Annotated in this window: 54 protein-coding genes and 1 tRNA gene (1 of these 55 only partly in view); 32 read left to right on the top strand and 23 right to left on the bottom strand. The window is 68.8% G+C overall.

Features of this window, described 5'->3' with window-relative positions; genetic code table 11:
• Positions 1-338, bottom strand: the beginning of a protein-coding gene (locus EV645_RS35165; RefSeq protein ID WP_130448377.1) for a phytanoyl-CoA dioxygenase family protein. 505 nt of this gene lie to the left of the window's left edge; 338 of the gene's 843 nt are visible here — the first part of the coding sequence; its start codon is at positions 336-338; its stop codon lies off the left edge, out of view.
• 65 nt (positions 339-403) lie between these two features.
• On the opposite strand from EV645_RS35165, the gene EV645_RS35160 reads away from it, so the two are divergent.
• From EV645_RS35160 to EV645_RS35130, 7 genes are all read left to right on the top strand, one after another.
• Positions 404-1,300 (top strand): helix-turn-helix transcriptional regulator, encoded by an 897-nt coding sequence (locus tag EV645_RS35160; protein WP_130448376.1) that lies wholly within the window; start codon positions 404-406, stop codon positions 1,298-1,300.
• A gap of 92 nt (positions 1,301-1,392) precedes the next feature.
• A complete protein-coding gene (gene aroH / locus EV645_RS35155; RefSeq protein WP_130385491.1) occupies positions 1,393-1,761 on the top strand; it encodes a chorismate mutase in 369 nt (122 codons plus the stop codon).
• The gene (locus tag EV645_RS35150; RefSeq protein WP_130448375.1) at positions 1,758-2,822 is read left to right on the top strand and encodes a prephenate dehydrogenase; all 1,065 of its coding nucleotides are present in this window, start codon (positions 1,758-1,760) and stop codon (positions 2,820-2,822) included. Before aroH ends, EV645_RS35150 begins: the two co-directional genes overlap by 4 nt.
• A 32-nt stretch (positions 2,823-2,854) precedes the next feature.
• Positions 2,855-3,529 carry a (d)CMP kinase gene (gene cmk / locus EV645_RS35145; RefSeq protein WP_130448374.1) on the top strand — a complete coding sequence of 225 codons (675 nt, stop codon included), beginning with the start codon at positions 2,855-2,857 and terminating at the stop codon, positions 3,527-3,529.
• Positions 3,526-4,254: a lysophospholipid acyltransferase family protein gene (locus EV645_RS35140; RefSeq protein ID WP_130448373.1), complete on the top strand. Its 729-nt coding sequence runs from the start codon at positions 3,526-3,528 to the stop codon at positions 4,252-4,254. The genes cmk and EV645_RS35140 overlap by 4 nt, the downstream gene beginning before the upstream one ends.
• Complete coding sequence (gene der, locus EV645_RS35135) at positions 4,247-5,614, top strand: ribosome biogenesis GTPase Der (RefSeq protein ID WP_130448372.1); 1,368 nt, start codon at positions 4,247-4,249, stop codon at positions 5,612-5,614. The genes EV645_RS35140 and der overlap by 8 nt, the downstream gene beginning before the upstream one ends.
• A 68-nt stretch (positions 5,615-5,682) precedes the next feature.
• Positions 5,683-5,756, top strand: a tRNA-Pro gene (locus EV645_RS35130).
• A gap of 43 nt (positions 5,757-5,799) precedes the next feature.
• Here EV645_RS35130 and EV645_RS35125 read toward each other — a convergent pair.
• Both EV645_RS35125 and EV645_RS35120 read right to left on the bottom strand, forming a co-directional pair.
• Positions 5,800-7,974, bottom strand: coding sequence for an MMPL family transporter (locus tag EV645_RS35125; protein ID WP_130448371.1), 2,175 nt, complete (start codon positions 7,972-7,974; stop codon positions 5,800-5,802).
• A gap of 79 nt (positions 7,975-8,053) precedes the next feature.
• On the bottom strand, positions 8,054-8,602 hold the full coding sequence (locus EV645_RS35120; RefSeq protein WP_130448370.1) for a TetR/AcrR family transcriptional regulator: 549 nt from the start codon (positions 8,600-8,602) through the stop codon (positions 8,054-8,056).
• A gap of 119 nt (positions 8,603-8,721) precedes the next feature.
• Here EV645_RS35120 and EV645_RS35115 point away from each other — a divergent pair, with 119 nt between their 5' ends.
• Positions 8,722-9,666: a S1C family serine protease gene (locus tag EV645_RS35115; RefSeq protein WP_130448369.1), complete on the top strand. Its 945-nt coding sequence runs from the start codon at positions 8,722-8,724 to the stop codon at positions 9,664-9,666.
• On the opposite strand, the gene EV645_RS35110 is transcribed toward EV645_RS35115, so the two are convergent.
• Positions 9,653-10,189 (bottom strand): GNAT family N-acetyltransferase, encoded by a 537-nt coding sequence (locus tag EV645_RS35110; RefSeq protein WP_157997232.1) that lies wholly within the window; start codon positions 10,187-10,189, stop codon positions 9,653-9,655. The two genes, EV645_RS35115 and EV645_RS35110, sit on opposite strands and share 14 nt — an antisense overlap.
• Complete coding sequence (locus EV645_RS35105; RefSeq protein ID WP_130448367.1) at positions 10,186-10,845, bottom strand: MBL fold metallo-hydrolase; 660 nt, start codon at positions 10,843-10,845, stop codon at positions 10,186-10,188. Before EV645_RS35105 ends, EV645_RS35110 begins: the two co-directional genes overlap by 4 nt.
• Positions 10,846-11,011: 166 nt before the next feature.
• On the opposite strand from EV645_RS35105, the gene uvrA reads away from it, so the two are divergent.
• Positions 11,012-14,068 carry an excinuclease ABC subunit UvrA gene (gene uvrA, locus EV645_RS35100; protein ID WP_198682061.1) on the top strand — a complete coding sequence of 1,019 codons (3,057 nt, stop codon included), beginning with the start codon at positions 11,012-11,014 and terminating at the stop codon, positions 14,066-14,068.
• 29 nt (positions 14,069-14,097) lie between these two features.
• Here the strand turns inward: uvrA and EV645_RS35095 are convergent, their stop codons facing one another.
• Complete coding sequence (locus tag EV645_RS35095) at positions 14,098-14,994, bottom strand: hypothetical protein (RefSeq protein ID WP_130448365.1); 897 nt, start codon at positions 14,992-14,994, stop codon at positions 14,098-14,100.
• A 215-nt stretch (positions 14,995-15,209) separates the two neighbouring features.
• Here EV645_RS35095 and EV645_RS35090 point away from each other — a divergent pair, with 215 nt between their 5' ends.
• On the top strand, positions 15,210-15,788 hold the full coding sequence (locus tag EV645_RS35090) for a Rieske (2Fe-2S) protein (protein WP_242000851.1): 579 nt from the start codon (positions 15,210-15,212) through the stop codon (positions 15,786-15,788).
• A 44-nt stretch (positions 15,789-15,832) separates the two neighbouring features.
• On the opposite strand, the gene EV645_RS35085 is transcribed toward EV645_RS35090, so the two are convergent.
• Positions 15,833-17,053, bottom strand: coding sequence for a S8 family peptidase (locus EV645_RS35085; protein WP_130448364.1), 1,221 nt, complete (start codon positions 17,051-17,053; stop codon positions 15,833-15,835).
• A 149-nt stretch (positions 17,054-17,202) separates the two neighbouring features.
• A complete protein-coding gene (locus EV645_RS35080) occupies positions 17,203-17,658 on the bottom strand; it encodes a DUF6194 family protein (protein WP_130448363.1) in 456 nt (151 codons plus the stop codon).
• 82 nt (positions 17,659-17,740) lie between these two features.
• Here EV645_RS35080 and uvrC point away from each other — a divergent pair, with 82 nt between their 5' ends.
• From uvrC to EV645_RS35065, 3 genes are read left to right on the top strand one after another with little or no spacing between them, the layout of a single operon-like run.
• Positions 17,741-19,786 (top strand): excinuclease ABC subunit UvrC, encoded by a 2,046-nt coding sequence (gene uvrC / locus EV645_RS35075; protein WP_130448362.1) that lies wholly within the window; start codon positions 17,741-17,743, stop codon positions 19,784-19,786.
• Positions 19,786-20,652, top strand: a complete 867-nt coding sequence (rapZ, locus tag EV645_RS35070; protein ID WP_130448361.1) for an RNase adapter RapZ — start codon at positions 19,786-19,788, stop codon at positions 20,650-20,652. The genes uvrC and rapZ overlap by 1 nt, the downstream gene beginning before the upstream one ends.
• Positions 20,649-21,590, top strand: a complete 942-nt coding sequence (locus tag EV645_RS35065; RefSeq protein ID WP_130448360.1) for a gluconeogenesis factor YvcK family protein — start codon at positions 20,649-20,651, stop codon at positions 21,588-21,590. Before rapZ ends, EV645_RS35065 begins: the two co-directional genes overlap by 4 nt.
• On the opposite strand, the gene EV645_RS35060 is transcribed toward EV645_RS35065, so the two are convergent.
• Together EV645_RS35060 and EV645_RS35055 are read right to left on the bottom strand one after the other, a co-directional pair.
• On the bottom strand, positions 21,587-23,029 hold the full coding sequence (locus EV645_RS35060; protein ID WP_130448359.1) for a hypothetical protein: 1,443 nt from the start codon (positions 23,027-23,029) through the stop codon (positions 21,587-21,589). The two genes, EV645_RS35065 and EV645_RS35060, sit on opposite strands and share 4 nt — an antisense overlap.
• The gene (locus tag EV645_RS35055; RefSeq protein WP_130448358.1) at positions 23,026-23,532 is read right to left on the bottom strand and encodes a SigE family RNA polymerase sigma factor; all 507 of its coding nucleotides are present in this window, start codon (positions 23,530-23,532) and stop codon (positions 23,026-23,028) included. Before EV645_RS35055 ends, EV645_RS35060 begins: the two co-directional genes overlap by 4 nt.
• Before the next feature lie 129 nt (positions 23,533-23,661).
• Here EV645_RS35055 and whiA point away from each other — a divergent pair, with 129 nt between their 5' ends.
• The 9 genes from whiA (at position 23,662) to EV645_RS35010 (ending at position 30,962) form a co-directional block, all read left to right on the top strand.
• Complete coding sequence (whiA, locus tag EV645_RS35050) at positions 23,662-24,645, top strand: DNA-binding protein WhiA (RefSeq protein ID WP_130448357.1); 984 nt, start codon at positions 23,662-23,664, stop codon at positions 24,643-24,645.
• A 77-nt stretch (positions 24,646-24,722) separates the two neighbouring features.
• Positions 24,723-25,112, top strand: coding sequence for a hypothetical protein (locus EV645_RS35045; protein ID WP_130448356.1), 390 nt, complete (start codon positions 24,723-24,725; stop codon positions 25,110-25,112).
• A 204-nt stretch (positions 25,113-25,316) separates the two neighbouring features.
• Positions 25,317-26,324, top strand: a complete 1,008-nt coding sequence (gene gap, locus EV645_RS35040) for a type I glyceraldehyde-3-phosphate dehydrogenase (RefSeq protein ID WP_130448355.1) — start codon at positions 25,317-25,319, stop codon at positions 26,322-26,324.
• Positions 26,325-26,427: 103 nt separating this feature from the next.
• Positions 26,428-27,621 (top strand): phosphoglycerate kinase, encoded by a 1,194-nt coding sequence (locus tag EV645_RS35035; protein ID WP_130448354.1) that lies wholly within the window; start codon positions 26,428-26,430, stop codon positions 27,619-27,621.
• Between the two features lie 5 nt (positions 27,622-27,626).
• Positions 27,627-28,433 carry a triose-phosphate isomerase gene (gene tpiA, locus EV645_RS35030; protein WP_130448353.1) on the top strand — a complete coding sequence of 269 codons (807 nt, stop codon included), beginning with the start codon at positions 27,627-27,629 and terminating at the stop codon, positions 28,431-28,433.
• Positions 28,430-28,663, top strand: a complete 234-nt coding sequence (secG, locus tag EV645_RS35025; RefSeq protein WP_130448352.1) for a preprotein translocase subunit SecG — start codon at positions 28,430-28,432, stop codon at positions 28,661-28,663. The genes tpiA and secG overlap by 4 nt, the downstream gene beginning before the upstream one ends.
• Before the next feature lie 13 nt (positions 28,664-28,676).
• On the top strand, positions 28,677-29,036 hold the full coding sequence (locus EV645_RS35020) for an RNA polymerase-binding protein RbpA (protein ID WP_130385522.1): 360 nt from the start codon (positions 28,677-28,679) through the stop codon (positions 29,034-29,036).
• Between the two features lie 89 nt (positions 29,037-29,125).
• A complete protein-coding gene (locus EV645_RS35015) occupies positions 29,126-30,097 on the top strand; it encodes an SMP-30/gluconolactonase/LRE family protein (protein WP_130448351.1) in 972 nt (323 codons plus the stop codon).
• Positions 30,098-30,107: 10 nt separating this feature from the next.
• Positions 30,108-30,962: an LLM class flavin-dependent oxidoreductase gene (locus EV645_RS35010; protein ID WP_130448350.1), complete on the top strand. Its 855-nt coding sequence runs from the start codon at positions 30,108-30,110 to the stop codon at positions 30,960-30,962.
• Here the strand turns inward: EV645_RS35010 and EV645_RS35005 are convergent.
• Positions 30,943-31,431 carry a DUF6328 family protein gene (locus EV645_RS35005; RefSeq protein WP_130448349.1) on the bottom strand — a complete coding sequence of 163 codons (489 nt, stop codon included), beginning with the start codon at positions 31,429-31,431 and terminating at the stop codon, positions 30,943-30,945. The two genes, EV645_RS35010 and EV645_RS35005, sit on opposite strands and share 20 nt — an antisense overlap.
• A gap of 76 nt (positions 31,432-31,507) precedes the next feature.
• Entirely contained in the window at positions 31,508-31,717 is a 210-nt protein-coding gene (locus EV645_RS35000) for a cold-shock protein (protein WP_130385526.1), read from the bottom strand.
• 413 nt (positions 31,718-32,130) lie between these two features.
• Between EV645_RS35000 and EV645_RS34995 the strand changes: the two genes are divergently transcribed.
• Positions 32,131-32,424, top strand: coding sequence for a protealysin inhibitor emfourin (locus EV645_RS34995; protein ID WP_130448348.1), 294 nt, complete (start codon positions 32,131-32,133; stop codon positions 32,422-32,424).
• Here EV645_RS34995 and EV645_RS34990 read toward each other — a convergent pair.
• Positions 32,421-33,875 (bottom strand): beta-N-acetylhexosaminidase, encoded by a 1,455-nt coding sequence (locus tag EV645_RS34990; RefSeq protein ID WP_130448347.1) that lies wholly within the window; start codon positions 33,873-33,875, stop codon positions 32,421-32,423. The two genes, EV645_RS34995 and EV645_RS34990, sit on opposite strands and share 4 nt — an antisense overlap.
• A 75-nt stretch (positions 33,876-33,950) precedes the next feature.
• Complete coding sequence (locus EV645_RS34985; RefSeq protein WP_157997231.1) at positions 33,951-35,150, bottom strand: MFS transporter; 1,200 nt, start codon at positions 35,148-35,150, stop codon at positions 33,951-33,953.
• Between the two features lie 51 nt (positions 35,151-35,201).
• Here EV645_RS34985 and EV645_RS34980 point away from each other — a divergent pair, with 51 nt between their 5' ends.
• Both EV645_RS34980 and EV645_RS34975 read left to right on the top strand, forming a co-directional pair.
• Positions 35,202-35,864 (top strand): CGNR zinc finger domain-containing protein, encoded by a 663-nt coding sequence (locus EV645_RS34980; RefSeq protein WP_130448345.1) that lies wholly within the window; start codon positions 35,202-35,204, stop codon positions 35,862-35,864.
• A gap of 181 nt (positions 35,865-36,045) precedes the next feature.
• Positions 36,046-36,462, top strand: coding sequence for a VOC family protein (locus EV645_RS34975; RefSeq protein ID WP_130448344.1), 417 nt, complete (start codon positions 36,046-36,048; stop codon positions 36,460-36,462).
• A 44-nt stretch (positions 36,463-36,506) separates the two neighbouring features.
• Here EV645_RS34975 and EV645_RS34970 read toward each other — a convergent pair whose 3' ends face one another.
• A complete protein-coding gene (locus EV645_RS34970; RefSeq protein ID WP_130448343.1) occupies positions 36,507-37,253 on the bottom strand; it encodes a phytanoyl-CoA dioxygenase family protein in 747 nt (248 codons plus the stop codon).
• Between the two features lie 70 nt (positions 37,254-37,323).
• On the opposite strand from EV645_RS34970, the gene EV645_RS34965 reads away from it, so the two are divergent.
• Positions 37,324-38,142 (top strand): helix-turn-helix transcriptional regulator, encoded by an 819-nt coding sequence (locus EV645_RS34965; protein ID WP_130448342.1) that lies wholly within the window; start codon positions 37,324-37,326, stop codon positions 38,140-38,142.
• Here EV645_RS34965 and EV645_RS34960 read toward each other — a convergent pair.
• Positions 38,139-38,984: a DinB family protein gene (locus EV645_RS34960; RefSeq protein WP_130448341.1), complete on the bottom strand. Its 846-nt coding sequence runs from the start codon at positions 38,982-38,984 to the stop codon at positions 38,139-38,141. The genes EV645_RS34965 and EV645_RS34960 overlap by 4 nt on opposite strands.
• A 63-nt stretch (positions 38,985-39,047) precedes the next feature.
• Between EV645_RS34960 and EV645_RS34955 the strand changes: the two genes are divergently transcribed.
• A complete protein-coding gene (locus tag EV645_RS34955; RefSeq protein WP_242000850.1) occupies positions 39,048-39,989 on the top strand; it encodes a helix-turn-helix transcriptional regulator in 942 nt (313 codons plus the stop codon).
• 7 nt (positions 39,990-39,996) lie between these two features.
• On the opposite strand, the gene hrpA is transcribed toward EV645_RS34955, so the two are convergent.
• The 3 genes from hrpA to EV645_RS34940 form a co-directional block, all read right to left on the bottom strand.
• On the bottom strand, positions 39,997-43,908 hold the full coding sequence (hrpA, locus tag EV645_RS34950; protein WP_130448339.1) for an ATP-dependent RNA helicase HrpA: 3,912 nt from the start codon (positions 43,906-43,908) through the stop codon (positions 39,997-39,999).
• 322 nt (positions 43,909-44,230) lie between these two features.
• Positions 44,231-45,097: a TIGR03619 family F420-dependent LLM class oxidoreductase gene (locus EV645_RS34945; RefSeq protein WP_130448338.1), complete on the bottom strand. Its 867-nt coding sequence runs from the start codon at positions 45,095-45,097 to the stop codon at positions 44,231-44,233.
• A gap of 78 nt (positions 45,098-45,175) precedes the next feature.
• On the bottom strand, positions 45,176-45,580 hold the full coding sequence (locus tag EV645_RS34940) for a universal stress protein (protein WP_130448337.1): 405 nt from the start codon (positions 45,578-45,580) through the stop codon (positions 45,176-45,178).
• Positions 45,581-45,638: 58 nt separating this feature from the next.
• On the opposite strand from EV645_RS34940, the gene EV645_RS34935 reads away from it, so the two are divergent.
• Positions 45,639-46,421 (top strand): LLM class flavin-dependent oxidoreductase, encoded by a 783-nt coding sequence (locus tag EV645_RS34935; RefSeq protein ID WP_130448336.1) that lies wholly within the window; start codon positions 45,639-45,641, stop codon positions 46,419-46,421.
• Here EV645_RS34935 and EV645_RS34930 read toward each other — a convergent pair.
• The 3 genes from EV645_RS34930 to EV645_RS34920 are packed head-to-tail and all read right to left on the bottom strand — an operon-like array spanning position 46,408 to position 49,704.
• Positions 46,408-48,012: an AMP-binding protein gene (locus tag EV645_RS34930; protein ID WP_242000849.1), complete on the bottom strand. Its 1,605-nt coding sequence runs from the start codon at positions 48,010-48,012 to the stop codon at positions 46,408-46,410. The two genes, EV645_RS34935 and EV645_RS34930, sit on opposite strands and share 14 nt — an antisense overlap.
• On the bottom strand, positions 48,009-48,887 hold the full coding sequence (locus EV645_RS34925) for an SDR family NAD(P)-dependent oxidoreductase (protein WP_130448335.1): 879 nt from the start codon (positions 48,885-48,887) through the stop codon (positions 48,009-48,011). Before EV645_RS34925 ends, EV645_RS34930 begins: the two co-directional genes overlap by 4 nt.
• 10 nt (positions 48,888-48,897) lie before the next feature.
• Entirely contained in the window at positions 48,898-49,704 is an 807-nt protein-coding gene (locus EV645_RS34920) for an alpha/beta fold hydrolase (protein ID WP_130448334.1), read from the bottom strand.
• 45 nt (positions 49,705-49,749) lie between these two features.
• On the opposite strand from EV645_RS34920, the gene EV645_RS34915 reads away from it, so the two are divergent.
• Complete coding sequence (locus EV645_RS34915; protein ID WP_130448333.1) at positions 49,750-50,871, top strand: M24 family metallopeptidase; 1,122 nt, start codon at positions 49,750-49,752, stop codon at positions 50,869-50,871.
• 3 nt (positions 50,872-50,874) lie between these two features.
• Here the strand turns inward: EV645_RS34915 and EV645_RS34910 are convergent, their stop codons facing one another.
• Entirely contained in the window at positions 50,875-51,858 is a 984-nt protein-coding gene (locus EV645_RS34910; protein ID WP_198682059.1) for a GlxA family transcriptional regulator, read from the bottom strand.
• A gap of 71 nt (positions 51,859-51,929) precedes the next feature.
• On the opposite strand from EV645_RS34910, the gene EV645_RS34905 reads away from it, so the two are divergent.
• From EV645_RS34905 to EV645_RS34895, 3 genes are all read left to right on the top strand, one after another.
• Positions 51,930-53,204, top strand: a complete 1,275-nt coding sequence (locus EV645_RS34905; protein ID WP_242000848.1) for an MFS transporter — start codon at positions 51,930-51,932, stop codon at positions 53,202-53,204.
• Positions 53,205-53,250: 46 nt separating this feature from the next.
• The gene (gene soxR, locus EV645_RS34900) at positions 53,251-53,730 is read left to right on the top strand and encodes a redox-sensitive transcriptional activator SoxR (RefSeq protein WP_130448331.1); all 480 of its coding nucleotides are present in this window, start codon (positions 53,251-53,253) and stop codon (positions 53,728-53,730) included.
• Positions 53,731-53,794: 64 nt separating this feature from the next.
• Complete coding sequence (locus EV645_RS34895; protein WP_130448330.1) at positions 53,795-55,921, top strand: RecQ family ATP-dependent DNA helicase; 2,127 nt, start codon at positions 53,795-53,797, stop codon at positions 55,919-55,921.
• Positions 55,922-56,799 lie beyond the last annotated feature (878 nt).

Below are 56,799 nucleotides of genomic sequence, written 5' to 3'. Positions count from 1 at the left end.
GCCTGCCCCGGTTTGCCCTCCGGCTTGATGAACAGCATCGACTGCATCGCCTTGACGTTGGGCCCGATGACGGCCGTGAGCGTCTCGACCACCCGCGGCGCATGGAGCGCCGCAAGGGCTGCGTCGGATGCCTTGTGCGGATGGTGAATGCACAGGTGTCTGCGGAGTACATCCTCGGCGGGCTCGGTCACAGGAGCGCGGCCGACGGTGCGGCACAGCTGCTCGGCCGCCACGTGCAGCTCGGTCACCTCGACAGGCGATATGGCCTGATCGAGGACGACGAAGCCGTCCCGCCGGAAGGACTCGACGAGCTCGTCGGTGATCTCGGTGAAATGCATCCAGCCACCGTCGCAGAGCACGCAGAACCGGCCAATGTCGCGAACAAGCGCTTTACTATCTGTTCGTGACATCGCGACCGCCGGTGATCAGCGTGAACTCGCTGGTGCAGATCGCGGACTACGCTCCCGGAGCGACGTACGGACCGCGCTGGCTGCCGAACTTCGAACTCCTCTGGATCCTCCACGGCTCCGCGCTCTGGCGGACCGAGGTGTACGACGACCTGGGCGTCCTGCGGGCCACGGTCGAGCACGAACTGCGGCCCGGAACGGTGGCGCTCGCGAAGCGCGGCAATCGGGACGCCTATATCTGGGACTGTGATCGCGGGTCGCGGCATGCGTACGTGCATTTCCAGATCGAGGACTTCGGCCAGCTCGGCGATCCGGCGAGTTGGCCCTGGGTGCGGTCGATGTCCGATCCGGGCGTGCTCGAGGAGCTGTGCAGCTACTTGCTGGACTCGCCGACGCAGGACCGTGGCCACAACGACCGGCTGGTAGCGGCGATGCTCGAGGTCTTCGTCAGCGCTCCGGTCGGCCCGTCGCACGACGAGATGCCGGACGCTGTCCGTCGCCTTGTCGACCATGTCGCGACTGTGTGGGCCAGGGGCGGTCCCCGGATCGTCGCGGTCTCGCAGTTGGCCGCAGCGGCGAACCTGTCAGCGGGCCACCTGCATCGGCTGTTCCGGGAGCAGTACGGGTGCGGACCGGCGTACGCGCTGGATCTGATCCGGCTGGCCCGCGCCGCGACCGCTCTCCAGCGCACCAACGCCACGATCGGGGAGATCGCGTCCGGCTGCGGCTACAGCAACCCGTACCACTTCTCGCGCCGCTTCTCCCAGGCGTACGGCGACCCGCCGGGAACCTTCCGGCGCCGTCGACAGCTGTCCGATCCGCTCGCACCCGTACGCGAGGCCGGGTTGCTCCCGATGGCTCGCCGGCTGCTGGAGGCGACCCGGGACGGCTGACGCCTGCGCACGATCCGAGACGGCTGTCCACTCCTTGACAACCCTGGCCTAGGGTTGGGGGAGGCGAACACACGAAGCATGGAGGCGAGCACGTGGCGGTACGGGCGATCCGGGGTGCCACCCAGCTGGACGTGGACGAGCGCGAGCACCTGCTCGAGCGGTCCGCGGAGCTGGTGAAGGCGGTCCTGGAGGCGAACGATCTGGAGAACGAGGATCTGATCAGCATCCTGTTCACCGTCACGTCGGACCTGCGTTCGGAGTTCCCGGCCGTCGCCGGACGCCAGATCGGGCTGACCGACGTACCGCTGATGTGTATGCAGGAGATCCCGGTGCCGCACGCGCTGCCGCGGGTGGTCCGGCTGATGGTGCACACCGAGACGCCGCGCTCCCGGGACAAGATCCAGCACGTCTACCTCCACGGCGCCGTCGCGCTCCGTCCGGACCTGACCGGCGCCCAGTGAGCGAACTGCGGGGTCCGGTCCGCATCGTCGGCACCGGCCTGATCGGTACGTCGATCGGCCTGGCGCTCGCCCGGCTGGGCGTGGTCGTCGAGCTCGTCGACGGGAACCCGGACAACGCGCTGATGGCCGAGCGGATCGGCGCGGGCTCGCGCATGGTCCAGATCGAGCCGCAGCTGGTCGTCGTCGCCGTACCGCCTGACCATGTCGGTGCGGTTGTCGCGGAGCAGCTTCAGCAGACTGACGCAGTGGTGACGGATGCGGCCAGCGTGAAGTCCAAGCCGCTCGCCGACGCCCGCCGGCTGACCGGCGACCTCAGCCGGTATGTCGGCAGTCACCCGATGGCCGGCTCCGAGCGAAACGGTCCGCTCGCCGGACGTGCCGATCTGTTCGACGGGGCCACCTGGGCAATCACGCCGCACGAGACCAGCTCTCCGGATGCAGTCGACCTGGTACGCCGGCTTGCCGAAGCGGCCGGCGCGCGTACCGTCGAGATGTCCGTCGAGGACCACGATCTCGGCGTCGCCCGGGTGTCCCACCTGCCGCACCTGATGTCCGCACTGGCTGCCGGGACGCTGGCCGACGCGCCGTCCTCCCACCTGGAGCTGTCCGGCCAGGGCGTTCGCGACGTCACCCGGATCGCTGCCGGCGACCCCACGCTCTGGACCCAGATCGTGTCCGCGAACTCGGGTGCGCTGACCGGCCTGCTGGAGCAGATCCGCGGCGAGCTCGACCGCCTTCTTGTTGCCCTGGGCAAGGAAGAGGCCGGCGACGAGCTGACCGCGATCCTCGGCCAGGGCGTCTCCGGCGCGGTCCGCGTTCCGGGCAAGCACGGTACGCCGCACATCGACCTGGTCACGGTCCTGGTCACGATCCCGGACCGCCCCGGTCAGCTGGCCAAGTTGTTCGCCGATGCGGCCGAGTCCGGCGCCAACGTCGAGGACCTGCGCATCGACCACAGCCCCGGCCGCCCGGTCGGTGAGGTCGAGCTCTCCGTCAAACCCGCCTCGGTAGACCAGCTGGTCGACGTCCTCACCGACCGCGGATGGGTGGTCCACCGGTAATTCTGTCCCCCTGCGAAGGTAATCTTCGGGGCATGATCATCGCTGTGGACGGCCCGAGCGGCTCCGGTAAATCGAGCACCGCCCGCGGAGTGGCCACCCGGCTCGGACTGCGGTTCCTCGACACCGGGGCGACGTACCGGGCGGTGACCTGGTCGGCGGTCGAGCACGGGCTGGATCTGGACGACACCGCCGCGGTCGCGCAGCGGGCCCGGGACCTGCGCCTGGAGATCAGCACCGACCCGGGCCACCAGTTCGTGATCGCCGACGGGGCCGATGTCACGGCCGCGATCCGGGAGCCGCGGATCAGCGAGGTGGTCTCGAAGATCGCCACCAACCTGGACGTGCGCAAGGAGCTGATCCGGCGGCAGCGGTCGATCATCGACAACGCCCAGCCGAGCGGCGGGATCGTGGTCGAGGGCCGCGACATCGCCACCGTGGTCGCGACCGACGCCGAGCTGAAGGTGCTGCTCACCGCCGACCAGGAGGCCCGGATGGCGCGCCGCGGCGCCCAGGTGGGCTCGTTGACCGCGGAGCAGTTGCGTGACCAGATCGTCCGGCGGGATGCCGACGACTCGACCGTTTCGGAGTTCCAGGTCGCCTCCGACGGCGCGGTCACCGTCGACTCGACCTACCTGACCCTGGAAGAAGTCATCGATGTGATCAGCCGTCTAGCCAAGGAGGCTGTTCCCCAGGGCCAGGAGTCATGACGGCGGAAGTCACCGGGCACAAGGATCTGCCCCGCACCGACGATCTGCCGCCGCTGCCGTACCGCATCGCGCTGCCGATGCGGAAGGTGGCCAAGCCGTACTTCTTCCGTAAATACAAGCTGACCATCCACCACGAGGACCGGTTCCCGCTGACCGGTCCGCTGCTGATGGCGCCGAACCACCTGAGTCTGCTGGACGGCCCGTTGCTCGGGGCGATCGCGCCGCGGATGCTGCATCAACTCGGCAAGATCGAGGTGTTCGGCGGCCTGCAGGGTGTGCTCCTGCGCCGGGTCGGCCAGATCCCGGTCGACCGGTCGACGTATGACGTGCTCGCGGTCCGGAGGTCGATCAAGGTCCTGCGGGACGGCCGGGTGCTGAATATCTACCCCGAAGGCACCCGTGGCCCCGGCGACTTCAGCCGGATCCGCAGTGGCGTGGCGTACCTGGCCATGGTGACCGGGGCCCCGATCCTGCCGGTCGCCATGATGGGGACCAGGCTGCCGGCGGGCGACATCGAGGGGTTCCCGCCGGCCGGGAGCCGGGTCGACGTGGTGTATGGCGAGCCGTTCGCCGTCGACCGCGTACCCTTTCCTAGGAGACATTCCGACGTACAGGCGGTTGCCGACCACATCGGCGACGTGCTGCGCGCCCATGTGAAGGCGGCCGTCGAAGAAACCGGCCACCCTCTTCCGGGCTGGCGAGACCAGAAGGACCCTGATGACTGACCTGCCCACCGAAGTACCGACGCACGACCGTGAGGACACCGGGCCACTCCCTGTGCTCGCGATCGTCGGGCGGCCGAACGTGGGCAAGTCCACGCTGGTCAACCGCATCATCGGCCGCCGCGAGGCGGTCGTGGAGGACACGCCGGGCGTTACCCGGGACCGGGTGTCGTACGACGCCAACTGGGCCGGCCGTGAGTTCACGGTCGTCGACACCGGCGGCTGGGACCCGGACGCGGTCGGCATGGCCGCTCTGGTCGCGGCCCAGGCGGAGGTCGCGATCAACGCGGCCGACGCGGTGCTGTTCGTGGTCGACGCTGTCGTCGGCATCACCGACGCCGACGAGGCAGTCGTCCGCGTACTGCGGAAGTCGGGCAAGCCCGTCGTACTGGCCGCGAACAAGGTCGACGACCAGCGCGTCGAGTCCGAAGCGATGAACCTGTGGAGCCTGGGCATCGGCGAGCCGTTCCCCGTCTCCGCGATGCACGGCCGCGGCACGGGCGACATGCTCGACGCCGTCCTCGCGGCTCTGCCCGAGGCGCCGGCCGAGCGCGACGGCGAGCTCGGCGGTCCGCGACGGGTCGCGATCGTCGGGAAGCCGAACGTCGGCAAGTCGTCCCTGCTGAACAAGGTCGCCAAGGAGGACCGGGTCGTCGTCAGCGACGTCGCCGGCACGACGGTCGACCCGGTGGACGAGCTGATCACGCTCGGCGGTCAGGAGTGGCGGTTCATCGACACCGCCGGCATCCGGCGCAAGGTGAAGAACTCCCAAGGCCACGAGTACTACGCCTCGTTGCGGACCAACGCCGCGATCGAGCGGGCCGAGGTGGTCGTGGTCGTCATCGACGCCTCGCAGTCGATCACCGAGCAGGACCTGCGGATCATGAACGCGGTCGAGGAAGCCGGCAAGGCGCTCGTGATCGCGTACAACAAGTGGGACCTGATGGACGACGAGCGGCGCTACTACCTGGAGCGCGAGATCGACCGCGACCTGGTGCAGTTCCGCTGGGCGCCGCGGGTGAACATCAGCGCGCTCACCGGCTGGCACATGGAGAAGCTGGTGCCCGCGATCGAGGCGGCGCTCGAGGGTTGGCAGACCCGTGTCCCGACCGGCCAGCTCAACGCGTTCCTCGGCCGGCTGGTTGCCGCGCACCCGCACCCGGTCCGCTCCGGCAAGCAGCCGAAGATCCTGTTCGGCACGCAGGCCACGACCATGCCGCCGACCTTCGCGATCTTCACCTCCGGCCAGATCGAGGCGTCGTACCAGCGCTTCATCGAGCGCCGCCTGCGCGAGGACTTCGGCTTCGTCGGCAGCCCGGTGCACGTCCAGATCCGGGCCCGCCAGAAGAACAAGAAGCGCTGAGGTGCCCTGGTCAGGGCCGGGGCATCGAATGCTGTAAGGTAAAGCCCGCTCACCTCAACGGCGAGTATCGGGCTGTGGCGCAGTTTGGTAGCGCACCGGTCTGGGGGACCGGGGGTCGCAGGTTCAAGTCCTGTCAGCCCGACAGACGACGAGGGGCACCGACACTGTCGGTGCCCCTCTCGCCGTCAGTGGACCTCTGCGAGTTCCTTCTCCTCAGGCTTGTCTGGGACGTTCAGCGACTCGCCCTCGATGTCTACCTTCGGGGTGATCCGGTCCAGCCACTTCGGGAACCACCAGGCGCGGTCGCCGAGCAGGCTGAGGATCGCGGGCACCAACGTCATCCGGACCACGAAGGCGTCGATCAGTACGCCGATCGTGAGGCCGAAGCCGATCGCCTTGATGATCGGGTCCTCGACCAGGATGAAGCCGGCGAAGACCGATGCCATGATCAGAGCGGCGGCGGTGACGACGCGGGCGCCGTGGCCGAGGCCCTGGATGGTGGCGTCGTTCGCGTGCCGGCCGTGGACGAACTCCTCCCGGACTCGGGACACGATGAACACCTCGTAGTCCATGGCGAGCCCGAACAGGATGCCCATCATGATGATCGGCAGGAAGCTCACCAGCGGACCGGGGGAGTCGATCCCGACCAGCTTCGCCAGGTGGCCCTGCTGGAACACCGCGACCGTGATCCCGAACGTCGCCCCGATCGTCAGCACGAACCCGAGCGTCGCCTTCAACGGCACCAGCACCGACCGGAACGCCAGCAGCAACAGCAGGAACGACAACCCGATCACCACGAACAGGTACGTCGGCAACGCATCGGACAGCTTGTTCGATACGTCGACCCCGACCGCGGTGTTTCCGGTCACGGAGATGCTCGCGTCACCGGTGGCGAGCGGCTTCACCGCTGAGCGCAGGTTCTTGACCAGGTCCGAGGTCTCCTCGCTGGCCGGTCCGCTCTTGGGGATCACCTGCAGCAACCGCGTCGTACCGTCCTGACTTGCGGCGGCAGGCTGCGCCGCGACGACGTCGGGAAGGCCCTGTGCCTTGCCCAGCACCTGCTGCGCGACCGCGTTGGAGGTCGCCGGGTCATTGCTCTGCACAACGACTACCAGCGGTCCGTTCGCGCCTGGGCCGAACGCGGCGGCGGTCATGTCGTACGCGACCCGCTGGTTGGTGCCGGCGGCCGCCGAGGCGCCGTCCGGCAGCGCGAGCTGCATGTCCTTCACCGGGATCGCCAGGAACCCGAGCCCGATGATGCCGATAGCAACGATCGGCACGCGCAGCCGCGTCACCAACCGGCCCCAGCGGAAGCCGAACCCCTCCTTGTGCACAGCCGCGGCCGGTGCCTTCCGCAACTTCCGCGGCAGCACCCGGTTCCCGACGAAGCCGAGCAACGCCGGCAGCAGCGTCAAAGCGACCAGTACGGCGGTCAGCACCGTCGCCGCAGCGGCGAGACCCATCGCGGTCAGGAACGGCACCCCGACCACCGACAACCCGGCCAGCGCGATCACTACGGTCGCGCCGGCGAACAACACCGCCGACCCGGCCGTCGCCGTTGCCCGCGCCACGGACTCCTCCGGATCCATCCCTTCACCCAGCTGCGACCGGTGTCGCGAGCTGATGAACAACGAGTAGTCGATCCCCACCGCAAGCCCGAGCATCAACGCCAGGATCGGCGCCGTCGACGAGACGTCGGTGAACGCGGTCACGATGAACAGACCGGCCATCCCGGCCAGTACGCCGAGCAGCGCCGTCACCAGCGTCATACCCGCGGCGACCAGCGACCCGAACGTCACGACCAGTACGACGGCCGCCACCGCGACACCGATCACCTCGGTCGCACCGATCTCCGGAACGCCGGCCTTGATCTGCCCGCCCGGGACGACCTTGAGATCACCCGAGCTCAGTCCGCTCAGACCGTCGTACCCGTCGACGCTCTCGTGTGACAGCTCATCGGCCGGTTTGTCGAACTGGACGCTGATCAGTCCCGTCGTACCGTCCGGGCTGATCGCCTTGCTGGTGAACGGGTCGATCGCACCGATGACCTCGGGCACCTTGGCGACCTTGGTAACCGTCGCGCCGACAGCGGCCTTCACGGTCGGGTCAGCGAGAGTCTTGCCGTCGGGCGCCTTCACCACCACGGTGGACGACGCACCGCTCGCGGCCGGCAGCTCCTGCTTGAGTGCATCGAGCGCCCGCTGCGACTCGGTGCCCGGGATCGAGAACGTGTTCGCGGTCTTGCCGCCCAGCGTCAGCGCGCCGACGCCCAGCAGGACGAGGAACAGCGCCCAGACGGCGGCGACGAGCCGCCTGCGCTGGTAGGAGAACCGGCCGAGCCGGTACAGCAGATTGGCCATCGGGAAGTGCATCCGTTCGGGTCGGTACGGCGTACGGGCAGAGGAGATCGTCCGCGCGAGGCGGAGGGCGGGTCAGGGCTCAGGCGCGGCGGAGCAGTCTCCGCAGGGCGATGTCGCAGAGTCTTCGGAGGTCGTCGTCGGTGCGCTCGCCGGAGTGGCGGCACTCGCCGAGCAGACCGTTGATCGCGAACTTCGCCAGATCGTGCTCGAGCGGGTCGTCCGAGCCGGCCATGTACTCGGTCAGGCGCATGCCGTCGGCGACGAGCTGCCCGACCTCGGGCATCTGCTCGATCACCGGGAGGATGTCCTGCAACACGTCGACCACCCCGCGGTGCACGACCGCGAGATCGATGAAGCGCTGGATCGCGAGCTCCTGCGCGTCGGCCCGGGGCAGCTCGGCCGCGGCCTTGACCAGCTCGGCGACGTCGGCCGCGGCGGGCTCGAGGACGGCCGCGAGCACGGCCGGCTTGCCGCTGAAGTGGTACAGCACCGTCGCCTTGGAGCAGCCGGCGGCGGTCGCGATGTCCTGCAGTGACGTCGCGTTGTAGCCGCCGGCCTGGAACAGGTGCATCGCCTGCCGGACGATCTCGCGCCTGGTCCGCTCCCGGGCGGGGGTGGTGACTGCCATGTCAGCAGCTTGACTGACCGATCGGCCAGTTTTCAACCGATCGGTCAGGATTGTGTCCCGGTTCACGCGCTGGCCTCGATTTGCTTGCGGTGTAATCCTGTAATCCAGGAGGCAAGGCGATGGCTGAAGAGATTGCCGGGGACGACGTCCTCGATGCGTACTCCCGGGTGGTCTCGGGAGTGGCGGAACACCTGATCCCGCGGGTCGCCAGCCTGCGGATCCACAGCCGGCGCGGCGACTCGTCCGGCTCCGGCGTGGTGCTGACCGGCGATGGTCACCTGCTCACCAACGCGCACGTGGTCGGCGACGGCTCCGAGGCTTCCGCCGAGTTCGCCGACGGTACGACGGCACAGGCCCGCATCGTCGGCGTCGACCGGCTGTCCGATCTCGCCGTACTGCGGGCCGACCGCGAGATCCCCGACCCGCCGGAGTACGGCGACGCGGACCACCTGAAGGTCGGGAACCTGGTAGTTGCCGTGGGCAACCCACTCGGCCTGGCCGGGAGCGTGACCGCCGGCGTGGTGAGCGCACTGGGCCGATCGCTGCCGGTGCGCAGCGGTTCGGCGCAGCGGATCATCGAGGACGTCATCCAGACCGACGCCGCGCTCAACCCGGGCAACTCCGGGGGAGCGCTGGCCGACGGCAACGGCCGCGTGATCGGCATCAACACCGCGGTCGCCGGCATCGGCCTCGGGCTAGCCGTCCCGGTCAACCCGACGACGCGCCGGATCATCTACTCGCTACTGCACGACGGTCGCGTGCGCCGCGCGTACCTCGGCCTCGTGACGACGCCCGCACCGCTTCGCCCGTCACTTGCGGAGCGGTTCGACCAGCGGACGGCGCTCCGGGTCGTCGAGGTGATCCCGGCGAGCCCGGCCGCCGCCGCCGGCCTCCGCCAAGGAGATCTGGTGCTGGCGGTGGACGGCGTACCGCTCCGGGATGCTCAGTCGCTGCAGCGGCAGCTGTTCGAGGACGCGATCGCCCGCCGTACGGAGATCACCGCGATCCGCAACAACGCCCTGGTCGACGTGATCGCGTACCCCGCCGAGCTCACCGATCGGTGAGGGCCGCCCGCAGGAGGACGCAGGTGCCGGGTTCGAGCGGGGCGCCCGGGAAGATGAAGTCCCGGGTGACCTCGGTGAACCCGAAGTTCTTGTTGAGGTCGAGGATCGCGCCGTTCGCCTGGTTGGCGAAGTAGTAGACGGCGTCGGCCCGCTCGGCGGTCCAGCGCATCCGGTCGCGGGTCAGGAGCTCGCCGATGCCGTGGCGTCGCCAGGCGGGGGAGACGATCAGGCCGATCAGGTAGTACCCCGTCGGAGCCGTCGTCGGAGGGTCGTCGGGTTTGAGCTCGTGGCGGATCACACCGCCGTACCCGACGACCTCGTCGCCGACGACCGCGACGGCGATGTACTTGTCCGGGTTGGCGAGGTCGGCGACCAGCCGCTCGCGCCGCTCGGCCGCGGACCCGTGGGTCCGCGACACGATCAGCTCGGCACACGCGTCCAGGTCACGCAGCTCTCCTGGACGCACGCGTACGTCGGCGGTCTGCCGGGCGACACCCGGCTCGTATTCGGCGAATCCGCTCACCAGCCGCGCTCACGCCACTCGGCGAGGTGGGGTCGCTCGGTGCCGAGGGTGGTGTCGGAGCCGTGACCGGGATAGACCCATGTCTCGTCGGGGAGCTCGTTGAACAGCTTGGTCTCGACGTCGTTGATCAGCGACGTGAACCGCTCCGCGTCTTCCTGGGTGTTGCCGACGCCTCCCGGGAACAGCGAGTCGCCGGTGAACAGGTGCGGTGCGCCGTCCGGGTCGTCGTACACCAGGGCGATCGAGCCGGGGGTGTGGCCGACGAGGTGGATCACGCGGAGACTGCACTGGCCGACGGCGATGTGGTCGCCGTCGTCGACGAGCTGGTCGGTCGGGACCGGGATGCCTTCGGCGTCGTACCGCCCGGCGACGGTGGTGGCACCCGTCCGGGCGACTACCTCCGCCAGCGCCTCCCAGTGATCCTGGTGGCGGTGCGTGGTGATGACGCGGGCGAGGCCGCCGTCGCCGATCAGCTGCAGCAGCGTGTCGGCGTCGTTCGCGGCGTCGATCAGGACCTGCTCGTCGGTCTGGCGGCAACGCAGCAGGTAGGCGTTGTTGTTCATCGGCCCGACGGCGACCTTGGTGATCATCAACTTGGCCAGCTCGTGGGTCTCGGCCGGGCCGCCGACCTTGACGTTCCCGTGGTACTCCGGCATGCGACTTCTCCCTGGATGTCGGTGATAGAGCCGATCCTTGCACTCTTGGCGCGGGCTGTGCAGACCACCCTCGGCGATCGAATATACTTTCGAAGCGCCCCGCGGACAGTGCGCTGGATCCGGCGGCGGAAGTTTTTGTCGGTGGGCCTCGTTAGCATGACTGGGCATGCCCCGGATACCCTCGAGAACGGCTGAGAGTGAGCTTGTGTCTGACCGTCTGATCGTGCGCGGAGCGCGTGAGCACAACCTGAAGGACGTCTCGGTCGACCTGCCCCGGGACGCCATGATCGTCTTCACCGGGCTGTCCGGGTCCGGCAAGTCCAGCCTGGCCTTCGACACGATCTTCGCCGAGGGCCAGCGGCGCTACGTCGAGTCCCTCTCGGCGTATGCGCGCCAGTTCCTCGGGCAGATGGACAAACCGGACGTCGACTTCATCGAGGGGCTGTCGCCGGCCGTCTCGATCGACCAGAAGTCCACCTCGCGCAACCCGCGGTCGACCGTCGGCACGATCACCGAGGTCTACGACTACCTGCGGCTGCTGTTCGCCCGGGCCGGGCGGCCGCACTGCCCGGAGTGCGGCGAGCCGATCGCCCGGCAGACGCCGCAGCAGATCGTCGACCGGGTGCTCGAGCTCGACGAGGGCACCCGGTTCCAGGTGCTCGCCCCGGTCGTCCGCGGCCGCAAGGGGGAGTACGTCGACCTGTTCCGGCAGCTGACCGGTCAAGGGTTCTCCCGGGCGCGCGTGGACGGTGAGACGATCCAGCTCACCGATCCGCCGAAGCTCGACAAGCAGAAGAAGCACAGCATCGACGTGATCGTCGACCGGCTCGCGGTGAAGGGTTCGGCCAAGCAGCGACTCACCGACTCGGTGGAGACCGCGCTCGGGCTGGCCAGCGGTCTGGTCGTGCTCGACTTCGTCGACCTCCCGGACAACGACCCGCACCGCGAGCGTCGCTTCTCCGAGAAGCTCGCCTGTCCGAACGATCACCCGCTGGCTATCGACGAGCTCGAGCCACGGTCGTTCTCGTTCAACTCGCCGTACGGCGCCTGCCCCGTCTGCACCGGGCTCGGCACCCGGATGGAGGTCGACCCGGAGCTGCTGGTTCCGGACCCGTCGAAGTCGCTCGACGAGGGCGCGATCCAGCCGTGGTCCGGGCAGAACGTCTCGCAGTACTTCGAGCGCCTGCTCGACGCGCTGGCGAAGGACCTGAAGTTCAAGACCAGCACGCCGTTCGGCGAGCTGCCGGCGAAGGCGAAGAAGGCGCTGCTCACCGGCCACGACAAGCAGGTCCACGTCTCGTACCAGAACCGCTACGGCCGCGAGCGGTCGTACTACACCAGCTTCGAGGGCGTGATCCCGTATGTCGAGCGCCGGCACACCGAGGCGTCCAGCGACACCGGCAGGGAGCGCTTCGAGGAGTACATGCGCGAGGTGCCGTGCCTGGCCTGCAACGGCGCGCGACTGAAGCCGATCTCGCTGGCGGTCACGCTCGGCGGCAAGAACATCGCGGAGATCAGCGCGATGTCGATCGACGAGGTCCACGACTTCCTCGTGCAGATGGAGCTGAGCCCGCGGGAGAAGCAGATCGCGGAGCGGGTGGTCAAGGAGATCGGCGAGCGACTGCGGTTCCTGCTCGACGTCGGTCTGGACTACCTGGCGCTGAGCCGGCCGGCGGGTTCGCTGTCCGGTGGTGAGGCGCAGCGGATCCGGCTGGCGACGCAGATCGGTTCGGGTCTGGTCGGCGTGCTGTATGTGCTCGACGAGCCGTCGATCGGTCTGCACCAGCGGGACAACCGGAGGCTGATCGACACGCTCGTCCGGCTCAAGGAGCTGGGCAACACGCTGATCGTCGTCGAGCACGACGAGGACACCATCGATCACGCCGACTGGGTCGTCGACATCGGCCCCGGCGCCGGTGAGCACGGCGGCCAGGTCGTCGTGTCCGGCACGGTCGAGGACCTGCGCAACCACCCGGACTCGATCACCGGCCAGTACATCTCCGGCCGCCGGGAGATCCCGATCCCGCCGGTCCGGCGACCGCTGACCGAGGGCCGCGAGCTGACCGTGTACGGCGCCCGGCAGAACAACCTCCAGGACATCGACGTGACCATCCCGCTCGGTGTGTTCGTCGCGGTGACCGGGGTGTCCGGATCGGGCAAGTCGACGCTGGTCAACGACATCCTCTACACCTCGCTGGCGCGGCAGATCTACGGTGCTCGGGCGGTGCCGGGCCGGCACACGAAGATCTCCGGGATGGAGCTGGTCGACAAGGTCATCCACGTCGACCAGTCGCCGATCGGCCGGACCCCGCGGTCGAACCCGGCGACGTACACCGGTGTCTGGGATCACGTCCGCAAGCTGTTCGCGGACACACCCGAGGCGAAGGTCCGCGGGTACCAGCAGGGTCGCTTCTCGTTCAACGTCAAGGGCGGGCGGTGTGAGGCCTGCTCGGGTGACGGCACGCTGAAGATCGAGATGAACTTCCTCCCGGACGTGTATGTCCCGTGCGAGGTGTGCCACGGCGCGCGGTACAACCGCGAGACGCTCGAGGTGCACTACAAGTCCAAGACGGTCGCGGACGTGCTGGACATGCCGATCGAGGAGGCGTCGGAGTTCTTCGCGGCGATCCCGGCGATCTCACGGCACCTGAAGACCCTCGTTGAGGTCGGCCTCGGGTATGTGCGGCTCGGCCAGCCGGCGCCGACGCTGTCCGGTGGTGAGGCGCAGCGGGTGAAGCTGGCGTCGGAGCTGCAGCGGCGTTCGACCGGCCGGACGGTGTACGTGCTCGACGAGCCGACGACCGGTCTGCACTTCGAGGACATCCGCAAGCTGCTCGACGTGCTGAGCGGCCTCGTGGACAAGGGCAACTCGGTGCTGGTCATCGAGCACAACCTCGACGTCATCAAGACCGCCGACTGGCTGATCGACCTCGGTCCGGACGGCGGTCGCCGCGGCGGCACGCTGGTCGCGGAAGGTACGCCGGAGGAGGTCGCGGCCAACCCGGCGTCGTACACCGGGCAGTTCCTGGCGGAGATCCTCAAGGGACGGGCGGCGAAGCCGAGCGCGAGGAAGCAGGCCATCGAGGCAGCGCCGGTGCAGAAGGCCGTTGCGAAGAAGGCCGTGGCGAAGAAAACGGTTGCGAAGAAGGCCGTGGCCAAGAAGGCAGTGAAGAAGGCCGCGCCGGCCAAGAAGACGGCGACCCGGAAGCGCGTCGCCGGCTGACCAGCGCCAGCACCTCGACCAGGACCTCGTCAGCGGCGGAACAGCTGCTGGACGAGGTGCCGGACCCAGGTACGGCGCGGCGACGGCAGTAGTGCCGCCGGCAGCATGACTGTCGGCGGCTCGGCCAACGTGACCGGCACCTGGACCATCCGGTCGCCCTGCAGCCAGAACACGTCCGGACTGCACTGGTCAGGTGCGTCGCGATAGGTGTCCGCAACGAACCTCGCCAGCTCGTCCGCGGCCTCCTGCCCGGCATCCGCGGCGCAGAACGCGACCGTGCTCAACCGCGGTACGCCGAGCAGCACGCCCAGCCCGAGGGACGCCTGCGGCAGCAGGTTCTCCCGATCGACGACCGCCATCGATACGAGCGGATCGTCGTCCCGGCTGAGCACCGAGAACCCGTCGTGCTCGACCGGCCGCAGGTCGGAGATCTGCTCAAGCGTGAGCTGCACCGGCGACGGCACGGCCGGATCGCCGAGCCCGAGCATCGATCGGCGTACGACGGTCAGCCGCCGCAGCTGCGTACCGGTGCGGATGAACACCACGACCTCGAAATGGTCCCCGAACGGGATCAGCGCGTCGGCCACCGGGCCGGCCGTCCGGGCCGACCACCCACGTTGGACGAGCAGCGCCCGCTGCCGCTCCGCGACGTCGCCGAACCGGTGCTCCTCGGTGGCGAGCTCACCCTCGGCGACGACGGCGCGGAGCCACGCCTCGATCTGCTCGGCCCAGCGCTGCTGCGGGACCTGATTGCACCGATCGATGATCTCGCCCAGCCCGACGACCGCGGACATCTGCAGGGCGCCGCGGCCCCAGCCGACCTCGACCGTCCGCTCGGCGGTGTCGACGACGCAGCCCGGCATCCACATCGGCGCGAGGTCCGCGATCGCCCGCAGCACGGTCGAGTCGTTCGTCGTTCCTGTCATCCCTTGGCCTTCCCCACGCCCAAAGTCTGTCAGGCACCCGGTCGACGTGTGCCCCGGCGGGTGGTCGCGTCCATCAGATTCGCAGCCGATTCACAGCAAACCTTCAAACTGCGGTTCAATCCTGGGCTCGTTGAACCGTTCGGGTCATCCGGTCGTTTGACCCGGTATATAGCGTTCAACTACTTCGACCAGCAGGCTCCTGGAGGTCCAAATTCATGAGCGATGACACGATGGCACCAGCCACCCCGCAGCAGACCGAGGCCGCGCCCAGCGCAGGCGCGGACGGTATGCGCGACCGGAGGACGGTGCTCCGCTGCGCGGCCGTGGCCGCGCTGGTGGGTGCCAGCGCCCCGATCCTCGCCGCCTGCGGCAGCAGCGATGATGCGTCCGGCGGCGGCGCCTCGACCCCGTCGGCCACCGGCTCCAGCTCCGCGCCCACCGCGAGCACTCCCAGCGCGAGCGCATCGTCGAGTGCACCGTCGTCGAGCGCTCCGGCCAGCGGCGGGACGGTCCTCGGCCCGGTGTCCGACGTACCGGTGGGCGGCGGGAAGGTGTTCACCGAGGCCAAGGTCGTCGTGACCCAGCCGACCGCGGGTCAGTACAAGGGCTTCTCGGCGGTCTGCACGCACCAGGGCAACATCGTCGGCTCGGTCGAGGACGGACAGATCGTCTGCCCGTTCCACAACAGCCACTTCAAGATCACCGACGGCAGCGTGGCCAGCGGGCCGGCTCAGTCGCCGCTGCCCGCGGTGAACGTCGCCGTCCAGGGCAGCAATATCGTTCAGTCCGCCTGACGTGCGAAAGGGCCCGGCCGACCGGCCGGGCCCTTTGCGTTGGGTCAGGACCGGGCCGGGTCGGCCTTTCCGACGTACAGCAGCTTGTTCGGTGAGGCGTCGCCCGGGTCGCCGACCTTGTCCGGCGTCGAGTTTCCGACCAGCGCCGTCGCGACGTCGGCCGGGGTGGCGTCCGGGTGGTCGGCCAGGTAGAGCGCGATCCCGCCGGCGACATGCGGCGTCGCCATCGACGTACCGCTCATCTTCGCGGTCGCGTCCGGGTCGGTGATGCCGACCGAGGTGATGTCGACACCCGGCGCGAACAGGTCGACGCATTTGCCGAAGTTCGAGAACGACGCCCGCTGGTCCTCGTCGTCGGTCGCGCCGACGGTGATCGCCGAGGGCTCCCGGGCGGGCGAGCTCAGGCACGCGTCCGCGCTGTCGTTGCCAGCAGCAACGGCATAGGTGATACCGGCCCCGACCGAGGCCTTGACCGCCGCGTCCAGAGCGTCGTCCGCGCCGCCGCCCAGGCTCATGTTCGCCACTGCCGGCTTCTTCGCGTTCTTGGTCACCCAGTCGATCCCGGCCACCACGGACTCGGTGGAGCCGGATCCCTTGCAGTCGAGAACCCGGACCGCGATCACCTTCGCGCCCTTGGCCAGGCCGTACGTCGTCCCCGCGATGGTGCCGGCCACGTGGCTGCCGTGGCCCATGCAGTCGACACCGTTCTGGCCGTCGCCGACGGTGTCGGTGCCGACCGACGCGCGGTCGCCGAAGTCCTTGTGCTTGGCGTAGATGCCGGTGTCGATCACGTAGACGTTCACGTTGTCGGCGGTGGTCGAGGCCTCGTACTTCTTGTCCAGCGGCAGGTCGCGCTGGTCGGCCCGGTCCAGGCCCCACGGCGGGTCGTCCTGGCTGACGGTGATCTTCTGGTTCTGCTGCACGAACGCGACCCGCGAGTCACCGGCGAGCTTCTTCGCCTGGTCCTCACTCATACTCGCGGAGAAGCCTTTGATCGAGGCGTCGTACTGGTCCTTGACCTTGACGTCGTAGCTCGCCGACAGGCTCTGGGTGGTGACCCGGGTCTGCGCCTGCGACCGCTGGCCGTTCAGTACGACGATGTAGCTGCCGGGGATCGCGTTCGAACTGCCTGCGCCGCGGATCGTCACGGGCGCCTGCTGGGATGCGTTGCTGCCGGCCGCCGTCGCGACGATGCCGGTGACCGCGAGCGCTGAAGCCGCGACCGCACCGAGTAGTGCGCGCGGCCTGCTCAGGGATGGGGACATGGGCGGAACTCCCTCGAGTCAGCGCAAGGCCTTGTTGCCTCACGCAAAGGTCCTGCACATCTACCCTGGGTCACACGCTAGAGACGTCGCTCATCCCAACCGGGGGTCAAACCGGGCTTATGGGGCAAGCCGCAACACGACTGCAAGGTTCACTGCGTTTGGCGGGACTGATGGTTGGCGTACTTGCGGGCCGCGAACTCGTACGCCTCGTCGAGCAGCGAGGTCAGCGGCTCGAGCTCGACCGGGTTCACGATCGCCACCCAGTACTGCGAGGCGTAGAACGGGTGCGGCATGAGCGTGTTCCGGGCCGTGTAGGCATGCCCCGAGTCGAGCACCCAGTCCGCGTCCCGCTCGGTCGGCACCGGTCCGAAGAGTGAGGTGTACGTCGCCTTGGTGAGCCCGACGTTCAGCCGCCAAGCGTCCGGCTCGTCGAGCCGGGACACCTTCTCGTAGTGGTCGCCGGTGACAATGGTGGCGAACGGCTGCTGTCGCTCCGGCGGGAGGTCGGCGGCCGGGTCGTAGAGGTAGAAGAGGTCGTCCTGGGCCTCGAGCACCCGGACACCGTCGTAGGCGCGGATCATCCGATCCAGTTCGTCGATCGTCATGCCTTCAAGTCTGTCATTGAAATAGCAGTAGAGACTTTGCCGGAATTCCGGATTTGTCGGCGACCCGAACTAGGGTGGTTGGGTGGCTGATCCGTCCTCGTACCGTCCCGCTCCGGGTTCGATCCCCGACTCACCCGGCGTCTACCGTTTCAGCGACTCCGCCGGGCGGGTCATCTACGTCGGCAAGGCGAAGAACCTGCGGGCCCGGTTGTCGTCGTACTTCCAGGATTTGGTGAACCTGCACCCGCGGACGCAGGCGATGGTGACGACGGCCTCGAAGGTCGAGTGGACCGTGGTCGCCAGCGAGGTCGAGTCGCTGCAGCTGGAGTACTCCTGGATCAAGGAGTACGACCCGCGCTTCAACGTGAAGTATCGCGACGACAAGTCGTACCCGTGGCTCGCCATCACCCTCAACGAGGACTATCCGCGGGTGATGGTCGGCCGCGGCCAGAAGAAGAAGGGCGTGAAGTACTTCGGTCCGTACAGCCACGCCTGGGCGATCCGCGAGACCGTCGACCTGCTGCTCCGGGTCTTTCCGATGCGCTCGTGCAGCAAGGGAGTCTTCAACCGGCACCGCCAGATCGGCCGGCCCTGCCTGCTCGGGTACATCGGCAAATGCGCCGCGCCCTGCACCGGGCAGGTGACGCAGGAGGAGCACCGCCAGATCGTCGACGACTTCGCCGCGTTCCTGTCCGGTCAGACCGCGACGTACGTGCGCCGGCTGGAGAAGGAGATGAAGGCCGCGGCGGCCGAGCTGGAGTACGAGCGGGCCGCGAAGATCCGCGACGACCTGGCCGCGCTGGAGAAGGCTTTGGCCAAGAACGCTGTGGTCCTCGGCGACGGCACCGACACCGACGTCATCGCGTTGAGCGAGGACCCGCTCGAGGTCGCCGTGCAGATCTTCTACGTTCGCGGCGGCCGGATTCGCGGTGAGCGCGGCTGGATCGCCGACAAGGCTGACGGCACGGCGACGACCGGCGATCTCGTCTCGCGCTTCATCCAGCAGATGTACGCCGATGACTCGGTCGACGCGATCCCGCGCGAGATCCTCGTCCCGACGATGCCGGAGGACGCCGAAGCGCTGACCGAGTGGCTGGAGGGGATCCGCGGCGCGCGGGTGTCGATCCGGGTCCCGCAGCGCGGCGACAAGAAGGCGCTGATGGAGACCGTCGAGCGGAACGCGCTGCAGACGCTGACCATGCACAAGACCAAGCGGGCCAGCGATCTGACCACTCGCAACCAGGCGCTCGAGGAGATCCAGGCGGGTCTCGACCTGCCCGAGGCGCCGCTGCGGCTGGAGTGCTACGACGTCTCGAACCTGCAAGGCACCGAGGTGGTCGCCTCGATGGTCGTCTTCGAGGACGGCCTGCCCCGCAAGAGCGAGTACCGGCGGTTCGTGATCAAGGGCGTCGACGGCCAGAACGACGTCGCCTCGATCGCCGAGGTCCTCACCCGCAGGTTCAAGCGGCTGCTCGACGACCGGGCCGCGATGAGCCAGGACGACGACCCGTCGGCCGCGCTGATCGACCCGGAGACGGGCCGGGCGAAGAAGTTCTCCTACGCGCCGAGCCTGGTCGTGGTCGACGGCGGTCCGCCGCAGGTCGCCGCGGCCCGCCAGGCGATGGACGAGCTCGGGCTCGGTGACATTCCGGTCTGCGGTCTCGCCAAGCGGCTGGAGGAGGTCTGGCTCCCCGACGAGGAGGATCCGGTCATCTTCTCCCGTACGTCGGAAGGCCTGTACCTCCTGCAGCGACTGCGGGACGAGGCGCACCGGTTCGCGATCACGCACCACCGCAGCCGCCGGTCGAAGTCGATGGTCGAGAGCACCCTCGACGAGGTTCCGGGGCTGGGGGAGGTGCGGCGGAAGACCTTGCTGCGGCACTTCGGGTCGCTGAAGAAGTTGCGCGGGGCGACGATCGACGAGGTCGCCGGCCTGCCCGGATTCGGGCCCCGGCTGGCCGAGTCCGTCGTACTGGCGGTTAACGCTGCCGCAACGAAGGCGGAAACCGGCCGGGCACCGTCGGTCAACACGGCCACGGGCGAGATACTGGGCGACGACGTCCCGGCGCCGGCCGGACTGTCGTCAACGGATTTGGCCGACGGGGACCCAGGGAGAACTGAGAACTGATGGACGACACGGGCGGCAACCTCATCATCGTGTCCGGCATGTCCGGCGCGGGACGAAGCTCCGTCGCCGACGTACTGGAAGACCTCGGCTGGTTCGTCGTGGACAACCTGCCGCCGATGTTCCTCACCACGCTCGTCGAGCAGGTGATCGGCACCGGCGCGGCGCCGCGGCTCGCGGTCGTGGTCGACGTCCGGACCGGCCTGTTCTTCGAGGAGCTGAGCTCGGCCATCCACGATCTGCGGCTGAAGGGCTATCGCCCGCTGACGCTGTTCCTGGAGGCCTCCGACGATGTGATCGTGCGCCGGCAGGAGAGTGTCCGCCGGCCGCATCCGCTGCAGGGCGAGGGCCGGTTGCTCGACGGCATCCAGCGCGAGCGCGAGCTGCTCGGCGACATCCGGGCCGGCGCGGATCTGGTCATCGACACCTCGAGCCTGAACATCCATCAGCTCGCCGCGAAGATCGTGAACGCGTTCGGCGACGAGGAGAACGCCGAGCTGCGCGCGACCGTGGTGTCGTTCGGGTTCAAGTACGGCATCCCGGTCGACGCCGACGTGGTCGCGGACATGCGCTTCATCCCGAACCCGTACTGGCAGCCGGACCTGCGCCCGATGACCGGGCAGGACAAGCCTGTGTCAGACTTCGTGCTCGGCCATCCGCTGGCCCAGCAGTTCCTGCAGAACTACGTGGACGTGCTGGACACCTTGCGGAGCGGCTATCTGAACGAGGGCAAGCGCTTCGTCACCGTCGCGATCGGCTGCACCGGGGGAAAGCACCGCAGCGTCGCGATGGCCGAGGAGATCGCCCGCAGGCTGCGCGAGAAGGGGTCACCGACCTTGGTCGTACACCGGGATCTGGGGCGTGAGTGACGAGAGCTACTAAGGTCGTAGCGCTCGGCGGGGGACACGGCTTGGCCGCCTCTCTCTCCGCACTTAGGCACGTCACCGACCAGCTGACCGCGGTCGTCACGGTCGCCGACAACGGCGGCTCGTCCGGGCGGCTGCGCCAGGAGCTCGGCGTACTGCCGCCGGGTGATCTGCGGATGGCCCTGGCCGCGCTGTGCCGCGACGACGAGTGGGGCCGCACGTGGGCCGACGTACTGCAGCATCGCTTCCGCAGCAACGGTGAGCTGCACGACCACGCGGTCGGCAACCTGCTGATCGTCGCGTTGTGGGAGCTGCTCGGCGAGGCGGTCGACGGACTCGACTGGGTCGCGCGATTGCTCGGTGCACAAGGGCGCGTGCTGCCGATGTCCGCCGTGCCGCTAGACATCACCGCGCGGGTGCTCGGGCTCGATCCGGCGCATCCCGAGGCGATCACCGAGATCCGCGGCCAGGCCGAGGTGGCGACGACCGAGGGACACGTGGTCGACGTCGCGCTCGACCCGGCCGACCCGCCCGCGTGCCCGGAGGCGCTTGTCGCCATCGCGGAGGCCGATTGGGTCGTCGTCGGTCCGGGCTCGTGGTTCACGTCGGTCATCCCGAATCTGCTGGTCCCCGAGCTCTGCCGCGGTCTCGAGCTGACCAGTGCCCGCCGGCTCCTGACGCTCAACCTGGGGGAGCAGAAGGGCGAGACCGACGGCTTCTCACCCGAGACCCACCTCGAGGTGCTGGCCGCCCACGCGCCGGACCTGCGCATCGACGTCGTCCTCGCCGACGCCGGCCACGTGCCCGACCCCGAGTCACTCCGCCGTACTGCGGAATCCCTCGGGGCCGAGCTGGTGATCGCCGATATCGCCGACGACGAGCGGGATCTGCACCACGCCCCGGACAAGCTGGCGAAGGTCTACCGCGAGATCTTCAGCTAGTCGAAGTCGACGTCCAGGTCCATCGGCTGGTTGTAGACCTGCTTGCCCTGGGCGTCGTACCCATGCACCTGGACGCTCTTGACGCCCGAGTTCCCGCCGGTCAGGCCCCAGATGAAGTAGCCGTTCGAGATCAGTGCACGCGTCGGGCCGGTCGGCAGGTCGACGACGATCTGTGCGACCCCGTCGGGAACCATCGCGAAGTCCGGCGACTTCGCGAACCTCCCGTCGGCCTGGACCGCGCCGCGGGTGTAGTCGTAGGCGCCCTTGGCCGTCGGCGTCAGCATGTGACACCAGGCGTACACGCGCTTGTCCGGCGAGATCAGTACCGCGGTCAGCTTGTCCCCGGTGCCGGTCTTGAGCGCCACCTGCCACGCCCGCGAGATCGGTCCGGCAGCCTTGATCACCGCGTCGTCGGTGTTCACGCCGCCCTTGTCGAGATCCTTGAAGTAGATCTCGTCGACGCCTTCGCACCGGGTGGTGACCTGCTCGTCGGTGAGCGGACTGACGGGCGGCGCGGCGATGAGCGGCCTGCCGGTCCCGGGCTCCTTGGTGAGCACGACCACCGGCGTGATCGCTTGCGCGGTCTTGACGGTCACCGCCGGATCGACGGTCCGGGCCGGCGCCGTGAACGGCTTGGGCGTCTGGTCGTACACCTTCTTGCCGGCGGCGTCGTAGCCCCGGATCCGATCCAGCGTGATCAGCTTGTCGTCCTTGCCGGGGTGGCCGAGCGTGACGAATCCATCCGATCCGACCAGGGCCTCACGCGGGTTGCTTTCGCCCTCGATGTCGATCAGCACGCGAGCCACACCGGGCGCCGGAACCCGGAACCCGTCCCGCACGGACAGCGGACTCCGGTACTGACTCCTCGCCGCGACAGTTGCCGGGCTGGTGCGCCCCATGCTCTCCGGCTTGGCCGGACCGTCCATGGTGCACGTCGCTACGACGGACTGGTCCGGTGACAGGAGCAGGGCGTTCAGCACGGACTGATCGCCGCTCTTCACGACGACCTTCCACCGTCCGTTGACCGGACCGGCCTTGTCGGCGGTCTTGTGCTCGCTGTCGATCAGCCGTGCGTAGGCCAAGTCGTACTCCGAGCATCGGCGCAGGACCTCGGCGTCGGCCAACGGACTCACCGGCGGCGCCGGTACGACCGTCTTGCCGGTCTCGTTGTCGACGATGCGGCCGGTCTTGACGTCGATCGTGATGGTCTGGCCCGTCGGCCTGCCTGCCGGGCCGGCGCTCTCGTCGCGGGTCGCTGACCAGGTGGCGATGCCGCCGATGATGGCCGCCGTGGTGAGGACCGCGGTGGAGGCGGTCGCGATGCGGGTCCGGCGGACCGAGCGCCGGGCCCGGATCAGCAGGTGGTCGACGTCGGTGTTCAGCGGCCGGTCGGTGTCGTCGGCGGCCGTCGCCAGCAGGTGTTCGATGTCGTTGTTCACGGGGCGCTCCTTTCGGTCTGGTCGAGAAGTTCGCGGAGGCGGGTGAGGGCTCGGGAGGTCTGGCTCTTCACGCCGCCGACGCCGATCCCCAGGACGGCGGCGGTCTGTTCGAGGCTGAGATCGCCGTAGTGGCGCAGTACGACGCACGCGCGTTGGCTCGGCGGCAGCGCGGCCAGGGCCTCGACGACGAACATCCGGTCGTCGATCGAGCCGGCGGGGTCCGCGAGTACGCCGGCACGATCGTCGGCGTCGACGAGTCGCTCGCGCCGCCACGGCTTGCGGGACTGGTCGAAGACCGACGTGACCAAGCACTGGTGGGCGTAGCTGTTGAGGCCATGCGTGCGGTCGATCCGGTTCCAGCGGCGGTAGACCTTGACCAACGCGTCCTGCGCGGCGTCCTCGGCGCGGTGCCAGTCGCCGCACATCAGGTACGCCGTACGCCGCAGCCGCCGGATCATGGCGGCGGCGAACTCGGTGAACTCGGCTTCATCCGATGCCTTCATGCGCCTCCTCTCACAATGTCGCCGGGGTAACGCGATCAACCTGCCCGAAGGTTGCAGAGGCCGTAACCGCGGGCGCTCGATGCCGTTGGTGGTCCAAGGGTCTTTGACATGGGTGGGAGGATGGCCTTCATGGCGATGACAGCACAGGTGAAGTCCGAGCTGACCAGTATTCAGGTGACGAAACCGTGTTGCCGCAAGGCCGAGGTCTCGTCGATCCTGCGGTTCGCGGGCGGGCTGCACCTGGTGTCCGGACGGATCGTCGTGGAGGCCGAGCTCGACAGCGGCGCCGCGGCCCGGCGGCTGCGCAAGGACATCGCGGAGATCTTCGGGCACCCGTCGGACGTGGTGGTCATTTCCCCGTCCGGCATCCGCAAGCAGACGAAGTACGTCGTCCGCGTGGTCCGCGACGGCGACGCGTTGGCGCGGCAGACCGGTCTGGTGGACAACCGTGGCCGGCCGGTGCGCGGTCTTCCGCCGGCGGTCGTGTCCGGTGCGTCGTGTGACGCCGTTGCTGCTTGGCGGGGTGCATTCCTCGCGCACGGCTCGCTGACCGAGCCCGGCCGGTCGTCGTCGCTCGAGGTGACGTGCCCTGGTCCGGAAGCGGCGCTGGCGTTGGTCGGTGCGGCTCGGCGACTTGGCATTGGCTCGAAGGCTCGCGAGGTGCGAAACGTCGACCGCGTCGTGATCCGCGACGGTGACGCCATCGGCGCGCTGCTCACCCGGCTGGGTGCGCACGAGTCCGTGCTGGCGTGGGAGGAGCGCCGGATGCGGCGCGAGGTCCGCGCGACGGCGAACCGGCTGGCGAACTTCGACGACGCAAACCTGCGCCGCTCCGCCCGCGCTGCGGTGGCGGCCGGCGCGCGCGTCGAGCGGGCGCTGGAGATCCTCGGCGACGACGTGCCCGATCACCTGCAGGTCGCGGGCAAGCTGCGCCTGGAGCACAAGCAGGCAAGCCTCGAAGAGCTCGGCCAGCTCCACGAGCCGGCCCTCACCAAGGACGCTGTAGCCGGCCGCATCCGCCGCCTGCTCGCCATGGCCGACAAGCGCGCCTCCGACCTCGGCGTACCCAACACCGAGGCCAACCTGACCCCGGAAATGCTCGACCCGGCCTGACCGGATCGTTATCTGAAACGACCTGTCCACCGCTTGCCCCTCTGGTTGCATCGTCGCACCACGACGATCGGAGACCGATGGGTACTGCAGAGGATGAGGCAAGGGCGCGCGACGAGTTGGAGCGCGTCCGGACCGAGAACGCCGTCCGGGAGATGGAACGGCAGCGGGCTCTGGAGGAGTACCGCAAACAGCAGGAGCAGCAGAACAAGATGGTCGCCGACCCGGAGACGGCTGGGGCGAACTGGCCGGACGACGGGTTCCAGGCCGACCAGCCCGGTCGGCTCGATGGTGTGAAGGCGGCGCTGGCGATCGGTGCGCCGGGGGATGCGGCGTTGGCGGCCAAGCTGTTGAACACCGGGCACGCACCCGCCGGGAGTGCGCCGCCGGCCGCGAGCGCCGACGGTGCGAAGGAGTCGGTCGGCGGTCCTTCGCCGGCGCGCGCGACGGGTCCTGCCCTCGGGTATTGACGTCACCAGCTGGTCAACTGGTATTCAACAGGCTGCCCCGGAAGGTTTCCGGGGCAGTTGCACGTCGTGGTGGTCTGCTCGGACGGCTACTCGCGGGTCATGGTGGTCTGATGTGGACGCTACCAGTTGGCCAGGTGGGCTGTTGGGCTAATGTTCGGGCTGTAGGGCAGTGCTCGAACGCCAGATCTGAGGAGACGTAGTCCCGTGACCGTACGCGTAGGTATCAACGGCTTCGGCCGGATCGGCCGTAACTTCTTCCGCGCCGTGCAGGCGTCCGGTGCCGACATCGAGGTCGTCGCCGTCAACGACTTGACCGACAACCAGACTCTCGCTCACCTGCTGAAGTACGACTCGATCCTGGGCCGTTTCCCGGGCGAGGTCTCCGCGACCGACGACGACATCACCGTCAGCGGCAAGAGCTTCAAGGCGTTCGCCGAGCGCGACCCGGCCAACCTGAAGTGGTCCGACGTCGGCGCCGACGTGGTGATCGAGTCGACCGGCTTCTTCACCGACGCCACCAAGGCCAAGACCCACGCCGACAACGGCGCCAAGAAGGTCATCATCTCCGCTCCGGCGAAGAACGAGGACCTGACCGTCGTGATGGGCGTGAACCACGAGCTGTACGACGCCGAGAAGCACACCGTGATCTCGAACGCGTCCTGCACCACGAACTGCATCGCCCCGCTGGCCAAGGTTCTGAACGACGCGTTCACGATCGAAAAGGGTCTGATGACCACGATCCACGCGTACACCCAGGACCAGAACCTGCAGGACGGCCCGCACAAGGACCTGCGCCGCGCCCGCGCCGCCGCGCTGAACATCGTGCCGACCTCGACCGGCGCCGCGAAGGCGATCGGCCTGGTGCTGCCGGAGCTCAAGGGCAAGCTGGACGGCTACGCGCTGCGCGTCCCGGTGCCGACCGGCTCGGCCACCGACCTGACCGTCACCGTCGGCCGCGAGGTCACCGTCGACGAGGTCAAGGAGGCCTACAAGGCCGCCGCGGCCGAGGGCTCGCTGAAGGGCTACCTGACCTACACCGAGGACGAGATCGTCTCCACCGACATCGTCACCGACCCGGCGTCCTGCATCTTCGACTCGGGCCTGACCAAGGTGATCGGCAACCAGGTCAAGGTCGTCGGCTGGTACGACAACGAGTGGGGCTACTCCAACCGCCTCGTCGACCTGGTCAAGCACGTCGGCGCCTCGCTCTGACGGCTCGCACACCGCTGACACAACTCTGATGTTCCCCCGCTTGCGTCCGGAGAGCCCTGGTGCTTCTTCGGACGCAAGCTCGTTCACCCGAGAAAGCTGAACTGTGAAGACCATCGAAGATCTCGGCGACCTGGCGGGCCAGCGGGTGCTGGTCCGGTCCGACCTGAACGTGCCGATCAAGGACGAGGTGATCGGCGACGACGGCCGGATCCGCGCCTCGCTGCCGACCCTGATCAAGCTCGCCAAGGCCGGCGCGAAGGTGATCGTCACCGCGCACCTCGGCCGTCCGAAGGGCGAGCCCAACCCGGCGTACACGCTGGCCCCGGTGGCCAAGCGGCTTGGTGAGCTGCTGCAGCCCGAGGGCATCACCGTGCACTTCGCGACCGACGTCACCGGCGAGAGCGCCCAGGAAGCGGTCCAGGAGCTGGACGAGGGCGAGGTTCTGCTGCTCGAGAACGTGCGGTACGACCCGCGCGAGGAGAGCAAGGACGAGGCGCAGCGCGGCGAGCTGGCCGACGAGCTGGCGGCGCTGGCCGACGTTTTCGTCAGCGACGGCTTCGGTGTCGTGCACCGCAAGCAGGCCAGCGTGTACGACGTGGCCCGCAAGCTCCCGCACGCGGCCGGCGGCCTGGTGCTCGCCGAGGTCGAGGTGCTGAAGAAGCTGACCGAGGACCCGGCCCGTCCGTACGTCGTCGTGCTGGGCGGCGCGAAGGTGTCGGACAAGCTCGCGGTGATCGACAACCTGCTGGCCAAGGCCGACAAGCTGCTGATCGGCGGCGCCATGGTCTTCACGTTCCTGAAGGCGCAGGGCCACGAGGTCGGCAAGAGCCTGCTCGAGGAAGACCAGCTGGACATCGTCCGCGGTTACCTGAAGGACGCCGGCGACAAGATCGTGCTGCCGACCGACATCGTGGTCGCGCCCGAGTTCAAGGGCGACTCGCCGGCCACCGTGGTCGCGGCCGACGCGATCCCGGCCGACCAGCTCGGCCTGGACATCGGTCCGGACTCCGGCAAGGCGTTCGCGGCCGAGGTCGCCGGCGCGAAGACCGTGTTCTGGAACGGTCCGATGGGTGTCTTCGAGATGGCCGCGTTCGCGGGCGGAACGAAGGCCGTCGCGCAGGCGTTGACCGAGGTGGACGGCCTGAGTGTCGTCGGCGGCGGTGACTCCGCGGCCGCCGTACGCCAGCTAGGCTTCGCCGACGATGCGTTCGGCCACATCTCCACCGGTGGCGGCGCATCCCTCGAGTACCTGGAGGGCAAGGAGCTCCCGGGACTCGCCGTACTGGAAGAGGGCTGAGCACCATGGCAGACGATGCCCGTACGCCGTTGATGGCGGGCAACTGGAAGATGAACCTCAACCACGTCGAGGCCGTGCACCTGCTGCAGAAGCTGTCGTGGACGCTGCAGGACAAGAAGCACGACTTCGAGCGGGTCGAGGTGGCCGTGCTGCCGCCGTTCACCGACATCCGCAGCGTGCAGACGCTGGTCGACGGCGACCGGATGAAGATCAAGTACGGCGCCCAGGACGTGTCCACGCACGACGCCGGCGCGTACACCGGCGAGATCTCGGCGGCGATGCTCACCAAGCTCGGCTGCACGTACGTGCTGACCGGCCACTCCGAGCGCCGGCAGTACCACCACGAGACCGACGAGCTGGTCAACGCCAAGACCGCGAAGGCGCTCGAGGCCGGGCTGATCCCGATCGTGTGCGTCGGCGAGGGCCTGGAGATCCGCCAGGCCAACGGTCACGTCGACCACTGCGTGGGTCAGATCGACGCCGCGCTGGCCGGACTCAAGCAGGACGACGTCCGCAAGCTCGTCATCGCCTACGAGCCGGTCTGGGCGATCGGCACCGGCGAGGTGGCGACCCCGGAGGACGCACAGGAGGTCATCGCTGCGATCCGGGGCCGGATCGAGGAGTCGATCTCACCCTCGGTCGCCGACTCGGTACGGATTCTTTACGGTGGATCGGTGAAGATGGCCAGTGCAGGTGGCATCATGGCCCAACCGGATGTCGACGGCTGCCTGGTCGGAGGTGCGAGCCTTCAGGCGGACGAGTTCGCCGGCATCTGCCGTTACCTGGACCTTCAGTTAGGCTACTCCTCGTGATTCTCGCTTTCTCGATCGTCGTGATCGTCTGCAGCCTGTTCCTCACGCTGCTCGTACTGCTGCACAAAGGCCGCGGCGGCGGCCTCTCGGACCTGTTCGGTGGCGGTGTGTCGTCCAGCCTGGGCGGCTCGTCGGTCGCGGAGCGGAACCTGGACCGGATCACGATCGGTGTCGGTCTGATCTGGTTCGCCAGCATCGTCGCGGTCGGCCTGCTCTACAAGCTCGGCTGAGGGGTCGGTTCCCGTGGCTGGTGGTGGCAGTGCGATTCGTGGCAGCCGGGTCGGTGCCGGGCCGATGGGCGAGGCGGAGCGCGGCGACACCGCGCCCCGGCAGCGCATCGTGTTCTTCTGTGCGAACGGGCATGAGACCGCGACCTGGTTCGCGGTCGAGGCCTCGATCCCGGAGGAGTGGGACTGTCCGCGGTGCGGTCTTCCGACCAGCACCGATGTGAACAACCCGCCCCCGCCGCCGAAGATCGAGCCTTACAAGACGCACCTGGCCTATGTGAAGGAGCGCCGCTCCGAGCAGGAGGCCCAGGAGATCCTCGACGAAGCGCTGGAGAAGCTGCGCGCCCGTCGTGCCCGCGGCGAGGTCATCTTCTAAGCAGTACTGCGTTCAGCCCGGATCGACCAAGTCGATCCGGGCTGTGGCGTTCTGTGAGTGGATCGGCGCAGCGCGCTAGGGTCTGCGGCATGACGTCGATCGCGCCGCTGCGCTGGACCCCGCCGCCCGCTCCGCCGGTGCGGCACCCGAACAACATCGACGTGGACGTTGTTGCCTTGCCCGGTGCGGGTCCCGAGGACACGCTGATCGACGACGACGGCAGCGTCCTCACCGGCCTGTACGACGGCCGCATCCTGCGCGTCAGCGCGGACGGCAAGACCATCAGCACGCTCGCCGACACCGGCGGCCGGCCGCTCGGCCTGGAGTGGCTGCCGGACGGCAAGGTCCTGATCTGCGACGCGAACCGCGGCCTGCTGACCCTCGACAAGGACAATCGGATCGCGACGCTGCTGTCCGATATCGACGGCCGCCCGATGCGGTTCTGCAACAACGCCGACGTCACCGAGGACGGCACGATCTACTTCACCGACTCGTCGACCCGGTTCGGCATCGACGAGTGGATGGCCGACCTGCTCGAGCATTCCACCACCGGCAGCGTCTACCGCCGTACGCCGGACGGCGAGGTCACCCGCTTGGCGACCGGCCGCGCCTTCCCGAACGGCGTGGCGCTCAGCAGCGATCGCCGTACGCTCTTCTGGGCCGAGACCGCGACGTACGGGCTGTACAAGCTCGATCTGACGACCGAGGGCGCCGAGCCCGTGCAGATCGCGTCGATCCCGGGGCTGCCGGACAACATCGCGCGCGGGTCGGACGGGCTGATCTGGGTCGCGGTCGGTTCGCCGCGCAACGCCGTACTCGATTTCCTGCTGCCCAAGCCGCCGGTCCTCCGCAAGATCGTCTGGGCGCTCCCGGACGCGCTGAAGCCGAAGGCCGCGGACATCATCGAGATCCAGGCGTACGACGAGAACGGCGAGCTGGTCCACGACCTGCGTGCGAAGCATCCGGGTTTCCACATGCCGACCGGCGTCCGCGAGCGCGACGGGAAGGTCTGGCTGGGCAGCATCGGCACCAGTTCTCTGGCCACGTTCCCGACGCCCTAGGCTGGCGCTCATGCGTTTCGGGATTGCGATCCTGCCGGAGTACCGCTGGCAGGACGCCGCACGGCGGTGGCGGCAGGCGGACGAGTACGGCTTCGACCACGCGTGGACCTACGACCACCTGACCTGGAGCGGTCTGCAGGACTCACCGTGGTTCGGGACGACGCCGACTTTGACGGCGGCAGCGACGGTGACCTCGAGGATCAAGCTCGGCACGTTCGTGACCTCGCCGAACTTCCGGCACCCGTTGGCGTTGACTCGCGACATCCTCGCGATCGACGACGTCTCCGACGGACGTTTCCTGTGCGGGATCGGCGCCGGCGGCAGCCTGGACGCGACCATCCAGGGCGGCCCGGACCTCACTCCGCGGCAGCGCCAGGACCGGTACGAGGAGTTCGTGACGCTCCTGGACACCCTGCTGACAACCGATGGCGTCGACTTCAAGGGCGAGTACTACGAGACGCGCAACGGCCGCACGCTACCCGGCTGCGTCCAGCAACCGCGGGTCCCGCTCATCCTGGCCGGCAACGGCCCGCGCTCGGTCCGCTTCGCCGCGAAACACGGCGACGGCTGGATGACGACCGGCGGCGACAAGACGAGCCTCGACACCTGGTTCGCGTCCCTCACCGACCTGAGCCACCGCCTCGACGACCTCCTCGAAGGCCGCCACCTCGACCGCTACCTGTCGATGGACAGCGCGCAGTACGCCGTCTCGAGCCCGGCAGCCTTCGAGGAGATCGCCGCCCGAGCAGCCGCCCTCGGCTTCACCGACCTCATCACCCACTGGCCACGCGCAGAGGGCGTCTACAGCGGCTCCGAGGACGTCCTGGCACAGATCGCGACCGAGGTCATTCCTCGTCTCCGTTAGTACGCCGGACCCACGCGGGGACGACGTACCAGAACAGGGCGAACAGCACCAGGACGACGGCGGTGACGATGATCGCGACGGGGCGGGAGAGTACGACGTCCGCGGCGAGCAGGACGCCGCCGGCGATGGCGACGACCAGGAAGAGCATGCCGGCGATGGCCATCCGGTTGGCGATCGGGAGCATGCGGTCGCGGAGCTTCTGCCGGTAGACGATCCGGTGGAACGACACCGGCGCGAGGAACAGGCCGACGGCCAGTGCGGACGCGATCAGCGTCACGGCGTACACGTCGTGGGTGAAGCTGTCCGCGTCCTGGAAGCGGTTCTGGAACGCGATGCTGAGCAGGAACGCGAACAGGATCTGCGTGCCGGTCTGGGCCAGCCGGAGTTCTTGGAGCAGTTCGTTCCATTGCCGGTCGAGCCGTTCTCCCGCGTCTTCGTCGGGCCGGCCGTAGCGTGGGCGCTCAGTCACAGTTCCTATTACAGCGGAAGAGCCGCACACCGAATGGTGTGCGGCTCCTCTACTGGTTCACGAAAGGGTGATCAGATCAAGATCCGATCGCGCGGATGTTCTCCGCCTGCAGCCCCTTCTGGCCCTGGGTGATCTCGAACTCGACCCGCTGGTTCTCGTCCAGCGAGCGGAAGCCCGACATCTGGATGGCCGAGTAGTGCGCGAACACGTCCGCGCCACCGTCATCCGGGGTGATGAAGCCGAAGCCCTTGTCAGCGTTGAACCACTTGACAGTACCGACAGCCATTTGTCTATCTCCTCGATGGCTTATAACAATCCGTGAACCACACCTCATGGATCACGCGTCGCCGAAAGGCCCCAGACGACAGACCGGCCATGCAGCACAGCAAAGTCAGGGAGTCCAAAACTGCAACGCCATAACTGTAGCCGTTCTGCGGCGTGATGGTAGGGGTGACCACAAACACGTGTCGCTGATTGTCAGGGCCCGTTACGCTGCGTGGTCACCTCGATGCGGCCTCGCGAGGGCCGCTCCGGAGCCCGAAATCCTGCGCCTACCTGCTGGTTCGCGGCGGCGGACGGGTGCGGCACGATGGCAACGAAGGACAAATGACCGGTACGCCGGGTAGCGGACGCATTTTTCTGATCGTTCGTCCCGGCGTGTCGCGCGGGCATGAACAGGTACTGCGAGAGGAGGCAAGCGTGATCGTGACAGTGACCCGCAGCGGAGGTTTCGCCGGGCTGACCAAGCACGGTGAGTTGGACACCAGCGACCAGCCCGACGCGACCAAGCTCGAGGACGCGGTCCGGGCCCTCGGCGCGAAGGACCTGGGCTCCGGCCGGCCGCAGCCCGACCGGTACGTGTACCGGCTGGAGGTGCGCGACGCCCAGAACGAGGACGCCACGCACCAAGCCATCCACACCATCCACACAGTGGCCGAGCAGGACGTGGACGCCACCACGGCGTGGCTGCTCGACCGGATCCTCAGCGCTTAACGCCAGTCGATCTCCGGCGCCCGGTAGAAGTTGACCCCGAGCACCTCCCAGCGCGGACCCTGCTCGGCCAGACGGTCGCGGTACGCCGTCCAGTCGAGCGCGGACTCCTGCGACCAGCCGAGCTCGGCGATGCCGGGCAGCCGCGGGAAGACCATGTACTCGACCTTCTCCAGGTCGTCCAGCGTCTCCGTCCACAGCGGCGCCTCGACGCCGATGATCGCGTTCGCCGGTACGTCGGGGACCAGCGTGGCCGGGTTCCAGCTGTAGGACTGTTCCACGCTGACCAGACCGGCCCAGTCGAGTCCGAGCGGCGTCTCAGCGTCGTACTTCATGTCCAGGTATGCCCGGTTGGCGGGGGAGAGCACCAGCGTCGCGCCCTGCTCGACCGCCTTCTTCGCCAGCACCTGAGCCTTCGGGTCCTCGGTGCCCCAGTACTGCACGACAGAGCCGGCCGGCAGCGGCCCGTCGGCGACCTCGTGCCACCCCATCACGAGCTTGCCGTTCTTCACGACCAGCTCGGTCGCCTTCGCCACGAACGTCAAGTAGTCGCTGTGCTCGGTCGAGTGTGCTTCGTCTCCGCCGAGGTGCAGGAAGTCACCGGGCGTCTGCTCGGCCACCTCCCGGAACACGTCGTCGAGGAACGCGTACGTGACCTCCTTGTCGATGGCGAAGGAGCTGAAGCCGACCTCGGTCTCGGTGTAGAGGTCCGGCGCCTGGTCGCCCTTGTTCAGCTCGGCGTACGACGCCAGCGCCGCGTTCGTGTGGCCTGGGGTGTCGATCTCCGGCACGACGGTGATGTAGTGCTCCGCGGCGTACTGGACTAGGTCGGCGTACTCCGCCTTCGTGTAGTAGCCGCCCGCGCCGCCGCCCACCTGCAGGCTGCCGCCGTACTCCGTGAGCCGCGGCCAGGAGTCCACCTGGATGCGCCAGCCCTGGTCGTCGGACAGGTGCAGGTGCAGCCGGTTGAGCTTGTACTGCGACACCAGGTCGATGAACTTCTTCACCTGGTCGACGGTGAAGAAGTGCCGGGTGACGTCGAGCATGACCCCGCGGTACTCGTACCGCGGGGAGTCGGAGATCGTCGTACCCGCGATCTCCCACGGGCCTTCCTGAACGGTGTCGGCCTCGGCCTTGGCGGGCAGGAGCTGGCGGAGCGTGGTGACGCCGCGGAACAGGCCCTCGGCGGTGGATGCGGTGACGGTGACGCCGGACGCGTCCGCGCGGAGCTCGTAGCCTTCAGTGCCCAAGGACTCCGGGCCGTTGGTGGACAGCGTGATCGTGCCGGTGCCTTCCTGGACCGGCAGGGCGTATCCGGTGGAGCGACGGAGCTGAGCTGCGAACCGGTCAGCGATCAGCTGGGCGGTGGGGTCGAGGAGGCCGATCGTGGCGTCGGCCTCCAGCAAGAACGTCTCATCGGCCAGCACCTGCTGCGCCGTAGGCTGCGGGATCATGACCGAAAGTGTTCGCGCCGCCCAATAATTCGTCAAGACCCTTTAAAAATTCCTGACGAGAGCCGTCACGACGCTTCAGGCCGGCTCTTCGCACACCCGGTGAGCATCTGGCCGCGGAGCTGGCTTTCGGGCCAGCAGCGGCTCGCTCAGGACGACCAGCGCCGCGGTTGCCAGGAGCAGGCCGCCTACGAGGGCCACGCTGCGGACCGTGGTGTTGTCGATGAGGAGGCCGCCTATGAAGGCGCCTGCGGCGATGCCGAGGTTGTAGGCCGAGTTGGTGCCGGCGGAGGCGAGCGAGGTGTTCATCGGCGCGACCACGAGCGTCCTGCTCTGCAGCGCGACGGCCATGGAGCTGTAAGCCAGTCCGCCCACGGCGATCAGGATCACCGTCGGCACCTGCCACCGTCCGACCGCAGCCAGACCGAGCAGGACGGCAGCGAGCAGTACGAGCGCCTGCACCAGCACGCCCCACGGATGACGGTCGAGCAGTCGACCTACGAGCACAGCTCCGGCTACACCGCCGAGTCCGCTGGCCAGGAGGATCGGCCCGAGAGCGTTGGAGCCGAAGCCGCTGATGTCCAGCAGGAACGGCGTGACGTAGGTGTTGAACGTCATGAAGCCGGTGACCCCGATCGCCGCGGTAACCACCACAGCGACGTAACGCCGTGAGTCGGGTGCGCTGCCGCGTCGGGCTATGCCGTCCGGGCCCTCGACATGGGGGAGTAGGAGCATGGTGGCCGCGCACAGCCCGGCACCCAGTGCTGCCGTTGCGACGAACGGGACCCGCCAGCTGCTGTGCTCACCGATCCAGGTGCCGATCGGCACGCCGAGAACCGACGCCAGAGCCGCTCCGATCGAGATGCGGGCCACAGCGCGCCCGCGGAACTCCTCCGGGACCAGACTGGTCGCAATCGAGGGAGCAATCGACCAGAACAGCGCCTGCGACAGTGCAGTGACCAGTCTGGCGCCGAAGAGCACCTCGTACGTCGGTGCCGCTGCGGCCAGCAGGTTGGCGACGGCCACGACCGCGAGTGTGCTGCCCAGAACGGTCCGCCGTGGCAGTCGCCCGGTGACGCGGGTCAGCGGGATGGACGTGAGGACCACGACCACGGCGTACCCGCTGACCAGGAGGCCTATCTGGGAGCGGGATCGCTGCAGGTCGTCGGCCATCACGGTCAGCAGGCCGATCGGCAGAACTTCGATCGTCACATAGGTGAACGTGCCGACGGAGAGCATCAGCAGGGCCGCCGCGGCCCGGCGTGGTGAGATGGGCATGATCTCTCCTTTGATTCCAGTAAAACTCCGTATGGAGGTAGCATCGCAGACATGTCCGACAGTTTTCGCGTCGTGGGCGGACACCCTGCCCTCGATCTGGTGAACACGGTCACCCCGCGGGTGCGCGGCGGCTCGATCGAGCATGACTACCTCACCTCGCCGGCCGAGCTGCTCGACTGGAGTCGCCGGATCGAGCTGATCGATCTGCGCGATTACAGCGCCGTCGAGGGCACCTGGCGATCGTCTCCGGAGTTGGCCGAGAAGGCGCTCGGGGCGACGCTGGAGATCCGCGAGGCGGCGTACGACGTGCTGGCGCCGCACGCGGCCGGCGCAGTCGTCGCGACGGACGGGGTCAAGCGCAGCAAGGGATCCGCCTTCGAGCGCTTGATGTTGCGCTGGTCCGCGGCGGCCGCGCGTTCCATGCTGATCCCTGATGCCCAGCGAGAACGTGGCATCGCCGAGCTGGTCGTCGGTACGTCACCGGCACAGCTGATCCCGGACCGCCTGGTGGTGGCGGCGGTCGAGCTGATCCGGACGGTCGAGCTGCGGCAGTTGCGGGCCTGTCCGGTCGACGACGGCGGCTGCGGCTGGCTGTTCCTGGACCGCAGCCGGAACGGCTCCCGCCGTTGGTGCGCGATGGAGGACTGCGGGACCCGGGCCAAGATCCGCAAGCTGGGGGAGCGTCGGCGCGCTACCGCCGTACCGCAGTCTTAGCGGTAGCGAGAGCGAACCTTCACTGTCAGCGATCGGCTCACTGGTCGAGAACGCGTGTCGAAAGGTGCGAATTGTCCCCCGGACCTGTCATCGTAGGCGGCCGGGCCTTCCGACCAGAGGGACCTGGCCGGGCCTGCCCCAGACTCGGAAGCAGGCTGACGCAACAGAATGTGGAGGACAGATGACGCAGGTGGCAGAGCAGCCGGGCAGTACTGCCGGGCGGCTCGGCTCGGTGGTGCTGGATTGCCCGGACCCACTCGAGCTCGCCCAGTTCTACTCAGCGCTGCTGGGGCTGGACATCGACGAGAACGGTGACGACGACTGGCGGAGCCTGACCGGCCCCGGCACGTTGCTTGAGTTCTCGACGCTGGCCTTCCGGCGCTCGGAGCAGTACGTGCCGGCCACCTGGCCCGGCACCGACGCGCAAGATCTCCATCTCGACCTGATCGTCGAGGACCTCTCGAGCGGTCACGCGACCGTGGTCGCCCTCGGCGCCGAGCCGCTCGATCCGTTGGACCCGCCGCCCGCGGAGAACGCGCGTGGCTGGCGGATCTACGCCGACCCGGCGGGCCACCCGTTCCGGATCTGCCTCGAATAGCTGGTCGAGAAAGCCCGCCCCGGCCGGGGCGGGCTTTCGCATGTTCAGACCCAGGCGCTGCTGCCGGTGAACGGGAAGTGCCGCCCCTCGACGTACGACGGCCGCGGCTGGTAGCTGTTCACCCCCGGCTCACCACGCAGGTGGAACGCACTCGGGTACGGCGACTCCGGGTCGGTGATCCGCGTCGACGTCGGGATGTAGCGGATCGTCAGCCCGCAGCGCCGGTTCGGCGACGTGTTCGCGTTGCTGCCGTGGACGATGTTCGGGTGGTGGACCTCGACGTCGCCGGGCGCGAGCACCATGTCGACCGCCTGCGCTTCGTCCACCTCGACCGCGATCTCCATGCCGAGCACGCTCTCGACGTCGGTGTTCTCGCGGATCTCGGCCACGTCGGACCGGTGGCTGCCCGGGACGACCCGGACGCACCCGTTCTCAGGTGTCGAGTGGTCGACGGCCAGCCACAGGGTCACGACCTCCATCGGATCCAGCGGCCAGAACGCGGCGTCCTGATGCCACAGCACCGGCTGTCCGGAGTACGGCGGCTTGGAGATGTAGTGGGAGGCGAACAGTGCGATGTCCGGCCCGACGAACCGCTGGGCGATGTCGACGAGCCGGTCGTCGCTCACCAGCCGGACCCAGAACGGATCGTCGCGCAGGTACACGTGCCCCAGTTGCTCGGGCCGTACGTCGGGATGCCGGGCCTGCAGCCATTCGACATGATCGTTCACTTCCTTGATCAGCTCTTGGTCGATGACGTCGCGGAAGATGACGTAGCCGTCTGTTTCGAACATGCTTCCAGCGTGCGGTTGCGGGGTTCCGGCGTACTAGCAATGGGCTGACGAGAATTTGTACTGTGTTGAGGTGACACACGTGCTGCGGTTCGAGGCGCACGCGTTCGGGCGGCCGTACCACGCGGCGCGGGTGCGGATCCCGGCCCGCTCACGCGACACCGAGCTGCACACCCACGCGGACTTCCACGAGTTCATGGGCGTCGTGTCCGGGAGCGGTGAACACCTGCTGACCACCGGCGTCGAACAGCTTCGTCCGGGCGATGTGGTGCTGGTCCGGCCGAGCGACCGGCACGCGGTCCGCGGCTCGGCGCCCGACGGACTCGAGTTCGTCAACGTCGCCTTCCCGAGCTCGATCTGGCAGGGCTTCCTCGACCTGACCCGCACCGCCACCTGGTCGTCCCGCGGACCGATCACCTTCCACCAACCGCCCGCGATCGCTGTCTTCGAACGGGCCCTGGCCCGCTTCCAGGACAACCCGAGTTCCTACGATCTCGTGCGCTTCTGGATCGATCTGATGGAACTGCTCGCACCAGCCGACGCCGCGGCGCCCGGCGTACCCGACTGGCTGGCGAGAGCATGTACTGCGATGCGCGCCGAGCAGAACCTCCGCGGCGGCGTACCCCGGCTGCTCGAACTCGCCGGCGTCAGCCCTGCCCACCTGTCCCGGTCTATGCGCGCCGCGTACGGCGTCACGCCGACCGCCTTCGTCACCGACCTCCGCCTCGAACACGCCGCATCTTTGCTAGCGGCAACCAACACCTCGATCGCCGCTATCGCCACCCGCTGCGGCTTCACCAGCCAGTCGTACTTCACCCGCACCTTCACCGCGGCCCACGAGCTCCCGCCCCGCGACTTCCGCCGCCGCTCGCAGCGCGCATTCGTGCCCTAGAGCGACTCCAGGTAGGCGACGGCCTCCGCCTGCTCGCCCCACTTGGCCCAGCCGAGTGCGTCGGCGTGAAACTTCGGATCGGTAGCGGTCAGGTCCGCGCCATGCTCGACGAGGAATCGGAGCGCGTCCAGCGCTCCGCTCCCCGCGGCCAGATGCGCGGCGGTGGCGCCGTCCTTGGTCCGCTCGTTGATGCCGAAGCCCATGCCGGCGAGCCGAAGTACGACCTCCCACCGCTGCGCCACAGCCGCTTCGGCCAGCAGCGCCGGCTGCTCGGTCGGTCTGACCTCGCCGGCGAGGGCGGCGGCGAACGGGTCCTCGGTGTGCGTGTCGCGGTAGAAGTCGCGGACCGTGCCGACTTCCGCACCGTGGTGGATCAGCTCGTCCAGGATGTGCAGCGCGAACGACGTGCCGTCGTGTTCGGCGTACATCCCCGCGGGCTCGCCCATCGGGCGGTCGAGGACGTCCTGGCTGAGCGCGGCGAGGCGTCGGCGCCAGACGTCGTACGCATGATCCAGGGCGGTCAGAGCGTCCGCCGCGGAACCCGGCACGGGCGGCGGGCCGTCAGCCGGGTCGACCTGGCTGCCGAACCAGGTGGCGGTGCGGTCCTCCTGCAGGATGTCGATGATGTGGGTGATCCGCCAGGCCAGCGTGGTGAACGGCTCCGGTTCCGGCGGGATCTTCGTGCGTTCGAGCACGAGACCCGAGTCGGACGTCCGGATCGACCAGCAGCCGTCGAACGGTTCCCAGAGGTATTCCTCGTCGGTCAGGCCCTCCACCCGGTTCCGCAGCCGCTGCCAGGCGAAGTCGGACAGGTCCAGGAGATTCTGCGAAAGCGTCGTCATGTCGCTACCGTAGGACGACCTGCGGACAGGATCGGTCCGCAGGTCGGGGCAGAATGGAAATTGATGGATACCGCAGCCCGCTTGCTCCGCCTGCTGTCACTGCTCCAGTCGCGCCCGCAGTGGGAGGGCACGGAGCTGGCGGCCAGGCTCGACGTCACGCCGCGGACCGTACGCCGGGATGTCACGCGCCTCAGGTCGCTCGGGTACCCGGTCGAGGCCGAGGCCGGGATCGGCGGCGGCTACCGCCTCGGTCCCGGCGGCCGGCTGCCGCCGCTGCTGCTCGAGGACGAGGAGGCTGTGGCGATCGCGGTCGGCCTGCGCGTCGCGACGACCACGACCGTGTCAGGCGTCGAGGAGGCTGCGGTATCGGCGCTGGCCAAGCTTCATCAGGTCCTGCCGGCACGGTTGCAGGAGCAGGTCGCTGCCATCAGCGCGCACACCACGCAGCTGCCGCAGGGGGAGCTGCCGCAGGTCGACGGCGAGGTGCTGGTCACGCTGGCCGCCGGCTGCCGTCACATCGAAGGGATCCGGTTCCGCTACCGGACGCATGACGGAAGCGAGTCCGAGCGCAGCGTCGAGCCACTCCAGATTGTGCACACCGGCCGCCGCTGGTACCTCGTCGCGCGCGACCGCGATCGGCAGGCCTGGCGTACCTTCCGCGTCGACCGCATCAGCGAGCCTGCACTGACCGGCTCGCGTTATCGGTTCGAGGACCCGCCCGATCCGGTCGCACTAGTTGCCGAGGGCACCGGAGTGGCGCCGTGGGACATCGTCGCCCGGGTCCGCGTACAGGCCGACGCCGCGACGGTCGCCCGGCTGATTCCGCCGAGCCAAGGCGTGGTCGATCCCATCGACGAGAACACCTGCGAGGTCCGCTTCGCCGCGAACGACCTGGGACCCCTCGTATCAGGGGTCATCCGCCTCTACTGGCCGTTCGAGATCCTCGAACCACCCGAACTCCGCACGGCCGTCCACGACCACGCCCGCCGCTTGCTCGACTCCTAGCCGCTTCCTAGCTGTCCGCCAGCGCCTTCCGGATCCGCTTCTCCGAGATCGGGTACGGCGTACCGAGCGTCTGCGCGAACAGGCTGATCCGCAGCTCCTCGAGCATCCACCGGACCTCGAGCAGCTCGGGGCTCGGGTACTTGCCGGTCGGAACGGCGCGCAGACGCTTCTCGTACTCATCGGTGAGCGTCTGAACGATCGCCATCCCGGAGCGGTCGCGGGCCGCGTTCTCACCGAGCTTGGCCAGCCGCTGCTCCATGCCGCGCAGGTACCGAGCCAGGTCCGGGAGTCGCTTCGCGCCGGTCTCGGTGATGAAGCCCGGGTGGACCAGCCGTTCGAGCTGTCCGCGGACGTCCGACAACGCCACGATCAACGCCGGGCTCGACGCGCGCGAGATCTGCTTGTCCACGGTCCGCGCATGCCCGAGCACCTGCTCGACCTGCTGCAGGATCGTCAGCACGGTGTCCGCGAGGTCCGACCGTACGGCGTCACGCAGGATCGCGAACGCCGTGAGATTCCACGCCGGACCGCCCGCGGCCGCCATGAGCTGATCGACCGCCGCACCGATCGCGTCGTCGAGCAGTTCGCCGACGTTGCGATGCGGACCGGCCATCAGCGTCATCTTCTGCTGATTGCTCAGATGCCGCTGTACCACGTCGATCACCGAGGGCATCGTGAGCAGCAAGAGCCGGCGCGTACCGGCCCACATCGCGGCGGCCTGATCGCGTTCGGTCTCCTGCAGCCGGATCGCGACGGTCTTGCCCTCGTCGACGAGCGCCGGGTAGCCGGCGACCGTGAGGCCGTTGCGGCGTTCGGAGAAGCTGCGCGGCAGGTCACCGAACGTCCAGTCGGTCAGACCGGACTTCTCCAGCCCGCTGACTGCCTTCGACGCGACCTGCGAGATCGCGGCCGTGGTCTTCGGCTTCAGCTTCTCCTTCAGCTTCGCGAGGTCCTTGCTCTCAGCAACTGTCTTGCGCTTGTCGTCCTCGACCCGGAACGTCATCCGCAGATGCTCCGGCACCCGGCTCCAGTCCCAGTCGCTCGGCTCGATCACGACACCGCGCAGCTCCCGCAGGGCTTGAGCCATCGCATCGGTGAGCGGTCCGGACGCCGGGTCCAGCTCAGGCAGGATCTGCCGGGCGTGATCCGGTGCGGGCACGATGTTGCGCCGGATCGTCTTCGGCAAGGACTTGATCAGGGTGGTGACCAGTTCCTCGCGGAAGCCCGGCACGCTCCACTCGAACCCGTCCGCGGTGATCTGGTTCAGCACCAGCAGCGGAATGTGGACGGTCACACCGTCCGCGTCCGTTCCCGGCTCGAACGCGTACGTCAGGTCGAAGGTCATCCCGTTCTGCATCCAGTGCAGCGGGAACTCCTCCTCGCGGACCTCGGCGCCCTCACGAACGACGAGTGAGCGCTCGAAGTCGAGCAGGTCGTGGTCGCGTTGCCGCGCGGTCTTCCACCAGGTGTCGAAGTGCCGTCCGGTGACGACCTCGGGGCCGATCCGTTCGTCGTAGAACGCGAACAGGGTCTCGTCGTCGACGAGCAGGTCGCGGCGCCGGGTGCGCTCCTCGAGCTCCTCGACTTCCTCGATCAGCTTGCGGTTCTCATGGAAGAACTTGTGGTGTGTGTCCCAGTCGCCCTCGACCAGCGCGTGCCGGATGAACAGCTCGCGCGACACCTCCGGGTCGACCTTGCCGTAGTTCACCTTGCGCCTGGCGACGATCGGTACGCCGTACAGCGTGACCTTCTCGTACGCCATGACCGCGCCGGCTTTGCGTTCCCAGTGCGGTTCGGAGTACGACCGTTTGATGAGGTGCGGAGCGAGATCCTCGGCCCACTCGGGCTCGATCTTCGCGTTCACCCGCGCCCACAGCCGTGAGGTCTCGACGAGCTCGGCGGCCATCACGAACTGCGGTGGTTTCTTGAACAGGCCAGAGCCGGGGAAGATCGCGAACTTGGTGCCGCGGGCACCGATGTACTGGTGCTGGTTGGCCGGGTCCTTCAGCCCGAGGTGCGACAGCAGGCCGGACATCAGCGAGATGTGGACGCTCTGCGGGTCGGCCGGCTCGCCGCTGTTGAGCTTGACGCCGATCTGGGACGCGACCTGGCGGAGCTGCGCGTAGATGTCCTGCCACTCGCGGACGCGCAGGTAGTTGAGGTACTCGCTGCGGCACATCCGGCGGAACTGGTTGCCGGACAGCTCCTTCTGCTGCTTCTTCAGGTAGCCCCAGAGGTTCAGGTATCCGAGGAAGTCGCTGTTGGGGTCGCGGAACCGGGCGTGCTGTTGGGTGGCCTGCGCCTCGGCATCGGTCGGCCTCTCGCGCGGATCCTGGATCGACAGTGCGGACGCGATGACCATGACCTCGCGGACGCACGCGTGCTTGTCGGCTTCGACGATCATCCGGGCAAGCCGTGGGTCCAACGGAATCTGTGCGAGCTGGCGGCCGATCGGGGTGAGCCGTCCGCCCTTCGGGGTGTCGATCGCGCCGAGCTCGGTGAGGAGCTGCAGGCCGTCGGTGATGCTGCGTTTGTCCGGCTCGTCGATGAACGGGAACGCCGCGATGTCGCCGAGCCCGATCGCGGTCATCTGCAGGATGACCGACGCGAGGTTGGTGCGCAGGATCTCCGGGTCGGTGAACTCCGGGCGGTTGTCGAAGTCCTCCTCGGAGTACAGCCGGATCGCGATCCCGTCGCTCGTGCGGCCGCTGCGGCCCTTGCGCTGGTTGGCGCTGGCCTGCGAGACCGGCTCGATCGGCAGGTGCTGGACCTTCGTGCGGTGGCTGTAGCGCGAGATGCGCGCCGTACCGGGGTCGATGACGTACTTGATGCCGGGGACGGTCAGCGAGGTCTCGGCGACGTTGGTCGCGAGCACGATCCGGCGCGCCGAGTGCGACTGGAAGACCCGATGCTGCTCGGCGTTCGAGAGCCTCGCGTAGAGCGGCAGGATCTCCGTCGTACGCCGGTCGCCGCGGAACTTGTCGTTCAGCGCGTCGGCGGTGTCGCGGATCTCCCGCTCGCCGCTGAGGAAGACCAGGATGTCGCCGTCCGCCTCGTACTGGAGCTCGTCGACGGCGTCGAGGATCGCCTGAGTCTGGTCGCGGTCGATCGTCGCCGGGTCCTCGGGGTCGTTGACCGGGCGGTACCGCACCTCGACCGGGTAGGTCCGGCCGGACACCTCGACGATCGGGGCCGGGTTGCCCTTCGCGTCCGAGAAATGCGCGGCGAAGCGCTCCGGGTCGATGGTCGCCGAGGTGATGATGACCTTGAGGTCGGGGCGGCGGGGGAGGAGGCGCTTGAGGTAGCCGAGAATGAAGTCGATGTTCAGGCTGCGCTCGTGCGCCTCGTCGATGATGAGCGTGTCGTACCGGGTGAGGTCGCGGTCGCGCTGGAGCTCGTTCAGCAGGATGCCGTCGGTCATCAGCTTGACCAGCGATCGCTCGCTGACCTTGTCGGTGAACCGTACGGCGAAACCGATCGTCTCGCCGAGCTCCGTGCCCAGCTCTTCGGCGATCCGCTCGGCGACTGTTCGCGCGGCGAGCCGGCGGGGCTGGGTGTGGCCGATCATGCCGTGGATGCCGCGCCCGAGCTCGAGACAGATCTTCGGGATCTGGGTGGTCTTACCCGAACCGGTCTCGCCCGCGACGACCACGACCTGGTTGTCGCGGATCGTCGCCGCGATCTCGTCCTTCAGCTGACTGACCGGCAGCTCTTCCGGGTAGGTGATCTCCGGTACGGCGCTCCGCCGCACCTCGACCCGCCGCTCGGCCTGCTCGATCGCGCCGATCACACCCTGCAGCGCCTGCTCCCGCTTGCGCGCTTCCTTCGTAGTCCGAACCCGCTCCAACCGCTTCCCGAGCTGCTCCCGGTCATACGCCATCAGGTCATCGAGCCGCGCAACAACCTCCGCCAAACTCACCCCGTCCTCGACGGCGGTGTCATTAGAGGGCCCGCGACGCTTGCGCACACCGCCTCCGGTGGGTGGGGTGCTGGAGGAGCCGCCGCTGCGAGCGCCGTTTCCGGTGGGCGGGGTGCTGGGCGAGCCGCCGCGCTGGCCGCGCTCGTCGGTCGAGGGTGCCGGGGTGGCGTTGTTGCCTCCCGTGCCCGGCCTGCGACGACGGCGAGGGCGACGTGTGGCGGCTGGGTCTTGTGAGGGAACTGGGGATGGACTCGGGGACTCGGTCCGGGCATCAGGCATAACCAGTCCAGTTTAGGCGGCCCGCCCCAGCCCCTCATCCGGATTACCGCAGGTGACCCGCCAGCGTCTTCAACGCCGCGACCTGGTCGGGGATCGGCGTGCCGATGAGGTTGAGGTCCCAGTCCACCCGGGTGATCCCTTCGGCGGCCGCCCGCCGCAGGTCATCGAGGATCGTCTCGGGCGTGAAACCCACCGGCCCTTGCAGCATCGGATGCGGTTTCATCGGCCCCGCCCGGAGGACGATCGGCCCGGAACCACCGGCCTCGTGATACCACCCGATCGCCGCACACGTGGACTCCCAGTCGCGATGCGCAAGCGTCAGCCCGTCAGCGATCCGAGCAGCTCGTTCGATCGCCGGCTGCGCGACCCCACCGCCGTACAGCGTGAGCGGCGCCACCGGCTTCGGCCCAAGCGTCGCCATCGGCACGGTGTAATGCTCACCAGCGAACTCGACCGGATCAGGCCCCCAGCAAGCCCGCAGTACGGCGACTGACTCCTCGAACGCCGCCACCCGCCCGCGCGCCGGCACGCCCGCAGCGACGAACTCCTCCGGCAGCCAACCGAGCGCGATGCCCAGATCCATCCGCCCGCCCGAGAGCTGATCGATCGTCGCAACCCGCCGCGCCAGCACGACCGGCTGCTGGAACAGCGGCACGAGTACGGCGGTGTGCAGCCGGACCCGCTCGGTCCGCGCCGCCACGTACGTCAGCGTCTCCAAGGCGTCGTAGGCCGTCTCCCTCGGCAATCCGGCGTGGTTCACCCAATCGGGCGCCGCCGGCACCAGCAGCCGCTCGAAGACTGATACCGCCGCGAATCCGAGCTCGTCGGCGGCCGTCGCGATCTCGACCACCGCATCTGGCCCGCACAGCCCGACCACCGGCAGGCCGACGCCAACCTCGGGATATGACATGCACAGTTCCTTCCGCTCCAGGGCACCCCGAAGGCGCCCGTTCACCTGTGGGTCGGAGCGGGTTCCGCGTTCTTGCGGTCAGTCGTGTGGTGACGGGACCTTGACGGCGAGGACCGGGACGGGCGACTCGAGCAGGACGCGCTGGGCGGTGCTGCCGAGGATCAGTTTGCCGACGGGGGAGCGGCGGCGCAGACCGAGCACGATCAGCCCGACGTCCTCCGCGGCGGCCGCCTTGAGTAGAGCGCCGGCCACGTCGCCTTCGGTCACCGCCTGCTGGATCGTCACCTCGACGCCTTGCTCGCGCAGCCTGGCCTCAGCGGCAGCCATCTCGTCGGCGTTGGCGTAGCGGGCGTCGATGTAGGAGTCGCCGCGGCTGGTGTTCAGCAGCAGGACCGAGGCGCCGCGCAGTTCGGCCTCGGTCGCCGCAGCGGCCAGCGCCGCCTCACCTTCGGGCGTTGGTACGTATCCGACGAGAATCTTCACGGCACCCACTCTCCCATCAATCGCCGCCACCGCAGGACAAGCGGTTAAGGTCAAGCGCATGGTTGAGCTGCAGGTGGTCCTGCCGGACGAGTCGGCAGCGATGCCGCCCGAGCGACTCGTCGAGCTGGCCGTGGCAGCCGAGGAGCTTGGCTACGGTACGGCGTGGTTGCCCGATCACCTGCTCCCGCCGGGCGAGTTCGGCTCGACGTACGGCGGTGTGTACGAGCCGCTCGTGACAATCGGGTACCTTGCTGCGCGCACGAGCCGGATCCGGTTCGGGACATCTGTGCTGGTGTTGCCGATGCGAAGCGCCTTCGTGGTCGCCAAGCAGGCTGCGACGTTGCACCGGCTGTCGGACGAGCGCGTCGTACTCGGGCTCGGGGCCGGTTGGGCGCACGAGGAATTCGCGGCCGTCGGCGTCCCGTTCGAGGAACGCGGGCGGCGTACGGACTCTTCGCTGGAGATCCTTCGCGACCTGTTCGAAGGGCGCGACCGGGGCGGGGTGTTCGAGCCGAAGCTTCGGGCGCCGTTGCCGATCATGATCGGCGGTACGACGACGCCGGCGTTGCGGCGGGCGGCTCGGTTCGGCGATGAGTGGCAGGGGCTCGGACTGGACGGCGCCGGGTTCAGCGCGGCGGTCGCGCGGCTGCGGTCGTTCGGGGAGCGGCAGGTGAAGGTCGGCACTCGGCTCGACTGGTCCGAAGGCGATCCGGGACCTGTTGTCGCGATGGCTCATGAGCTCGCCGAAGCCGGGGCCGAGACGGTCGCGGTGTCGTTCGGGGACGAGGGCGGCGCGCTCGAGCGGATGACGCGGTTCTACGGTCTGTTCACGGCGGGCTGAGTTTGCTGCGGAGGACCTTGCCGGTGGCGTTGCGCGGGAACTCGTCGAGGATGACGATCTGGCGCGGGGTCTTGTAGCGGGCCAGGTTCGCCTTCACGTGCGCGATCAGCTCGTCCTCGGTCGCCGGCTCGCGCAGTACGACGTACGCGACCAGCCGTTGACCGAAGTCATCGTCGGGTACGCCGCTGACGACCGCCTCGGCGACCGCGGGATGCGCCGCGAGGCACTCCTCGACCTCGACCGGGTACACGTTCTCGCCGCCGGAGACGATCATGTCGTCCTCGCGGCCGTCGACGAACAGCCGGCCGGCATTGTCGAGATGGCCGAGATCGCCGGTGCTCATCCGCCCGTCGACCACGGTCTTGCTCGAACCGTCGGAGTACCCGCCGAACACGAGCCCGCCACCCGCGAAGATCCGCCCGGTCGTGCCGGTCGGCACTGCGTGGTCCTGGTCGTCGAGGATCCGGATCGAGCTGCCGAGGCACGGGCGACCGACCGTGCCGGGCGCGTCGAGCAGGTCCGCGGAGTTGGCGATCGTGGCGATGCCGACCTCGCTCGACCCGTACGCGTCGCACAGCACCGGCCCGAACCGCTCGATGAACCGCTCAGCCAGCGGCACACCGAGCTGCGACGCCCCGGAGATCACGGCCCGCAACGAACGCAGGTCGTACTCCGCGATCGCCGTCGGCCCCAACTCCAGCAACCGCCGCAGCATCACCGGCACGGCGACCACCGCACCCGCCCGGTTCCTTTCCACATCGGACAGCAACGTCGCAGCGTCGAACCGCGGCCGCAACACCAACGGCGCCCCGAGAAACAAGGCCAACATCGACGTCAACAATCCAAGCCCATGGAACAACGGCGGCCCGATAATCACCGGCTCACCCGATCGCACCCCGAACCTGCTCAGCGCACTCGCGGTCAGCCCCGCGAGCCCCGCAGCGGTCGGCACCCGCGGCGCTGCCTTCGGTGTGCCCGTCGTCCCGGAGGTCAGAATCGTGATGTGCCCAGCCGAATCGGGCGTCGGCGCACTCGCCGCACGGCTGTCGGCAACTTCCTGGAGATCGGACGTGATCGCCGGGATATCTTCCGGCGCGGCGAACTCTGCGTCGTGGACCAGAAGATCCGGGCGGTGCCGCTCGAGAACAGCCCGCAGTTGAGGTGGAGCGAACTCCGTGTTGACGAACAGCACGTCGGCGCCGATCCGCGACGCTGCCAGGGTCGCCTCCAGGAAGCCGATGTGGTTCCGGCAAAGGACGGCGACCTTGCTGCCGGCAACGATGTCGTACTGCGCGTGCAGGCCGGCCGCGATTCGCTCGCACCGGCGGTCCAGCTCGGCGTACGTGAGCTGGTGATCGCCTGAGATCACCGCCGCACGATCGGGATACCGGATCGCCGCGATCACGCCGAGCGCAGCCATCGACTGGCCCCACGTCCGCAACGCGCGCTCGATCCGCACGAGCTGCGCCGGCCCGGCCGATCGCCAGACGCCGGACCGGATCAGCGCGACCGACAACTCGCCGACGTCGGCCGCGCTCTGGATCAGCCACTCCGGCGGACGGATCGGCCCGATCGGGCGGATCGTTCTCATCGCTTCTTCCCGCCTCCGGTACGCCGGTAGTACTGCTCGAGCAACCGGTCCGTCGGCACCCGCAACAAGTTGCCCACGGCATCGGCCGGGCGGACGAACGGCGGCGTGATGTTGTGCGGCCGCTCCGCCACCGCCGTACACACCTGATCGGCGGCCTGCTCTGGCGTCAGGCCGGGCATCTTGTTCAGCAGGGGCGTCGGCTCACTCATCCGCGTGTGCACCAGTCCCATATAGACGGTCGACGTCGTCACCCCGTCCCCGCGAACCTCCTGCGCCACGCACCGCAGCCACACATCAAAAGCACTCTTCGACGCCAGGTACGCCGACCACCGCGCCATCGGTGGCGTCCGCACCCCGGCCGTCGACACGTTCACGATGTGACCCGACCCGCGCTCGCGCATCGACGGGAGCAGCTCGAGCACAAGCTTCGCCGGGCCGAGGTAGTTGATCGCATTCGTCCGCTCGATGTCGTGGAACCGCTGGTACGTGTCGGCGACCGACCGCCTGATCGACTTGCCCGCGTTGCTCACCAGGACGTCGACCCGCTCGTGCTCGGCCAGCACCGTCCGCACAAGCTCCTCGACCGCCGCAGGATCCGCAAGGTTCGCCGGATACACGTACGCCGACCCGCCGTCCGCCCGGATCTCGTCGGCCACGACCTGCAACTGCTCCTCGGTTCGCGCCACGAGCAACACCGTCGCTCCGGCTGCTGCCAGGCGTCGCGCGGTCGCCTCGCCGATCCCGTACGACGAACCGGTCACCAGGACCACCTTGTCCCGCACGGCCGCGGTCAACCGCTCGTCGGAGATCCTGGTGCGCCCGTTGGTGAGCGCGACAACCAACGGCCACCCGAACGCACGCTTCCCAGTCACCATGCGGCCGACATTACCCGCTGGTAGCCACGCGCGGGAGCCCCTGGCTGACTCTTTGCAACCACTCCCGCACCAGCGCGCCGAGCAACTCAGGCTGCTCGATCTGCAGGTTGTGCCCGGCGACGTCGAGCACGGCGAACGTCGCGCGCGGGTAGTGGGGGAGCAGCTCGTACCAGTCCTCGTAGCCGGTGACAGCGTCCTGCCGCCCGCACAGCACCAACGTCGGCCGGGTGTAGACCGGACCGCTCTCCGGCGCCGTCGACAGCGCCCAGTTCTCCTGGATCCGATCCATCGCAGCCAGGTCTGCGACCGCGAGACCGGGCGCGACATCGGCACGATAGGCGGCCAGCGCGGCCGCGGTCTGCACCACCGCGAGCTCGGTGAAGTCTTCACCCTCGGTCAGCGACTCGAGCACGCCCGGCTCGGTCCGCAGTACGGCGTGCTCGGGCAGCTTCCGGTCCTTGTGCCAGAGCGTGCCGGTCGGGCAGATCAAGCCCATGCCCAGGATCTGCTCGGGGCGCTCGGCGACCAGGCCGCGGGACAGGTATCCGCCGTACGACTCGCCCATGAGCACGAACGGCTCGTCACCGATCTGCTCGTCGATGAACTCCCGGACGGCCGCCATGATGCCGTCGGAGCTGTCGATGTCGCCGGCCGGGCTCTGGCCCATCGCTGGCAGGTCGGGATAGAGCCGCCGGTACCCGGTCAGTTGGCTGAAGATCGGTTCGAGGCAGCCGGTCATCAGCCGGTGGTCCGGAGTCCAGCCGTGCAACGCGAGAACCGGAACGCCGTCGCCGAAGGCCACATGGTGCAGAGTCATGAGAGAGGTTTTAGCAATCGCTCCCGACAGTTTTAGAGTCGACCCATGGCCCGTCGCTCAGCACTCCCTCCGATTCCCGACTTCGCCGTCCTCCGTTCCCGCCTGGATCGCGCCCGCGAGGCCGCGGCAGGCACCGGTCTGGTCATCGCGCCGGGCTCGGATCTTCGCTACTTGATCGGTCAGCCGGGTGGTTCGTTCGAGCGGCTCACCGCGCTGCTGATCCCCGCGGACGGGACGCCGGCGCTCGTCGTACCGAAGCTCGAGGCGCCGGGGTTCACCGGCTTGGAGGAGCTCGGGGTCGACGTCATCACCTGGGTGGACGGTGTCGATCCGTACAACCTGGCGGCCGAGCGGCTCGGTGGCGTCGATCGAGTCGCGGTGAGCGACTTCACGCCGGCGCTGCATGTGCTGGCTATCCGCGACGCGTTGCCGAAGGCCGAGCAGGTGCTGGCCGGGCCGATCGTCCGTGAGTTGCGCATGCGCAAGGACACGGCCGAGATCGAGGCCCTGCGGAAGGCGGGCGCGGCCATCGACAGGGTGCACGCCCGGGTCGGCGAGTGGCTGCGGCCGGGGCGGACGGAGGCGGAGGTGGGCGCCGACATCGCCGCCGCGATCGTCGAGGAGGGCCACACCGAGGCGGACTTCGTGATCGTCGCCAGCGGTCCGAACGGCGCCAGCCCGCACCACGCGCTGTCCGAGCGGGTGATCGAGGCCGGCGACGTGGTGGTCGTCGACATCGGCGGACCCGTTGCCGAGGGCTACAACTCCGACTCCACGCGCACGTACGCCGTCGGCACGCCGCGGGACGCCGACGTGGCCGCGACATACGCCGTACTGCAGGAGGCTCAGCAGGCTGCCGTGGATGCGGTTCGGCCTGGTGTGACGGCGGAGTCGATCGACGCGGCCGCGCGGGACGTGATCGCGGCGGCGGGCTTCGGTGAGTACTTCATCCACCGGACGGGGCACGGGATCGGGCTGGACGTGCACGAGGAGCCGTACATCGTGGCGGGCAACGACCTGCCGCTCGAGGCGGGGATGGCGTTCAGCGTCGAGCCGGGCATCTACCAGCCGGGCCGGTGGGGTGCGCGGATCGAGGACATCGTCGTGGTCACCGCGGACGGCGGCGAGTCGATGAACAACCAGCCCCACGACCTCGTGGTGCTCTGACGTTCAGCCGGCCCGGAAGGTCTTGCGGTAGGCGAGCGGCGAGACACCGAGCTCGGAGCGAAGGTGGTGGCGCAGCGACGCGGCGGTCCCGAGACCTGCTTCGTGGGCGACACGGTCGACAGACAGATCGGTCGTCTCCAGCAGGTTGCAGGCATGCCGCACGCGTTGCTGTAGCAGCCAGGTGCCGGGCGACTGGCCCGTCTCGGCCTTGAAGCGGCGGCTGAAGGTACGCACGCTCATCTGCGCGTACGCCGCCATCGCGGCCAGGCTGATCTCCTCGCCGAGTCGCGCGAGCGCCCACGCCCGCGTCGGCGACGTACCCTCACTGCCTTCCTCTGGAATGGCCCGCTCGATGTACTGCGACTGCCCGCCGTCCCGCCACGGCGGTACGACGCAGTGCCGGGCGGCCCGATTCGCGACCTCGCTGCCGAAGTCCCGGCGGATCAGGTGCAGGCAGAGGTCGACGCCAGCGGCCAGGCCGGCCGAGGTGAGGATGTCGCCGTCGTCGATGAACAGCTTGTCCTCGTCGAGCTTCACCTGCGGGTAGACACTGCGGAACAGCTCGGCCCGCTCCCAGTGCGTCGTCGCGGGCCGGCCGTCCAGGTAGCCGGCCGCGCCGAGCACGAAGGCGCCCGTGCAGATCGAGGCGATCCGGGTTCCCGGGCGGATCGTCTCGAGCGCAGCGGCCAGGTCGTCGGGCAGCGTGCCGTCGTACCGCGGCTGGTGGATGTAGGTGCCAGGGACGATCACCGTGTCGGCATCGGCCAGCGCCTCGGGTCCGTAGTCCGGGATGAGGTTGAAGCCGGCTCCCGCCCGGACCGGGCCGCCGAGGCCGCAGATGCGGACGTCGTACAGCTGCGTGCCGTCGGCCTTGGTCGCCGCGCCCAGCACGGTCGGCGGGATGGTCAGGTCGAACCCGACCACCGGCTCGAGGGCGAGGACGGCGACCACGTGTGGACCGACGGAGGTCAGGTGACGTGGGCTCATGGCCATATTTTGACACATGTTGTCCATCTGGCCACTAGTTCGATGGCGGTCGAACCCGCACCCTTGATCGGGTGACGCAGATTCTCGCGACGAAGAAGGCTCCCCGGGTGCACCTGGCCTGGGCGGTCGCTGTGGTGGGGTTCGTGACCCTGATCGGCGCGGCCGGGTTCCGTTCGGTGCCCAGTGTGCTGCTCGATCCGCTGCACGAGGAGTTCGGGTGGTCGCACGCGACCATCTCGTCGGCGGTGTCGATCAACCTGCTGCTGTACGGCGGCATCTCGCCGTTCGCTGCCGCACTGATGGACCGACTCGGGCTGCGCAAGGTCGTCAGCGGCGCGCTGGTGCTGATCGCGCTGGGCAGTGGTCTGACCGTCTTCATGACGTCTGCCTGGCAGTTGCTGCTCTGCTGGGGGCTCCTGGTCGGCGTCGGCACCGGCTCGATGTCGATGACGTTCGTGGCGACGATCACCGGGCGCTGGTTCGTCCACCGCCGCGGACTGGTCACGGGGATCCTCACGGCCGCCGGTGCGACTGGTCAGCTCGTCTTTCTACCGCTGATCGCGTCCTTGGCGTCGCACCACGGATGGCGGGTGCCTGCACTCGTGGCAGGCGGTGCTGCGCTGGCCGTCGTACCGCTGGTGTTGCTGTTCCTCCGTGACTACCCGAGCGACGTTGGGCTGCGGGCGTATGGCGCTCCGGAGGGGAGTACTGCGGGGCAGCGGGTCGAGACGACAGGTAGCAGTGCAGTGCGAGCAGTGCGTGCGCTGGGGGTGGCCGTACGGCGGCCTGCGTTCTGGCTGCTTGCGGGTGGCTTCGCGATCTGTGGCGCCTCGACGAACGGTCTGGTCGGCACGCACTTCGTGACCGCCGCGCACGATCACGGCATGCCTGCCACGACTGCTGCCTCGCTTCTGGCTCTGGTGGGTCTGTTCGACGTCGGCGGCACGATCTTCTCGGGCTATCTGACCGACCGGTGGGACCCGCGGTTCCTGCTGATCGCTTACTACTCACTCCGTGGACTCTCGCTGTTGGTACTGCCGTCGCTGCTTGGACCGACCGCCGCACCGAGCACGTGGGTGTTCATCATCTTCTACGGACTGGACTGGGTGGCCACCGTGCCGCCAACCGTCGCGCTGTGCCGTGAGTGGTTCGGGCAGGACGGGCCGATCGTGTTCGGCTGGGTGTTCGCGTCACACCAGGTCGGCGCTGCGCTGGCCGCGACCGGCGCCGGTGCGATCCGGGACGCGCAGGGCAGCTACAACCTGGCCTGGTACCTGGCCGGCGGACTCTGCGCGGCGGCCGCGCTGATGTCCGCGAGCATAGGACGCCGACTCGTTACTGCCTGACCTTGTCCGCTAGCCTCGATTTAAGTTGAGGTTGGAGGGATGGGCGATGGACATCGAGCCTGGTGAGCTGACGGTCGGGCAGCTGTCGCAACGCAGCGGCGTGGCGATCTCTGCACTGCACTTCTACGAACGCCAGGGCTTGATCCTGAGCCGCCGTACGTCGGGGAACCAGCGCCGGTACAAGCGGGACACGTTGCGCCGGGTGGCGTTGGTGCGGATCGCCCAGCGGGTCGGCGTACCGCTGGCCGAGGTCGCAGCGATCTTGAAGCTGCTGCCGGAGAACCGGACGCCGACGCGGTCCGATTGGGAGCGCATCTCGGAGTGCTGGCAGGCCGAACTGGACCGTCGGATCCTGCATCTCGAGCAGCTCCGCGACGACTTCAAGGACTGTGTCGGTTGCGGGTGCCTGTCCCTCGATCGATGTGCGCTCGCCAATCCGTACGACGCGTTGGCCGCGAAGGGCCCGGGACCGCGTCGGTTGATGGACAACGAGGGCGAGCCGTGTCATCCGGGGAAGTGCGCCTGAGGTTATCCACAGCTCCGGGGCCGCGGCCAGCGGACTGGGGGTGCGGGCGTCTAGGGTTTCCGGCATGGCCGAGACCGATGGACCGCTTGCTTTGACCGACGACCGCGCGAAGGTTGCCGGCGACGTGATTCGTGCGATCGCTGGTGACGACGCTCGGTTGCGTGCGGATCAGGAGACCGCGGTCGCAGCGTTGTGTGAGCCGGCCGCGCGGGTGCTGGTCGTGCAGGCGACCGGCTGGGGCAAGTCAGCCGTGTACTGGGCAGCGACCGCGATCAGACGGTCGGAGGGCGCGGGGCCGACGCTGGTGGTTTCGCCGCTGCTGTCGTTGATGCGCGATCAAGTCGGCGCCGCGAGCCGGGCCGGGTTGCGCGCGGCGACGCTGAACTCGAACAACATCGATGCCTGGTCAGGTATCGAGCAGGACCTGCGGTCGGGCGCCATCGACGTGCTGCTGGTGTCGCCGGAGCGGTTGGCCAACCCGGGGTTCGGACGGCGGGTGCTCGACGGGCTGGCCGGGCAGGTCGGTCTGCTGGTGATTGACGAGGCGCATGCGGTGTCGGACTGGGGGCATGACTTCCGGCCGGACTATCGGCGGGTGTCCGACGTACTGCAGCAGCTCAACCCGAAGACGCCGGTGCTTGCGACGACGGCCACGGCCAACTCGCGGGTCACCGAAGATGTGGCGAAGCAGTTGGGAGAGTCGACGCTCGTACTGCGTGGGCCGCTCGCGCGGGCGAGTCTGCAGCTTGCCGTCGTGGACAAGCTGTCCCCACTCGATCGATTCGCGTGGGTTGTCGATCAGCTGCCGACGCTTCCCGGGTCCGGGATCGTTTACGCGTTGACTGTCGCGGATGCGCAGCGGTTGGCCTCGCTGGTTCAAGAGGTGCACGGACGGGATGTGCCCGTTGCGGCGTACACGGGTCAACTCGAGGCGGGGGAGCGGGCGAGTCTCGAGGATGCGCTGCGGGCGAATCAGTTGAAGGCGCTGATCGCGACGTCTGCGCTGGGGATGGGGTACGACAAACCGGACCTCGGGTTTGTGGTGCACGTGGGGTCGCCGCCGTCGCCGGTTTCGTACTACCAGCAGGTCGGTCGCGCCGGGCGTGGGATCGATCATGCGGTGGTGGCGTTGCTGCCGTCGGATGCGGACTCGGGGGTGTGGGACTACTTCGCGACGGCGACCATTCCGGTCCCGGAGAACGTGCAGCGGCTGCTGCGGGCGTTGGAAGGGTACGGCCCGGACGAGCCGGCGACTGCGCCCGCGCTGGAGGCTGAGACCGGTCTGCGGCGTACGCGGGTCGAGTTGATGTTGAAGCAGCTGGCCGTGGACGGAGCGGTCGACCGAGTCGAGCGAGGCTGGGTGCGGACCGGAGCGGACTGGAGCTTCGACGCGGAGCATTACGACGGGATCGTGTCGGTGCGGCGGCGCGAGGCCGACATCATGCGCGCATATACCCGGGGTGATCGTTGCCTCATGCAACTTCTCCAGGAGTCGTTGGACGATCCGTCGGCCGAGCCGTGCGGGCGCTGCTCGGTGTGTCTGGGGGAGTTGCCTTCACCGCTGGAGTCGCGACCCGATCCGGAGACTGTGGCGACGATCGTCCGCTTGCTCCGCGGCGAGGTTCACGTCCTCGAGCCACGCAAGATGTGGCCCGGCGGCGCGTTCGGCGCCCGCGGGAAGATCCCGCCCGCGTTGTCGGCCGAGCCCGGCCGCATCATCGTCTACGCCGACGCACCCGAGTGGCGCGAGGTCCTGCAGGGCGCATTCGGCGGGTCGCCTCAGGCAGATGCTTTGGAGGCGCTGAAGGCCGGTGCGGTCGCTGCGCTGTCGCGGTGGCGCGGTTCGTGGTCGGGACGCCCGGAGGTCGTCGTACCTCTAGCCGCCGGCGGTCACCCTGAGCTCACCTCCGCTATGGCCGACCACGTAGCCACAGTCGGCCGCTTGGATCGAGCCGAGCTAACAATCGACCGCACTGGCTACACCGACGACCTGTCCTCAGCCGAAGAAGCCAGACTCTGGCGAGACGGCCTCCAGGTCGACGCGGCGACGGCTCAGCAGATCACCGGCCGCCCGATCCTCCTCCTGGTCGACGCCACCTCCTCCCAATGGCCCGTCACCGTAGCCACGGCCAAACTCCGAGAAGCCGGCGCCACCGCCGTCCTACCCCTCGTCATCCACAAACGCCCCTAACACCCCGCCCCTCCACCAACCCCGCCCCACCTCCGCCAGCCGCGCCCGACCTCCACCAGCCGCGCCCGACCTCCACCAGCCGCGCTGCCCTCCACCAGCCCCGCCCTACCTCCACCAACCCCGCCTTAACACCACCATCCGCGCGCTGCCCGCCACCAGCCGCGCGCTGGCCGCCAACCCGCCTGGGCACTCACCGAAGTGCGGTGCTGGTTGCGGAACCTGAGTCAGGTTGTGGTCGGTGGGGACTTGCTATGTCAGGTCCCCACCCACCGCAAGACGCCTCAGCCCACCACGACCACGCGCCCGCCCCGCGCGGCGTACCCCATGGCACCGCCCACCGCCCGCCGCACCACTGTCTGCCCCGCGCGCGGACGCCACCGCAAGCCCGCGCCCGCCTGCCCGCGCCCGCCTGCCCGCGCCCGTGTGCCCGCTCACGCTCGGCGTACGTGACCGCAAAGCCCGCCCGCCGCACCGCCGTCCGCGGTGGCCTGCCGCCACGCGCGGCCCAGGCCACCGCAAGCCGGCGCCCGCGTGCCCGCTCACGCGCGGCGTACGCCACGGCAAGTCCGCCCGCCGCACTGCCGCGCGGCTGGTCGGAGTGGTCCGAGGCCAGGCGAGGCGTCGCGACTCGCCACTCGGCCCGGCACCGCGGGAGGGCGCGGGAGCACGGAGCGGCGTCTGTGCCGGGATGAGGCATCACCTTGTGCACCAAAGGCGCACCGTCAGTCGGTCTGGGTGCGGTTCCGGTGCACAAGGTGGTGCGGCGGGACCGCTGGCCGCGCGGGACCGCTGGCGGCGCGGGACCGCTGGCGGCGCGGGACCGCTGGCGGCGCGGGAACGCTGGCCGCGCGGGGGCGCTCGGCCCTGAGGCATCACCT

It is taken from the genome of Kribbella rubisoli (assembly GCF_004217145.1).
GTDB classification, from domain to species: domain Bacteria; phylum Actinomycetota; class Actinomycetes; order Propionibacteriales; family Kribbellaceae; genus Kribbella; species Kribbella rubisoli.
Note: the sequence above shows the minus strand (reverse complement) of the source record. Positions and strands in the feature narration are given on the sequence as shown.

Bases quoted from the DNA above. Each gene is read 5' to 3' on its own strand.
- EV645_RS34985 (WP_157997231.1), bottom strand. From the start codon at position 35,150: ATGCCCATCTCACCACGCCGGGCCGCGGCGGCCCTGCTGATGCTCTCC.
- EV645_RS35090 (WP_242000851.1), top strand. From the start codon at position 15,210: ATGAGCGATGACACGATGGCACCAGCCACCCCGCAGCAGACCGAGGCC.
- EV645_RS34990 (WP_130448347.1), bottom strand. From the start codon at position 33,875: ATGATCCCGCAGCCTACGGCGCAGCAGGTGCTGGCCGATGAGACGTTC.
- EV645_RS35095 (WP_130448365.1), bottom strand. From the start codon at position 14,994: ATGACAGGAACGACGAACGACTCGACCGTGCTGCGGGCGATCGCGGAC.
- EV645_RS34980 (WP_130448345.1), top strand. From the start codon at position 35,202: ATGTCCGACAGTTTTCGCGTCGTGGGCGGACACCCTGCCCTCGATCTG.
- EV645_RS35045 (WP_130448356.1), top strand. From the start codon at position 24,723: ATGGGTACTGCAGAGGATGAGGCAAGGGCGCGCGACGAGTTGGAGCGC.
- whiA (WP_130448357.1), top strand. From the start codon at position 23,662: ATGGCGATGACAGCACAGGTGAAGTCCGAGCTGACCAGTATTCAGGTG.
- EV645_RS35115 (WP_130448369.1), top strand. From the start codon at position 8,722: ATGGCTGAAGAGATTGCCGGGGACGACGTCCTCGATGCGTACTCCCGG.
- EV645_RS34915 (WP_130448333.1), top strand. From the start codon at position 49,750: ATGGCCCGTCGCTCAGCACTCCCTCCGATTCCCGACTTCGCCGTCCTC.
- EV645_RS35000 (WP_130385526.1), bottom strand. From the start codon at position 31,717: ATGGCTGTCGGTACTGTCAAGTGGTTCAACGCTGACAAGGGCTTCGGC.
- EV645_RS34970 (WP_130448343.1), bottom strand. From the start codon at position 37,253: ATGTTCGAAACAGACGGCTACGTCATCTTCCGCGACGTCATCGACCAA.
- soxR (WP_130448331.1), top strand. From the start codon at position 53,251: ATGGACATCGAGCCTGGTGAGCTGACGGTCGGGCAGCTGTCGCAACGC.
- EV645_RS35125 (WP_130448371.1), bottom strand. From the start codon at position 7,974: ATGGCCAATCTGCTGTACCGGCTCGGCCGGTTCTCCTACCAGCGCAGG.
- EV645_RS34945 (WP_130448338.1), bottom strand. From the start codon at position 45,097: ATGTCATATCCCGAGGTTGGCGTCGGCCTGCCGGTGGTCGGGCTGTGC.
- EV645_RS34960 (WP_130448341.1), bottom strand. From the start codon at position 38,984: ATGACGACGCTTTCGCAGAATCTCCTGGACCTGTCCGACTTCGCCTGG.
- EV645_RS35080 (WP_130448363.1), bottom strand. From the start codon at position 17,658: ATGACGATCGACGAACTGGATCGGATGATCCGCGCCTACGACGGTGTC.
- rapZ (WP_130448361.1), top strand. From the start codon at position 19,786: ATGGACGACACGGGCGGCAACCTCATCATCGTGTCCGGCATGTCCGGC.
- EV645_RS34955 (WP_242000850.1), top strand. From the start codon at position 39,048: ATGGATACCGCAGCCCGCTTGCTCCGCCTGCTGTCACTGCTCCAGTCG.
- EV645_RS34975 (WP_130448344.1), top strand. From the start codon at position 36,046: ATGACGCAGGTGGCAGAGCAGCCGGGCAGTACTGCCGGGCGGCTCGGC.
- EV645_RS34910 (WP_198682059.1), bottom strand. From the start codon at position 51,858: ATGAGCCCACGTCACCTGACCTCCGTCGGTCCACACGTGGTCGCCGTC.
- cmk (WP_130448374.1), top strand. From the start codon at position 2,855: ATGATCATCGCTGTGGACGGCCCGAGCGGCTCCGGTAAATCGAGCACC.
- EV645_RS35085 (WP_130448364.1), bottom strand. From the start codon at position 17,053: ATGTCCCCATCCCTGAGCAGGCCGCGCGCACTACTCGGTGCGGTCGCG.
- tpiA (WP_130448353.1), top strand. From the start codon at position 27,627: ATGGCAGACGATGCCCGTACGCCGTTGATGGCGGGCAACTGGAAGATG.
- uvrA (WP_198682061.1), top strand. From the start codon at position 11,012: ATGCCCCGGATACCCTCGAGAACGGCTGAGAGTGAGCTTGTGTCTGAC.
- EV645_RS34935 (WP_130448336.1), top strand. From the start codon at position 45,639: ATGGTTGAGCTGCAGGTGGTCCTGCCGGACGAGTCGGCAGCGATGCCG.
- EV645_RS35010 (WP_130448350.1), top strand. From the start codon at position 30,108: ATGCGTTTCGGGATTGCGATCCTGCCGGAGTACCGCTGGCAGGACGCC.
- EV645_RS35120 (WP_130448370.1), bottom strand. From the start codon at position 8,602: ATGGCAGTCACCACCCCCGCCCGGGAGCGGACCAGGCGCGAGATCGTC.
- EV645_RS35015 (WP_130448351.1), top strand. From the start codon at position 29,126: ATGACGTCGATCGCGCCGCTGCGCTGGACCCCGCCGCCCGCTCCGCCG.
- der (WP_130448372.1), top strand. From the start codon at position 4,247: ATGACTGACCTGCCCACCGAAGTACCGACGCACGACCGTGAGGACACC.
- EV645_RS35055 (WP_130448358.1), bottom strand. From the start codon at position 23,532: ATGAAGGCATCGGATGAAGCCGAGTTCACCGAGTTCGCCGCCGCCATG.
- EV645_RS34920 (WP_130448334.1), bottom strand. From the start codon at position 49,704: ATGACTCTGCACCATGTGGCCTTCGGCGACGGCGTTCCGGTTCTCGCG.
- EV645_RS35140 (WP_130448373.1), top strand. From the start codon at position 3,526: ATGACGGCGGAAGTCACCGGGCACAAGGATCTGCCCCGCACCGACGAT.
- EV645_RS34930 (WP_242000849.1), bottom strand. From the start codon at position 48,012: ATGAGAACGATCCGCCCGATCGGGCCGATCCGTCCGCCGGAGTGGCTG.
- EV645_RS34925 (WP_130448335.1), bottom strand. From the start codon at position 48,887: ATGGTGACTGGGAAGCGTGCGTTCGGGTGGCCGTTGGTTGTCGCGCTC.
- EV645_RS34895 (WP_130448330.1), top strand. From the start codon at position 53,795: ATGGCCGAGACCGATGGACCGCTTGCTTTGACCGACGACCGCGCGAAG.
- EV645_RS35105 (WP_130448367.1), bottom strand. From the start codon at position 10,845: ATGCCGGAGTACCACGGGAACGTCAAGGTCGGCGGCCCGGCCGAGACC.